Annotated in this window: 56 protein-coding genes and 1 riboswitch (1 of these 57 only partly in view); of the genes, 14 read left to right on the top strand and 42 right to left on the bottom strand. The window is 41.2% G+C overall.

The features are described 5' to 3' along the window. The 8 genes from KHB02_RS02070 to KHB02_RS02035 form a co-directional block, all read right to left on the bottom strand. Positions 1 to 236, bottom strand: the 5' end (the start) of a protein-coding gene (locus KHB02_RS02070) for an amidase (protein ID WP_213145415.1). Its footprint begins 1,225 nt before the window's first position; only the first 236 of its 1,461 coding nucleotides appear in the window; it begins with the start codon at positions 234 to 236; the stop codon falls past the left edge of the window. Positions 237 to 257: 21 nt separating this feature from the next. After that, entirely contained in the window at positions 258 to 1,499 is a 1,242-nt protein-coding gene (locus tag KHB02_RS02065) for a CaiB/BaiF CoA transferase family protein (RefSeq protein WP_213145414.1), read from the bottom strand. Positions 1,500 to 1,520: 21 nt separating this feature from the next. Beyond that, positions 1,521 to 3,152, bottom strand: coding sequence for an ABC transporter substrate-binding protein (locus KHB02_RS02060; protein ID WP_213145413.1), 1,632 nt, complete (start codon positions 3,150 to 3,152; stop codon positions 1,521 to 1,523). Between the two features lie 47 nt (positions 3,153 to 3,199). Then, a complete protein-coding gene (locus KHB02_RS02055) occupies positions 3,200 to 3,529 on the bottom strand; it encodes a thioredoxin family protein (protein ID WP_213145412.1) in 330 nt (109 codons plus the stop codon). A gap of 12 nt (positions 3,530 to 3,541) precedes the next feature. Continuing rightward, entirely contained in the window at positions 3,542 to 4,519 is a 978-nt protein-coding gene (locus KHB02_RS02050) for an amidohydrolase family protein (RefSeq protein WP_213145411.1), read from the bottom strand. A gap of 21 nt (positions 4,520 to 4,540) precedes the next feature. After that, positions 4,541 to 5,908, bottom strand: a complete 1,368-nt coding sequence (locus tag KHB02_RS02045; protein ID WP_241113670.1) for a phenylacetate--CoA ligase family protein — start codon at positions 5,906 to 5,908, stop codon at positions 4,541 to 4,543. 241 nt (positions 5,909 to 6,149) lie between these two features. Beyond that, complete coding sequence (locus KHB02_RS02040; RefSeq protein WP_213145410.1) at positions 6,150 to 6,305, bottom strand: hypothetical protein; 156 nt, start codon at positions 6,303 to 6,305, stop codon at positions 6,150 to 6,152. Between the two features lie 137 nt (positions 6,306 to 6,442). After that, positions 6,443 to 7,210: a spermidine synthase gene (locus KHB02_RS02035; RefSeq protein WP_213145409.1), complete on the bottom strand. Its 768-nt coding sequence runs from the start codon at positions 7,208 to 7,210 to the stop codon at positions 6,443 to 6,445. A gap of 188 nt (positions 7,211 to 7,398) precedes the next feature. Between KHB02_RS02035 and KHB02_RS02030 the strand changes: the two genes are divergently transcribed. Further along, entirely contained in the window at positions 7,399 to 7,839 is a 441-nt protein-coding gene (locus KHB02_RS02030; protein ID WP_213145408.1) for a hypothetical protein, read from the top strand. A gap of 140 nt (positions 7,840 to 7,979) precedes the next feature. Here the strand turns inward: KHB02_RS02030 and KHB02_RS02025 are convergent, their stop codons facing one another. From KHB02_RS02025 to KHB02_RS02000, 6 genes are all read right to left on the bottom strand, one after another. Next, positions 7,980 to 9,089 (bottom strand): FtsZ/tubulin family protein, encoded by a 1,110-nt coding sequence (locus KHB02_RS02025; protein WP_213145407.1) that lies wholly within the window; start codon positions 9,087 to 9,089, stop codon positions 7,980 to 7,982. Positions 9,090 to 9,178: 89 nt separating this feature from the next. Continuing rightward, positions 9,179 to 10,108 carry an AEC family transporter gene (locus KHB02_RS02020; RefSeq protein WP_213145406.1) on the bottom strand — a complete coding sequence of 310 codons (930 nt, stop codon included), beginning with the start codon at positions 10,106 to 10,108 and terminating at the stop codon, positions 9,179 to 9,181. Between the two features lie 38 nt (positions 10,109 to 10,146). After that, positions 10,147 to 10,290 carry a hypothetical protein gene (locus tag KHB02_RS02015; protein WP_213145405.1) on the bottom strand — a complete coding sequence of 48 codons (144 nt, stop codon included), beginning with the start codon at positions 10,288 to 10,290 and terminating at the stop codon, positions 10,147 to 10,149. Between the two features lie 26 nt (positions 10,291 to 10,316). Continuing rightward, complete coding sequence (locus KHB02_RS02010; protein ID WP_241113669.1) at positions 10,317 to 11,609, bottom strand: CitMHS family transporter; 1,293 nt, start codon at positions 11,607 to 11,609, stop codon at positions 10,317 to 10,319. Between the two features lie 239 nt (positions 11,610 to 11,848). Beyond that, a complete protein-coding gene (locus KHB02_RS02005; protein WP_420848058.1) occupies positions 11,849 to 12,535 on the bottom strand; it encodes a response regulator in 687 nt (228 codons plus the stop codon). Next, the gene (locus tag KHB02_RS02000) at positions 12,528 to 14,039 is read right to left on the bottom strand and encodes an ATP-binding protein (protein WP_241113668.1); all 1,512 of its coding nucleotides are present in this window, start codon (positions 14,037 to 14,039) and stop codon (positions 12,528 to 12,530) included. Before KHB02_RS02000 ends, KHB02_RS02005 begins: the two co-directional genes overlap by 8 nt. Positions 14,040 to 14,379: 340 nt before the next feature. Here KHB02_RS02000 and KHB02_RS01995 point away from each other — a divergent pair, with 340 nt between their 5' ends. Continuing rightward, complete coding sequence (locus KHB02_RS01995) at positions 14,380 to 15,030, top strand: cell wall hydrolase (protein WP_213145402.1); 651 nt, start codon at positions 14,380 to 14,382, stop codon at positions 15,028 to 15,030. Positions 15,031 to 15,083: 53 nt separating this feature from the next. Here KHB02_RS01995 and KHB02_RS01990 read toward each other — a convergent pair whose 3' ends face one another. Beyond that, entirely contained in the window at positions 15,084 to 17,099 is a 2,016-nt protein-coding gene (locus KHB02_RS01990; protein ID WP_213145401.1) for an oxidoreductase, read from the bottom strand. Positions 17,100 to 17,367: 268 nt separating this feature from the next. On the opposite strand from KHB02_RS01990, the gene KHB02_RS01985 reads away from it, so the two are divergent. The 3 genes from KHB02_RS01985 to KHB02_RS01975 all read left to right on the top strand — a co-directional run bounded on the left by KHB02_RS01985 (position 17,368) and on the right by KHB02_RS01975 (position 20,638). Further along, positions 17,368 to 18,795, top strand: a complete 1,428-nt coding sequence (locus KHB02_RS01985) for a sigma-54 interaction domain-containing protein (protein ID WP_213145400.1) — start codon at positions 17,368 to 17,370, stop codon at positions 18,793 to 18,795. A gap of 98 nt (positions 18,796 to 18,893) precedes the next feature. Then, on the top strand, positions 18,894 to 19,037 hold the full coding sequence (locus tag KHB02_RS01980) for a hypothetical protein (protein WP_213145399.1): 144 nt from the start codon (positions 18,894 to 18,896) through the stop codon (positions 19,035 to 19,037). Next, the gene (locus KHB02_RS01975) at positions 19,034 to 20,638 is read left to right on the top strand and encodes a sodium:solute symporter family protein (RefSeq protein WP_213145398.1); all 1,605 of its coding nucleotides are present in this window, start codon (positions 19,034 to 19,036) and stop codon (positions 20,636 to 20,638) included. Before KHB02_RS01980 ends, KHB02_RS01975 begins: the two co-directional genes overlap by 4 nt. Positions 20,639 to 20,703: 65 nt before the next feature. Here KHB02_RS01975 and KHB02_RS01970 read toward each other — a convergent pair whose 3' ends face one another. The 4 genes from KHB02_RS01970 to KHB02_RS01955 all read right to left on the bottom strand — a co-directional run bounded on the left by KHB02_RS01970 (position 20,704) and on the right by KHB02_RS01955 (position 25,034). Continuing rightward, positions 20,704 to 21,732, bottom strand: a complete 1,029-nt coding sequence (locus tag KHB02_RS01970; protein ID WP_213145397.1) for a threonine aldolase family protein — start codon at positions 21,730 to 21,732, stop codon at positions 20,704 to 20,706. Positions 21,733 to 21,854: 122 nt separating this feature from the next. Continuing rightward, a complete protein-coding gene (locus KHB02_RS01965) occupies positions 21,855 to 23,078 on the bottom strand; it encodes an MFS transporter (protein WP_213145396.1) in 1,224 nt (407 codons plus the stop codon). Positions 23,079 to 23,294: 216 nt separating this feature from the next. After that, positions 23,295 to 24,092 carry a DUF2935 domain-containing protein gene (locus tag KHB02_RS01960; protein WP_213145395.1) on the bottom strand — a complete coding sequence of 266 codons (798 nt, stop codon included), beginning with the start codon at positions 24,090 to 24,092 and terminating at the stop codon, positions 23,295 to 23,297. Positions 24,093 to 24,221: 129 nt separating this feature from the next. Beyond that, positions 24,222 to 25,034, bottom strand: a complete 813-nt coding sequence (locus KHB02_RS01955) for an MBL fold metallo-hydrolase (protein WP_213145394.1) — start codon at positions 25,032 to 25,034, stop codon at positions 24,222 to 24,224. Between the two features lie 107 nt (positions 25,035 to 25,141). Here KHB02_RS01955 and KHB02_RS01950 point away from each other — a divergent pair, with 107 nt between their 5' ends. Together KHB02_RS01950 and KHB02_RS01945 are read left to right on the top strand one after the other, a co-directional pair. Then, on the top strand, positions 25,142 to 26,224 hold the full coding sequence (locus KHB02_RS01950; protein WP_213145393.1) for an ArsR/SmtB family transcription factor: 1,083 nt from the start codon (positions 25,142 to 25,144) through the stop codon (positions 26,222 to 26,224). 101 nt (positions 26,225 to 26,325) lie between these two features. Further along, the gene (locus tag KHB02_RS01945) at positions 26,326 to 27,162 is read left to right on the top strand and encodes an RMD1 family protein (RefSeq protein ID WP_213145392.1); all 837 of its coding nucleotides are present in this window, start codon (positions 26,326 to 26,328) and stop codon (positions 27,160 to 27,162) included. On the opposite strand, the gene KHB02_RS01940 is transcribed toward KHB02_RS01945, so the two are convergent. Further along, the gene (locus KHB02_RS01940; protein WP_213145391.1) at positions 27,159 to 27,386 is read right to left on the bottom strand and encodes a hypothetical protein; all 228 of its coding nucleotides are present in this window, start codon (positions 27,384 to 27,386) and stop codon (positions 27,159 to 27,161) included. The genes KHB02_RS01945 and KHB02_RS01940 overlap by 4 nt on opposite strands. A gap of 179 nt (positions 27,387 to 27,565) precedes the next feature. Between KHB02_RS01940 and KHB02_RS01935 the strand changes: the two genes are divergently transcribed. Continuing rightward, positions 27,566 to 27,712 (top strand): hypothetical protein, encoded by a 147-nt coding sequence (locus KHB02_RS01935; protein WP_213118969.1) that lies wholly within the window; start codon positions 27,566 to 27,568, stop codon positions 27,710 to 27,712. Between the two features lie 46 nt (positions 27,713 to 27,758). Here KHB02_RS01935 and KHB02_RS01930 read toward each other — a convergent pair whose 3' ends face one another. Then, positions 27,759 to 28,820, bottom strand: a complete 1,062-nt coding sequence (locus KHB02_RS01930; RefSeq protein WP_213145390.1) for an LLM class flavin-dependent oxidoreductase — start codon at positions 28,818 to 28,820, stop codon at positions 27,759 to 27,761. Between the two features lie 148 nt (positions 28,821 to 28,968). Between KHB02_RS01930 and KHB02_RS01925 the strand changes: the two genes are divergently transcribed. Next, positions 28,969 to 29,715, top strand: a complete 747-nt coding sequence (locus tag KHB02_RS01925; RefSeq protein ID WP_213145389.1) for a YoaK family protein — start codon at positions 28,969 to 28,971, stop codon at positions 29,713 to 29,715. 465 nt (positions 29,716 to 30,180) lie between these two features. On the opposite strand, the gene KHB02_RS01920 is transcribed toward KHB02_RS01925, so the two are convergent. Together KHB02_RS01920 and KHB02_RS01915 are read right to left on the bottom strand one after the other, a co-directional pair. Further along, on the bottom strand, positions 30,181 to 30,912 hold the full coding sequence (locus KHB02_RS01920) for a gamma-glutamyl-gamma-aminobutyrate hydrolase family protein (protein WP_213145388.1): 732 nt from the start codon (positions 30,910 to 30,912) through the stop codon (positions 30,181 to 30,183). A gap of 172 nt (positions 30,913 to 31,084) precedes the next feature. After that, on the bottom strand, positions 31,085 to 31,387 hold the full coding sequence (locus tag KHB02_RS01915) for an EthD family reductase (protein ID WP_213145387.1): 303 nt from the start codon (positions 31,385 to 31,387) through the stop codon (positions 31,085 to 31,087). 180 nt (positions 31,388 to 31,567) lie between these two features. On the opposite strand from KHB02_RS01915, the gene KHB02_RS01910 reads away from it, so the two are divergent. Beyond that, complete coding sequence (locus KHB02_RS01910) at positions 31,568 to 32,791, top strand: NAD(P)/FAD-dependent oxidoreductase (RefSeq protein ID WP_213145386.1); 1,224 nt, start codon at positions 31,568 to 31,570, stop codon at positions 32,789 to 32,791. Between the two features lie 102 nt (positions 32,792 to 32,893). On the opposite strand, the gene argH is transcribed toward KHB02_RS01910, so the two are convergent. Both argH and KHB02_RS01900 read right to left on the bottom strand, forming a co-directional pair. Next, positions 32,894 to 34,384: an argininosuccinate lyase gene (gene argH, locus KHB02_RS01905; protein ID WP_213145385.1), complete on the bottom strand. Its 1,491-nt coding sequence runs from the start codon at positions 34,382 to 34,384 to the stop codon at positions 32,894 to 32,896. A gap of 139 nt (positions 34,385 to 34,523) precedes the next feature. After that, positions 34,524 to 35,069 (bottom strand): TetR/AcrR family transcriptional regulator, encoded by a 546-nt coding sequence (locus KHB02_RS01900; protein WP_213145384.1) that lies wholly within the window; start codon positions 35,067 to 35,069, stop codon positions 34,524 to 34,526. Positions 35,070 to 35,192: 123 nt separating this feature from the next. Here KHB02_RS01900 and KHB02_RS01895 point away from each other — a divergent pair, with 123 nt between their 5' ends. After that, positions 35,193 to 36,710 carry a DHA2 family efflux MFS transporter permease subunit gene (locus KHB02_RS01895; RefSeq protein ID WP_476739046.1) on the top strand — a complete coding sequence of 506 codons (1,518 nt, stop codon included), beginning with the start codon at positions 35,193 to 35,195 and terminating at the stop codon, positions 36,708 to 36,710. 122 nt (positions 36,711 to 36,832) lie between these two features. Here KHB02_RS01895 and KHB02_RS01890 read toward each other — a convergent pair whose 3' ends face one another. Both KHB02_RS01890 and KHB02_RS01885 read right to left on the bottom strand, forming a co-directional pair. Beyond that, complete coding sequence (locus KHB02_RS01890; protein WP_213145382.1) at positions 36,833 to 37,978, bottom strand: DUF3800 domain-containing protein; 1,146 nt, start codon at positions 37,976 to 37,978, stop codon at positions 36,833 to 36,835. Positions 37,979 to 38,083: 105 nt separating this feature from the next. Beyond that, a complete protein-coding gene (locus tag KHB02_RS01885; RefSeq protein WP_241113667.1) occupies positions 38,084 to 38,245 on the bottom strand; it encodes a hypothetical protein in 162 nt (53 codons plus the stop codon). A 126-nt stretch (positions 38,246 to 38,371) separates the two neighbouring features. Between KHB02_RS01885 and KHB02_RS01880 the strand changes: the two genes are divergently transcribed. After that, on the top strand, positions 38,372 to 39,436 hold the full coding sequence (locus KHB02_RS01880) for a sulfite oxidase (protein ID WP_213145380.1): 1,065 nt from the start codon (positions 38,372 to 38,374) through the stop codon (positions 39,434 to 39,436). Between the two features lie 54 nt (positions 39,437 to 39,490). On the opposite strand, the gene KHB02_RS01875 is transcribed toward KHB02_RS01880, so the two are convergent. Next, positions 39,491 to 40,777: a M20 family metallo-hydrolase gene (locus KHB02_RS01875; RefSeq protein WP_213145379.1), complete on the bottom strand. Its 1,287-nt coding sequence runs from the start codon at positions 40,775 to 40,777 to the stop codon at positions 39,491 to 39,493. Between the two features lie 523 nt (positions 40,778 to 41,300). Between KHB02_RS01875 and KHB02_RS01870 the strand changes: the two genes are divergently transcribed. Continuing rightward, positions 41,301 to 42,623 (top strand): M14 family zinc carboxypeptidase, encoded by a 1,323-nt coding sequence (locus KHB02_RS01870; protein WP_213145378.1) that lies wholly within the window; start codon positions 41,301 to 41,303, stop codon positions 42,621 to 42,623. 107 nt (positions 42,624 to 42,730) lie between these two features. Here KHB02_RS01870 and KHB02_RS01865 read toward each other — a convergent pair whose 3' ends face one another. The 12 genes from KHB02_RS01865 to KHB02_RS01810 form a co-directional block, all read right to left on the bottom strand. Next, entirely contained in the window at positions 42,731 to 43,657 is a 927-nt protein-coding gene (locus tag KHB02_RS01865) for a DMT family transporter (RefSeq protein WP_241113666.1), read from the bottom strand. Between the two features lie 188 nt (positions 43,658 to 43,845). Next, positions 43,846 to 45,534 (bottom strand): bifunctional metallophosphatase/5'-nucleotidase, encoded by a 1,689-nt coding sequence (locus tag KHB02_RS01860; RefSeq protein WP_213145376.1) that lies wholly within the window; start codon positions 45,532 to 45,534, stop codon positions 43,846 to 43,848. 163 nt (positions 45,535 to 45,697) lie between these two features. Continuing rightward, positions 45,698 to 46,150: a flavodoxin domain-containing protein gene (locus KHB02_RS01855; RefSeq protein ID WP_213145375.1), complete on the bottom strand. Its 453-nt coding sequence runs from the start codon at positions 46,148 to 46,150 to the stop codon at positions 45,698 to 45,700. Beyond that, entirely contained in the window at positions 46,147 to 47,184 is a 1,038-nt protein-coding gene (locus KHB02_RS01850; RefSeq protein ID WP_213145374.1) for a ribonucleotide-diphosphate reductase subunit beta, read from the bottom strand. The genes KHB02_RS01855 and KHB02_RS01850 overlap by 4 nt, the downstream gene beginning before the upstream one ends. A 15-nt stretch (positions 47,185 to 47,199) precedes the next feature. Beyond that, on the bottom strand, positions 47,200 to 49,488 hold the full coding sequence (locus tag KHB02_RS01845) for a ribonucleoside-diphosphate reductase subunit alpha (RefSeq protein WP_213145373.1): 2,289 nt from the start codon (positions 49,486 to 49,488) through the stop codon (positions 47,200 to 47,202). Between the two features lie 140 nt (positions 49,489 to 49,628). Then, a riboswitch (cobalamin riboswitch) is annotated at positions 49,629 to 49,828 on the bottom strand. A gap of 86 nt (positions 49,829 to 49,914) precedes the next feature. Continuing rightward, positions 49,915 to 50,367 (bottom strand): OsmC family protein, encoded by a 453-nt coding sequence (locus tag KHB02_RS01840; protein ID WP_213145372.1) that lies wholly within the window; start codon positions 50,365 to 50,367, stop codon positions 49,915 to 49,917. Between the two features lie 133 nt (positions 50,368 to 50,500). Continuing rightward, the gene (locus KHB02_RS01835; RefSeq protein ID WP_213145371.1) at positions 50,501 to 50,944 is read right to left on the bottom strand and encodes a hypothetical protein; all 444 of its coding nucleotides are present in this window, start codon (positions 50,942 to 50,944) and stop codon (positions 50,501 to 50,503) included. Between the two features lie 293 nt (positions 50,945 to 51,237). Next, positions 51,238 to 52,239: an LLM class flavin-dependent oxidoreductase gene (locus KHB02_RS01830; protein WP_213145370.1), complete on the bottom strand. Its 1,002-nt coding sequence runs from the start codon at positions 52,237 to 52,239 to the stop codon at positions 51,238 to 51,240. Between the two features lie 126 nt (positions 52,240 to 52,365). After that, positions 52,366 to 52,509 carry a hypothetical protein gene (locus KHB02_RS01825; RefSeq protein ID WP_213145369.1) on the bottom strand — a complete coding sequence of 48 codons (144 nt, stop codon included), beginning with the start codon at positions 52,507 to 52,509 and terminating at the stop codon, positions 52,366 to 52,368. 38 nt (positions 52,510 to 52,547) lie between these two features. Then, positions 52,548 to 52,685 (bottom strand): hypothetical protein, encoded by a 138-nt coding sequence (locus KHB02_RS01820; RefSeq protein WP_213145368.1) that lies wholly within the window; start codon positions 52,683 to 52,685, stop codon positions 52,548 to 52,550. Between the two features lie 118 nt (positions 52,686 to 52,803). After that, the gene (gene purU, locus KHB02_RS01815; protein ID WP_213145367.1) at positions 52,804 to 53,703 is read right to left on the bottom strand and encodes a formyltetrahydrofolate deformylase; all 900 of its coding nucleotides are present in this window, start codon (positions 53,701 to 53,703) and stop codon (positions 52,804 to 52,806) included. A gap of 131 nt (positions 53,704 to 53,834) precedes the next feature. After that, a complete protein-coding gene (locus KHB02_RS01810) occupies positions 53,835 to 54,812 on the bottom strand; it encodes a Rieske 2Fe-2S domain-containing protein (RefSeq protein WP_213146026.1) in 978 nt (325 codons plus the stop codon). 182 nt (positions 54,813 to 54,994) lie between these two features. On the opposite strand from KHB02_RS01810, the gene KHB02_RS01805 reads away from it, so the two are divergent. Beyond that, positions 54,995 to 56,326: a solute carrier family 23 protein gene (locus KHB02_RS01805; protein ID WP_213145366.1), complete on the top strand. Its 1,332-nt coding sequence runs from the start codon at positions 54,995 to 54,997 to the stop codon at positions 56,324 to 56,326. 29 nt (positions 56,327 to 56,355) lie between these two features. Here KHB02_RS01805 and KHB02_RS01800 read toward each other — a convergent pair whose 3' ends face one another. Together KHB02_RS01800 and KHB02_RS01795 are read right to left on the bottom strand one after the other, a co-directional pair. Further along, positions 56,356 to 57,024, bottom strand: coding sequence for a phosphatase PAP2 family protein (locus tag KHB02_RS01800; RefSeq protein WP_213145365.1), 669 nt, complete (start codon positions 57,022 to 57,024; stop codon positions 56,356 to 56,358). A gap of 165 nt (positions 57,025 to 57,189) precedes the next feature. After that, positions 57,190 to 57,671, bottom strand: a 482-nt coding sequence (locus KHB02_RS01795; RefSeq protein ID WP_241113665.1) for an MDR family NADP-dependent oxidoreductase, incomplete at its 5' end; no start/stop codon positions are given.

Here is a 57,671-nt window from a genome sequence, read left to right as displayed (position 1 = left end):
GCACTAGATTCTTTAATAAGAAATGGCACACCGGTGAACGGACCATCTGGAAGACCTGCTTCGATTTCTTGGTTTGATTCCTTTGGGAGAACGCTGACGACAGCATTAATCACGGGGTTTAGTTTCTCAATCCCCTCAAAAGCTGCTTGCACCAATTCCTTGGGGGACACCTCCCCTGCTTTTACCAAGGACGCCAAATCGGTTGCATCAAATTTCGAGTACTCATTAAAATTCATGGAACTTGTCACCTCATTTTTTTAATGCATGGAGTTTATTATTTTAGAATTAAAGATAACCCCTTTTTCCCTTAACTGTTTGATTTCTGTCTCTTTAAGACCGAGTATGGATTGTAAAATTTGTTCGTTATGTTCCCCTAACTGCGGTTCAATTGGTGTATCGCCATTTCTTAGGCCGATTTCTTTCTCAAAGAATTTTATCGGGAGGTTCGGAAGCTTCACTTTCCCGAGGACCGGATGTTCTACATCAACCACCATGTTTCTGCCGATTAAGTGTGGGTCATAAATCAAATCTTTTCCGTTTTTGACCTCTCCAGCAGGAATGTGTAAATCAGCCAAAAATCTTAATACTTGCTCGGCTGTCCGATTTTTTGCCCATTCTTCAAAAATTTCATTTAAATAATCAAGGTTCGCTGCCCGTTTCTCAAGCGAAGGGATGTCATCTCCTTCAAATTCTTTGACTATGTCATCTCTTCCAATTCCTTGATAGACCTTTGTAAACCGATCATTGCCGGAAGCACAGACAATGACCCATTTATCATCACTTGTCTGAAAAGCTTCCCATGGCGCTCCAAGCGGGTCTTTATTCCCTCGGGCCATTAACGGTTCGCCGGTCATGCTAGTTCTGATGACCGTCTCTTCAAGAACAGAGAAAACACTGTCCATCATACTGACTTCAATGCGCTGGCCCTTTCCCGTCTTATTCCTTTCGATGATGGCACTTAAAATCCCAACAGTTAAATATATCCCCGACAAAGAATCTGCCACAGCCGGTCCAGTTTTTAATGGTTTTCCGCCTTCCAAACCGTTTTGGCTCATCAACCCGCCCATTGCTTGGGCGATCCCATCAATGCACGGAAGATGTGAATACGGCCCATCACTGCCAAATCCATTTAATGAAGCATAGATAATTTTGGGATTCACTTCTTTAACGGCTTCATAGCCAATCCCTAGTTTGTCGACGGTTCCTGCTACGAAATTTTCCACGATGACGTCAAATTCTTTGGCTAACTCCAGAAATATCTTTTTTCCTTCTTCACTCTTCATATTGAGTGAGATTGATTTTTTTCCTCGATTTAACATGTAGAAGTAACCGCTTACACTTTCTTTGAAAGGAGGGATGGACCTAGAGCGGTCACCCGCTCCAGGTCTTTCTACCTTAACTACTTCCGCCCCTAAATCCTGCAGGATCAGCGTTGCATATGGGGCGGAAAATACCCAGCTAAGGTCCAGTACTTTAATCCCGTCTAATGGTTTTGTCATCTCTTCATCGGCTCTCTTTCGTTATTTCTCAATCGTGACTTGATACATATTTTCTGCTCCTGTTGGATGAGGGACGTATCCCTTCACGTAACTAGCCGTAACAACAGGCTCCTTTACTTCTACAAGCGGTACGGACGGAGCATCTTCATGGACAAGTTCCTGAACCTTTTTGTAAATCTTAGCCCGTTCGTTTTGGTCCATCACAGATTTTGCCTGCATCAAGAGATCGCTCACTTCATCATTCTGATAGAAGGTATGGTTTTGGGCTGCGCCCTTAACGGCATTATTTTTGCTCAGCATCGAATATAAGAAATTATCCGGATCACCATTGTCGCCAACCCAGCCAATCATTCCAATCATATGTTCACCCTTTCGAAGCTGGTCAATATAAGCCGCCCATTCAAGGGAAACAACCTTTACTTTAATCCCTGCTTTTTCGAGGCTCGTTTTCATCGCTTCGACCATTTTTACAGGTTGCTGCATGTAAATACGGGAATTGGATGTGACGGAAAACTGCAGCTCGAAGCCGTTTGGATAGCCTGCTTCCGCTAACAGCTGCTTTGCTTTATCCACATCATATTCGTAGTCCTTTACATCATTGTTATAAGCCCAGCTTGAGGATGGCAGCATGTTCTTCACTGGTGCAGCTAAACCATAGTAAAAGGCATCCGCAATCCCTTTCTTGTCGATCGCGTAGTTAATCGCTTGACGAACCTTTGGATTATCAAGCGGTTCTTTCGTATTATTAATCGACAGGTAGCCAACATTTAACGGCGGACGAAGGGTAACTTGGAGGTTTTTATCCTCTTTTACTGAACTTAAATCGGATGGATTCAAACTAACCATGATATCGATTTCGCCATTCTTTAAAGCTGTTAATCTGGCAGAGTTATCAGGAATTACCTTATAAATCAATTTATCCAGCTTCGGCAAACCCTTTTTCCAATAGTTCTCGTTTTTCACGAGGGTAACTGAATCATTTCTTGTCCAAGATTCAAATTTAAACGGTCCTGTGCCGACTGGGTTTTCATTGATTTTAGTGCCATATTTTTTAATCGCTTCCGGGCTGATGATGCCAAACGCATGCATCCCAAGATTCGCTAAGAAGTTTGCCTGCGGTTTTGCCAGCGTAAATTGAACTGTGTTTTGATCAATAGCTTTCACTTCTTCAATCACACTTCCATCACCTTTAAAGCCGTTAAACATGCCGCGGTATACCGAGAATGTTCCATCAAACCGCGAAGGATTCGTTTTATCCATCATTCTTTCAAAGTTAAAGACAACTGCTTCGGCATTAAAATCTGTCCCATCTTGGAACTTAACGCCTTCCTGCAATTTAAACGTCCAAACCTTCCCATCATCAGAAGTAGTCCATTCCTTCGCTAATGCCGGCACCACATCCGTTGTTTTTTGATCGTACTCAACCAATGTTTCATAGACGTTTTTCGTTACCCTCCATGTTTCAATTTCATTCGCATTCTGAGGATCCATGGAATAGCTATCGGCACCTCTGCCAAAAATCAAGACTTGTTCTTCCTGTTTTTTGCTACTTTTCGTTTCTTCATTCTTCTTAGAGGTTGTGCTGCTGCAAGCTGATACCAAAAGAGAAAGCACTAATACAATGGTTAATAATCCAAATTTTCTATTTCTCATTTTCTTCCCCCAAAGATTTAGTAGGTTACAGCAAAACAGCATACAGCTTACAATTTCGCTTTGGCACCCTCCAGGAATTCTTCAATTTGTTCCTTCGTTTTTGAATCATTGCCGATGAATTCGGCCAGAGTCCGCCCGCTCTTGTAAGCTACTAAACTCGGAATCCCCATAACACCAGCTTCAGCGCAAATGTCTTTACGGGCATCCGAATCTATTTTATAAAAATCAAACTCTTCACGATTGTTTTCGATAATCTCGTCGATAAACGTGTCGATGAACCGGCAATCCGGGCACCAGTCTGCTGAAAACAGCATGACCGCCGCTTTTTCTCCATTTTTTAGCTCCTCATACTGTTCTAGATTTTTGATGTTTTCCATATCCATTCTCCTTTACATGTTTTTGTTTAAAACGGGTGCTTTCAAGCCTAAATTGAATACCTTATTGGCGTTTTTCCAATAGAATTTCTCTCTGACAGAGTCCTTTAGTGGCCAGGCTTCGATTTCACTAATGACATCTTTGATTGGCATACCGAGTGTCAGCCAATCACTGCCGAAAACAATTTTGTCCTGTATAAGGGAGTTTGCATAATACATGAACATGTCCCACCCCGTATTGGGCTCAGCAATGTATTTCGGTCTGAATGCGGAGGTATCAACATAAAGATTTTCGTATTTTAATAGCATGGCGATTAAATCTGGTACCCATGGCCAGCCGCCGTGCCCAGCGATGATTTTTAAATTTTTGAAATCCATCAGCGGCGCTTCAAGATTGGACGGATGATCAAGAAATACAGAGGTTTGGCGGTAATAATTGATTGAACTATGGATCCAAATCGGGATATTCAGTTCATCACAAAGGGCGTATAATGGATAATATTTCCTATCATCAGCCTTTACCCCATGCTCGTACGGAGGTATCACCACCGCCTTATACCCTTGTTCAGTTAAGGCTTTTCGGACAGTTTTCAGACTTTCGGTTCCCTTGTGAGGGTTATAACCAGCAAATCCTATAAATCTTCCTGGATATTTCTTTAATATTTCCGCCACATAATCATGATCGGCAGGCGGCTCGGATCCGTCTCTTCCGTAATCCATATTGTGGATCGCGTGATAAACAATATTCGATTCACTCAGCATGTTAAGAAATTTGTCCATTGAGAATTCTTCTTCAAGCTTGGCATAGACGTCCCGCATGACGGCGTCAACAGATTGCTGCTGGGCTTTTTGGAAAAATTCTTCTTTTGACATCCCTGCCAGCTGCGCCCACTTCTTTCCAAACAGCAAGCGGTATTCGGTATTATTAGGGTCAATTTCCTTTGGCTCTTCAAAAATAAATTCAGGCAATGTATTCGAACAATCAATAAACAATTCTTTTTTCCTCCTAGTTCTCTAGTAATTTTTTTCAAAAAGAGGTGTCTTGGTTAACGATTTCTCTAGTGTTCCAGGCTCACACCAAATGATTTCTGGTGTCAGTCTTGCCTCGGTATGAAGAGCATTCTTAATCCTTGCTTCCAATTCAGGTAATTTCGTTCTGTCAAATGCCGAGTTATATTCGAGTTTGATTTGCAGCGGCGGTACCACCCTTGGCGGCGGATTATTCAGAACGATTCTTAGTTCTCCTGTAATATCGGGTACGAACGTAGAAATGACTTTTTTAATCGCCGAAGGGTAGACATTTGCCCCTTTTACAATTAGCATGTCATCGGCACGTCCCACAAACTTAATTCTTCTTCCTTTAAATCCGCAGCCCGGACATTCACTCGTGAACACCTGAATGACATCACCAGTTGCGTAACGGATTCTTGGAAGCCCTTTCAAATTTAGTTCTGATGTCACCCGTTCCCCAATCACCCCATCATAAATCTCTAGTGGCTGTTTTGTTTCTGGGTCGATTAAATCATTCGGAAACAGGTTTAGGTCAGGTGCTACACAGTGGATGCCATGATACTCATCCGAATCACAGGAAAATCCTAATTCTCCCAAATAATCATAGATTCTACAGCCATAGGCCTCTTCAATTCTTTTCTTCACCTCAGGTACTCCAACGCCGATTTCACCAACTGTAAAAATCGCTTGCAGCCCAAGGTCTCGTACATTCCATCCTAGCTCTCCCGCCCGAGTAATTAAATGCTCAGCCAATGACGGGGTCATCATAGCTCCAGATGGCTTTGTCATCATCGCATATTGCAAGATCGTCTTGCTGCCTGCGCGCACATCGACATCAATTGGCAATACGCCATGGGAACGGACCCCAAACAAGATGGAAGAGGTAGCGTAAATACCTAAAGAATGACTAAATAATAGCCTGTCACCAGCATGGATCCCTCCATAATCCAGCATGTGCCGAATATAGCGATTCATGAACTCTACATCTTCTTCGGTGAAGCTATAAGTAAAAGTTGGAACTCCAGATGTTCCACTCGTGGTACCGGTAAAGACGATGTCATCCGGTGAACTGCATAAATGCATCCCAAAAGGGTGGCCGAACCGCTCCATGGATTCCTGCTGGCTGATTCTTTCAGCCGTTTTATCCATGAAAATTGGCAGATTCTGATAGTCTGAAAATGTCCGAATATCTTCTGGTGAAGCACCGGCCTTAATGAATTTTCTTCGATAATATTCCGAGTTTCGGTATACATATTTTAATTGCTTCCTAAGTAGATCCTCTTGGTATGCTTTTATTTCTTCTTCCGTCATCTTGTTGAAAATAGGATTTGTGTAGGTTACCTTATTTGCTTTGACTTTTGTGAGCATCATTTCACTCCCCTACTTTAATAATAAAAGGTCATCTTTTTGATGAATATTTTGTATCTTTAAACTATTCCGTATATTTGGATTATAATAGGATAATAGACTGGTGAGAAATATGAGTATTTAATAGGGGGTATAAGCAGAGCTTATGAGAGGGTGCCTTTGAATAAAAATAATACCACTAAAAAAAGGACCTCCTTGGGCTTGGCCAAAAAAAGGTCCTTCCTTAGACTGTTAATTTACTGCATTATGCACAAGAAAAAGCTTGGGCAATACAATCTGAAACGCAAGATAAAGTTGATTCGCGAGCCCCTAGCAAGCTTCCCAATAGGAATGCTACAACCAATACAAGGCCTACAACAATATCACCAAGTGTTGGACAAGCAGGCAATGTAACTGCCATGGATAATCCCCCCTTTTCTCTTTTTTACATAAGGAAGATAGTATCCTCCTTATATTAGACAAGCTATGTGGAAAAGAGTAGATTCGTTCTAGTTAAAAAGTGTAATTTATTATATCCATATATCATTTTAACAACAGCTAATTACCCGAAATCTGAATTGGTTCTGCTTCTCGTGGAGTATAGTCCTCCAGAATATTCCGACTTGCAACGAATAATATGTTCTGCTTCGATATTTTCTTTGGATTTGGCGCAAACACTTTCACACAAGGATAGATTTTGGAAATCGTTGAATATAATGTATGCAAGAATTTATCATGTTTTAGTTTTCCAATATAGTTCATGATTAAAATTCCTGTGTCCGACAGCTTTTCATCTGTCAAAGTAAAAAACTCCTCAGTCGTTAGATGAGTTGGGACATCATCGCTGTTAAAGGCATCTAGAAAAATGATATCCTGAGAATGAGCCTCCTGTTTCTTTAAAAGAACTTGTCCATCGCCAATTTCAACATTATGACCAGAATGACCGAAGTACTTCTTTGATACCTCAACAACCACCGGGTCAATTTCCGCCGTAACCATATATTTTTCAGAATAAAAAGAGCTGACAGTACCAATGCCATGGCCAATAATAAACCCTTTTTTAAAATCAGGTAGATAATGATTGATAAGATCAACTGTAATTCGAATATATGAAACGACCAGATTATTCTGTTGCTCCAAATTCATGATTCCTTGACTAGCATTGGATGAAGACTGAAGCATCCGGAATTTCCCACGCATTCCTTCATATTCACCTCTCTCTGTTACATAAATATTTTGATAACTGCTAGAAGTCTTATAAACTATTGTTGACCCGTAAAAGGGAAGAAATAATTCCAAATCATCATTTCCATTAAAAAAATTCATCTATCCGCCTCCATAAGAATCTTTGCTATAGAATATTCATTTGTTCTAATCGCGGAATGAATAGATAGCATAGAAACTAACAAAATAGAAAACTTCTTCGATAGGGGTTATTCACACACTTCATTTTTGCAGTAAAACATATGATAAAGTAAATTTTTGATTTTAATAAACGGTAAAGGAGTAATATTATGGATGAAAATGTTGTTGAAAATAATAATCCTGCTGGGATGAATGTGGATTTGGAGAAACTCAAGAATTTAACGGGCAATTTAGGAAACCAACTTGATATGAATTCCCTGATGCAGATGGCAACCACTCTTCTAAAAAATGATTCGTTTTTAACTTCTGTTGCTGGACTTAGTAAGCTGAAACTCCCTGCATCCTTAGCACCAAATGCGGAGACGTCTATCGTATCTCAAAGCCAGGAGAATTCCGCTAATGTGGTTACAGAATTACAAAAAGTAAATGAAATGCTATCCTCTCTAAATAATAATTTAGAAAATATATCTAACGTGGTTAAAGAACTTAAACAACAAAACGAAATACTGTCATCTATGGCTCAAAAATTGGACAATATCACAAATGATAATTCAGGTTTTTACAAACTATTTAAACGAAAATCAAAATAAAAATTAGAGCATAAATGCGGTGAAGCGGCGAGCAGCCACACCGCTTTTTTCATTTATATCTCTTTTCAGTTAAAACTCTACCAACAATTTTTCCGTAAAAAAGACACCCCCTTACCAAAGAGGATGTCCTTTTAACTACCCTATTTCTGATACTTTGACAACTTGGAGGTTACACCCGAAGACTTTCGTTCAGGTGGTTTTGCTTTTAGATTGGAAGCCCAGGAAACAGAGGATTCATATCTTTCTGCATGTTCCTTCTTAACGAGATATTGCAGGCGCTCTTTGTTTTTCTCCAGTGATTCCTCCAAGGATTGCAGGCGGCGCCTTGGGAAAGACAGCCCTGCTAAAATCGTCGTAATCGTTGGATCCCCTTCTGTTATATAGGTTCCCTCAAATAGTTCTAAAGGCTCCCCGATTCCCTCAAAAATAGAAGGCACATTTATGAGTTTCGTGACTGTCTCCGGCCCTTCATATATAAGTCCTGCCCGAATGACCCCAACTGTATCGACAGGGCAAAAGATGGAACTTGCCCAAGAACGCTGAATGCTTTCGGCCACTTCCGCCGTCGTCTTCGCATCAGTAACAGGAGCCGAAGAAATCAACGTTACTCCTCTTGTATTGAGGATATTCATCAAATCCGTTTCATCAAAATTGCCGTAAAATGAACTCTTTTGTGTTACTTCCAGGACATGGCTGATGGCCTCCATAACTTGATGGTTGGACTGAAGATAAACTTGCTGCTTGCTTGATTGCGGATTTACTTTACGCATTTGATCGTTATCCACTAGAAATACGGAAGAAATGCCTTCAATTTTGGAAATCTGCTCAATGCATTCAGCCGCATTGATTCGATTCCCTGCCAGCACATTCCGCTCAGGCACAACCGCAATTGCCCCGATGTTCATACCCGGCAGCTGGTCTAATAAAATATCAATTAACAGCGGACTCATTCCCGACCCAGTTCCACCGTCCGTCGAGAAAGCAACTAATAACAGTTTGACGTTTTTAAAGGATTTTTTAACAAAGTCAATCAGTTCCCTATAATGTTCGTGAACCGCCCGTAAACCGACTGAACGGTCCTGCCCTGCTCCATTATACCCTGGGACAAAATATTTCTTTTCAACCTTTGTATTGACTGCCCCATCTCGTTGATTAGTGTTGATAAGGGCGGTTTGAAAGCCCATCGTCGATGCTATTTCAGCGATATTTCCACCTGCTTGACCTACCCCCAAGATGCCGATTGATTTCACCTTATCGCCTCCTTATCTACTATGAAAATATTCATTTTTTACGAATTTAGACTTATCCATTGAAAAATTGGCCTGTCTAATAAGTGCATTTAAGCCGCAAAAAGGATTTTCGAAAGGTACACGACAATCGCAACGGTAACACTGCTGATAATAGTCGTTAACAGGACTGCTTGCGAGGCATATTCCGGGTAATTATCATACTCAAGCGCGAGCAGGGAACTATTTCTCGAAGTCGGAAAGGAACTGGCTATGAATAATGCTTGAGCCGTAATCCCTTTAAGACCAAGAATTGTGATAACGAAAAAACCAACTATCGGCGAAATTAGCAGCCTGCCGATGACAATCCAGATGATGGGCCGGGAAATGTGAGTAATTTTTAAATACGCGACCTGTGCACCTAATGTAACGAGCGCTACCGCTAAAAAGGCGTTCGATGCATTTTCAATTGGCTTCCAAATATAAATGGGAATTTCCACATGAAGCCATTTCAACAATACAGCCAATAATAGAGCGTAAATCACCGGTAGCCGCATAATTTTCCGTAAAACTTCCATCCCGCTGCTCTGGGCAGAAACACAGTTATATAATCCGTAAGTAAATGTGAGTATGTTTTGAAAAATCATGATGATGATTTGGATGGACATGGCGATCGGATTCCCGGCAAAAGCCATTTCGCTGACCGGCAGACCGTAATTTCCGGAATTGCTTAAGACCATACTGTTTTTAAATGTGGACGACAGCTTGCGGTCAAATTTGTTTGCTTTTGCAATTACCATACTGATAAGAATTAGAATAAAGTTAAACAGCATTAAATAGCCTAACGTCTGACTAACGACCGCCTTCGGCAACTTACTCTGATAAATATTGACGAAACAAACTGCCGGTAATAAGAAATACACTGTCAAAGTTGACAGTGTAGATAAATTTAGCTTAACAGTCCGCTGCAAGATGGCACCTGCCACGATTAACACAAAGATCGGGAAAATGATATCGAGCAAAATATGAAACAATATATCCATTGAAAAACCTTCTCTCTCTATAAAACAAAAAATCCTATTTATTCTTTATCGTTATAATAAATCACCTCAGAAAGAAATTTGCAACCAGATACATTGCCAAACGCTTCCCTTGCTTCCCGCTCAGAATAAAATTCATACATTGAGACATTATTTTTTCCTAAAAAGACGGTAATAATCCACATATTGAATCCCCCAGCCTACTTTTCTATTAAAAAGGAATAATGCCTAAAACAATTGCAACTGCCATCATCACCAATGTCGAGCCGCATGCCCATTTCAGGAAGGTGCGCTGCAGGTCGCCGAAATCTTCGCCAACCATTCCAACCAAGAGGTAGGTCGAAGGGACAAGAGGGCTTAATAAGTGAACAGGCTGTCCTAACAATGATGCCCGTCCAAGAAATGCCGGGTCGATTCCATATACACTCGCTGCTTTAGCAAGCAAAGGCAGCACCCCATAATAGAAAGCATCATTTGACATGAAAAAGGTTAATGGTGCGCTAATAATCGCTGTAATTACAGCAAAATGTGAACCCAGAAAATCCGGTATATAGGAAATCATTGCAGTTGCCATGGCATCTACCATTTTTGTACCTGTCAAAATACCTGTAAAAATCCCTGCCGCAAACACCATTGAAACAACTGACAAGGCATTGTCTGCATAGTTGGCAACTCGTTCTTTTTGATCGCTTAAGCGTGGGTAGTTAAGCGTAATCGCAATAGCGAATCCAAGCATGAACAAGACTGTTGTTGGAAGCCACTCTTGGATTAATGCTACTAATAGAGTGATTGTCAGAGCATAGTTGATAAGAATTAACTTAGGACGTTTAAGGTAGGCAGCCTCTGAAGTTGCAGCTACCATATTGCTCGTGACAGGATCGATTTGCAGGACACCGACCCGTTTCCGTTCTTTTCTTCCAAGCACGAAGGCCATGAATAAAACAAACACGATTCCTCCCGCCATACTTGGGATCACCGGTGTAAAAATATCTGACATTTCCATATGCAAAGCTGTCATTGCTCTTGCTGTTGGACCGCCCCATGGAAGAAGGTTCATGACGCCTGAAGCTGATACGGCAATTCCAGCAAGTGTTAGTGGCCTCATGCCAATCCGTTTATACAGTGGCAACATCGCTGAAATCGTTATCATATAAGTGGTGGTCCCATCCCCGTCTAGAGAAATTAATAGGGCAAGGACAGCCGTTCCAATCGCTACTTTGACTGGGTCTCCTTTTACCACTTTCAAGATTGTCGAAATAATGGGATCAAACACTCCGGCATCAATCATAATACCGAAAAACAGAATCGCAAACAGAATCATAATTCCAGTTGGCGCAACACTTTTAATCCCCTCTAGCGCCATCGGTCCCATTTTGCTTCCAAAACCGCCGATCAATGCAAAAACAACAGGCACTACCATAAGCGCGATCATAGCGGGAAGGCGTTTAGTCATAATCAATGTCATGAAAGTAATAATCATTAAAAATCCTAAAATTGCTAACATATTAGTCACCCCTTTTATTTGTAAATTAAATATAATCAAAATACTCAGGAGTGAAAACGTTACCAAAATAAAGTTTTTAACGTAATTTAAGTAGATTTTGTACATATTGTTCACAAGAGGAGAATTTTTCCATAAATAAAATCTCGCCGATTGGCGAGTCCTCGAGGACGAAGACAGAGGCGTAGTTGAATTTATACTTTCTTATTAGCTAAAAAAGAAGGCGGCATTCCCACCTTCTTTCATAAAACTGGATAATATTTTCGTTCCGGCCTGCCGACAATTCCGTAGACCACTTCTGCTTTTACCTCCTGTTTGGAGGAGAGATATTCCAGATATCTTCGTGCTGTAATCCGGGAAGCGCCAATTTCTTTGCCAACTTCCTCTGCCGAAAGGCCATCTTTCCTTGCCTGAAAAACAGCTTTTACTTTTCCTAGTGTTATTTCATCGATACCCTTCGGAAGCCCAGGGCTTTTGCCTTCTCTTTCCGCTTTTCCATGCCTAAATAGAAGATCTACATAGTTTTGATTAATTTCCTGAGTGGAAGAAAGCAAGGTACGTTTTTTGATATATTCCTGGATAACATCATCAAACCTTTCTTTGTTTACCGGCTTGATCAGGTAATTTTCGACCCCGTAATTTAAAGCTTTTTCAAGAAATTCCTTATCGGTTGCCGCCGTAATCATAATAATACTAACCTTCGGATACTTTTCTCGTATCGCAGGCAAAAGATCGGATCCCAGCATATCTGGCATATACACATCAAGAAGGAGAAAATCAGGGTTTTCCTTCTCAAGCACTTGAAGTGTCTGTTCACCGTTTAATGCTTTGCCTACAACTTCTATTTCTTCAAACATATTTAAAAACTTTTCATGCATATCAGCGATTCGAAAATCATCTTCCGCAATAACCGTTTTGATCCTATCCAACCATCTCATCCCCTTGCACGTTTTTTGGAATATAAACGGTAAAAATAGCGCCGCTTTCAGAATTGCTTTGCGCCTCTATCATCCCATTCAATTCTAATACAGCCTGTTCAGCATTTGACAAGCCAAATCCTCGCGGCGCCGTACCTATTTTAGAGGAATAGCCCCGTTCAAAAAGGAGCGATATTTCAGCCTCATTAAACCCCTTTCCATTATCGGAAATTTCAAAAATGATATCACTTCCGATATCTGTTGCAAAGAATTTAACAACAGGGTCTTTACTTCCGTAAACAGCTTCAAAGGCATTATCAATTAAGTTTCCCAGAATGACAATGAGGTTAGAAAGTTTAATATGGGCGGGCATTGCTTCCAAGTAACTGTCTGTATTAATCTCAAAGTTTATTTTCTTTTCTGATGCTTTCCCTAATTTACCTAATAAAATGGCCTGTATTTTTGTATCTTTTATTTGCTTAAAAACAACCGAATTCTGAAACTGAAGTGCCTGGGTTTCACCTTGAATCATCTCGATGGCTTCCTTGTATTCCCCAAGCTGCAGCAAGCCCAATAAAAAGTAAAGTTTATTGGTGAATTCGTGGGTCTGGGCACGCAGGTCCTCCGAATACCTTTTTACTTCAGAGATGGTATTAATCATTTGCTCAATTTCCGTTTTGTCACGGAAAGATGCCACAACGCCTTTAATGCCGTTTTTTCCATCCATGATTGGTGTACAATTCACGATCACGGTTTTATCATTCCAGACCATTTCCTTGTCTGTTTGCGCGTTTCCTGTTTTTAACACCTCATACAGATAGCTGGAAGGAAACAGTCCATCTACTTTCCTGTTTCTTACGGACCCTTGCAGCTGCAGAAGTTCCTTCGCCTGTTGATTCATCATCGTGATGTATCCCTTTTGATTGATTGCTAGAATCCCTTCTTTTACAGAATGGAGGACTGCGTTTTTCTCCTTATAAAGGGTGGCAATTTGGTACGGTTCAAGTCCCATCGTATCTTTGCGGATGTTGCGGCCTAGTAGAATACTGCCGATTAGCGAAATGAATAAAGCAAATAATGAAACAATCAATACCCTTCTGATGTTATCGGTAATTTGCTGATTGACATCTTCGAGAAGAAATCCGACTGACACAATTCCAATAATCTCTCCCTGTTTGTTAAATATCGGAGATTTTCCCCTTATCGATGGTCCAAGTGTCCCTTTCGCCTTGGAGACATAGTACTCCCCTTTTGTAAGGGCCCTGTCATTATCTCCTCCGGTCATCTTCCTGCCAAGTTTTGTTTTTTCGGGATGCGAGTATCTGACCCCATCTTTATTTCCGATTACAACAAATTCAGCACCCGTTTCTTTACGTATTTTTTCCGCAATAGGCTCAATGGTTATGGATGGGTCATCCGTTTTAAATGCATCGATAATGGTCGGAATGTATGAAACAGTTCTCGATATTCCCAGCGCCAGCCTTCCTTTGTTTTCCTCGATTTGCTTGCTTTCCATATAACTATAAAATCCCGTTAATAGCAAAATTAATATGAAACTAAGAATCAGAACAAGACCGAATATTTTTGTTTGAAGGGAAACTTTTATCGACTGCAGAAAGCACACCCCCTTAAAAAATCTCTTTTTTCATTATAGCTTCTAAATATAGATTTTTCTTTAAAAACTAGCAAATTCATATTTTCGGTTAGTTTCCGATTATCAACGGCCTCCTTTATATTTTTTCAACATAACACAATTGTTATTTCTATGAAATCAAACTGTAATACTATTCTTTTTTTTCAATTCATAGAAATAGACACTAAGAGATTACGTTATATCAACCAGGAGGGAAATACCAATGATAAAATTAATAGTGACTTTAACAATAGTAGTATCACTCTTATTTGCTTCACCTGTTTTTGCTTATACGGTTAAAACCGGGGATACGATGACTAAGATTGCAAGAGAACATAGTATGACTTTACAAGATTTAGCGAACCGGAACCCGCAGGTTCAAAACCTCGATTTGATTTATGTTGGACAAACTATACATACTGGTGATTCTGAGGCTGAAATGACGGTCGCAAGGACAGTTGCCGTTAGAGCTGCAGCGGCATCGGCCGCGTTAAAACTTGAAGAGAATCAGGGATATTCAGAACAAGAACTAGATTTGTTGGCGAGATTGGTCAGGGCCGAGGCAGAGATTGAGCCTTACGAAGGAAAAGTGGCCGTTGCCTGCGTTGTTTTAAATCGTGTTGCGAGTTCGGCATTCCCTGACTCGATTAAGGAGGTTATCTATCAAAAGGGACAATTCCAGCCTGTCCGCAATGGGGCCATTAATAAACCCGCAGATGATGATTCTATTAACGCGGTGCGTGAGGCGTTGAATGAGAAAAGAAATCTTGTCGGAGATTCCTTATTCTTCTATAATCCGGTCATCGCAACCAGCCGCTGGCTTGATTCAAGGACGACAACCGCCTCTATTGGAGATCATGTGTTTAAGAGATAAAAGCTTTCGACCATAAAAGCCAGCCCACACTACCTTGGACTGGCTTAAGACTATTATTTAACAATGGATTCACTAAAAGTGATCCCACGATTATTCATCCCTTTTACCCCTAGCTGTAAGGATGTCATCAATCCCTCATAGGTGGCTTCTTCCAATGTTCTAGGTGCGAGGCAGTCTCCGATTTGTAAAACATGCGGACCTAGATTTTTTATTTTTTCGTAGAGTTCAGTATTTGGTATGCGTCCAAGCGATAGGACGATTGTATCCCAATTTTCCAAAGTTTCTTTTTCATAAGAAAATAGATTTCTAATTACTGCTCCGTCGCCCTTTATTTCTCCCAAATCATAATGTGGCCGCAGCTTAACTTTAAGTTGATAGAGCTTTTTCAAATATTCATTTCGTAAGTATTGATGGACTTCTTCTCCGATATAAAGCCGCGCCGAAATCAAAGTAACTTGATGGCCTTTTTCCCCTAATTCAATTGCCGCTTCCATTGCTGGCCAATCGCCGGCAAAATCAAATACTAAGACATTTTTTCCAATTTGTTTGTCCCGCTTATTAAACAGCTCTTCAACCGTGAGCACTCGTGGATCTTGTATTCCCGGGATATTCGGGATATACGGTCTTGACCCGGCAGCGCAGATAATTGCATCCGGAGACATTTTCACAATATCTTCGTACTGGACATTCCAACCTAGTTCAAGCTGTACCTTGCTATTAGATAACTTTCTTACATAATTATCGAGCATCGATTCAGCGAGTTCTTGTCTCATCGGCGCCCGTCTTAATGTATGCAATAATCCTCCTGCATGATCCTCTTTATCCGCCAAAACGACATCGTGGCCTTGTTCATCCAATGTGACGGCTGCCTGCATCCCCGCAGGTCCTGCTCCGATGACAAGGACCCTCTTCTTCTCACGCGGACTGTTCTTTAATTCATCAACCTCTCTTTCCTTCCCTGCTGAAGGATTTTGCACACAGCCGATGGTTAATCCTTTATGATAATGACCAATACACGCCTGTAGGCAGCCAATACAAGCATCCATTAAATGAAGATTGCCGGACCTGGCCTTATTCGGCATTTCGGGGTCCACAATTAAAGAACGTGTCATCCCAACAACATCCGCTTTTCCTGATGCTAAGATTTGCTCGGCCTCAACTGGATCAACAATACGGGAGCCGACAAATACTGGTACTGCCCCTGCCATTCGAATTTTAAAGGATTGCGGTGTCAGATACCCATGCTTGATTGGTGAAGGAGGAACAATATGCGTGGACCCCGCAAATGTACTCGAGTCACCTGCCGTGACATCTATAAAATCCACCCTTACGCGCTCCACCAAATATTCCACGATCTTGACCGCATCTTTAACAGTTGTGCCATCCATGGTCATTTCATCGGCACTCATGCGGATACCAACCGTAAAGTCATCACCAACCACCTGCCAAATCCGTTCCATGACTTCTACAATAAAGCGCATGCGATTTTCGAACGATCCTCCGTATTCATCCGTACGTAAATTTGTATGTTCCGCCCAAAATTGTGCAGGAAGATAGCCATGCGAGCAACAAATCTCTACCCCATCTAGACCGCCTTCTTTTGCTAACCTTGCCGAAATCGCAAACCCTTCAATGACATCCTTGATTTCTTCGATGCTCATCGGTTTAGGCATAGTGCTGAAGCGGAGGCTCGGAACAGCAGAAGGTGCCCAGGCGGCATTTCGATATTCGCTTGAAACAACTTCCCTTCCCCCATGGAATAATTGCGAAAACACTTTTGTTCCATACTGATGAACGCCGCTTGCTAATTCTAAATAAGCAGGTATGACATTTTCATCATATCCTGCAATGGTATTGGTGGTCAGCATACCGGATGGATGAACTGCGGCGGCTTCAAGGATAATCAAACCAGCCCCACCCTTAGCCCTTGCAACATGATAAGCTGTCATGTCAGGGGTAGGAATCCCATCGATTACGTGATTTGTTTGATGTGCCGTACTTAAAATTCTATTTTTTAAATCGGTTGTCCCAATCGTCGTAGGGCTAAATAAATGTTTAAAATTCGTCATGTCCATCACTCCTCAAAATATCTCTATATAACTTACAAGCAAAAATCGTGCCAACTTTTTTTAAAACTATTTTTTCGAAAATTTACTATAATTCAAAAAAGTATTATATAATTTCTGATAAACTGAACTTTTTTTGCACAATCCGTTGCAAATATGCATCAAAATACCATTATTCCTTGCTAGTATTGGTATTAATCCTATGTCCAATTTTTATTTGCATAAATACCGATGCAGAATGTGTTCAAAACAATAAAAAGGAAGTGAAAGTATGGTTGATGTAAACCAATATCAGCAAACCATTACCCATCTGATGAATGTAAACGAATCTCTTCAAGAGCAATTAGATATCTCCCTAAGAAAAATTAAAGAACTAACACAAATTCTGAATTCAAGCTATGATGAAATTTTTGTTACGAATGCGAATGGTGATGTTTTATTTGTAAGTGACTCGTGCAAATATTTTACCGGCCTTCCACCTGAGGCGTTTATCCATAAGAACATCCGTGAACTCGAAGAAAAAGGGATTATTAAGGAATCCGTCACGTTGAGAACAATGAAAACACAAGCGGTTCAATCCAATGAACAAACTTATCCAAACGGCAAGACTGTCCTCGCTACAGCTAAACCCGTTTTTGATGAGGAAGGAAAATTATACCGAATTGTATGTAATTCGAGGGATATTTCTGAACTCGTGGAAATGAAAAGAAGACTTTCAGAATTCTCTGCCCTCCACCAGGAAAATAGAATCGTCCTGACCACAGGCCGGCAAACCTTTATTACGCAGTCTCAAAACATGATTACGACACTGCAAATGGCCCAAAAGGTTGCACCACTTGACTCTTCTATTTTAATTCATGGTGAATCCGGTGTTGGTAAAGGGGTATTGGCAAGGATTATTCACGACTACAGCCCGAGAAAGGTTAATCCATTTGTACAGGTTAACTGCGGTGCCATCCCAGACACATTATTGGAATCCGAATTATTTGGTTATGAAGCTGGAGCGTTTACGGGGGCCAATAAACGGGGTAAGGCAGGACTGGTTGAAATGGCAGATTGCGGTACACTGTTTCTAGATGAAATTGGCGAAATGCCCATGGAGCTGCAAGTAAAAATCCTTCACCTAGTTCAGGATAAATCGTTCAAAAAGGTAGGCGGTACATCCGAAAAACATGTGGACATCCGTATTATTTCAGCGACAAATAAGAACCTCATGGAAATGATTGAAGAGAAGAAATTCCGTGAGGATCTATACTACCGTTTACATGTTGTTCCGTTAAGAATTCCTCCTTTACGAGAACGAAAACAGGATATTTTGGGACTGACCGATTATTTTCTTGAAAAATTCAACACGAAATATTCGCAGCAAGTCCAATTGGATGAAAATGCGAAAATTTGCATCCAGCTTCAGGAATGGCGGGGAAATGTCAGGGAGCTTGAGAATTTCATTGAACATCTCGTCGTTACAGCACATAAGTCCCTATTAAGCCTAGAAGATTTACCCATTGCCATGGATCAGCGGATTCAAAAGGAATTTTCGCAGAAAGGAATGCCTTTGAAACAAGCAGTGGAAGAAACAGAGAGGCAGGTCCTTTCCTATGCCTTATCGAAGTATAAAACCACCAGAAAAATAGCGAAGGCGCTTGGTGTGAATCAAACCACCATTATGAGAAAGCTTCATAAGTATAATTTGAAGTAATAGGATTCTTTTTTATCAGAAATACCCGAATTTTTAGAATTGGCACAGAATTTGCATTAATATTTATTGAAACCAATTAATGCAAAGGAGTGCTGTGGATGGGCGAATTTCTATTTTCTATTGGCTATGGAGGATCACTGATTATTCTTGGTCTTATTACACATGTTTTTATCCGGAAAATGGATTCCAACGTTGTAGCTAAACAATCGGTCAATACGGATGAAAAGGCGGAGATATCATGATCTATACAATTGGCATCATTATTTCCTTTATTTTGTATATCCTCATTGGTGTGGTCCTTTCAAGAAAGGTAAAAAGCTCTGAGGAATATTATGTTTCCGGAAGAAAAGGATCAACCTTAATGGTTACAGGGACACTGGTTGCCTCGTTTTTAAGTACCGTATCCTTTATGGGTGAAGCAGGATTCTCCTATGAAGGCTATCCTATTCTTTTATTAATTCTTGTAACCTTTAATGCAACTGGTTATGTGGTAGGTGTTTTCTTTTTTGGGCGATACTTGAGAAGAAGTAAATCGTTAACGGTGCCCGAATACTTTGGTAATCGCTTTCAGTCCAACAAAGTAAGATTGGCCGCCGCGATTACAACAATCCTGGGAATTTCCGCTTATCTAGTCGCCGTCACCCAAGGCGGGGCTGTGCTACTGTCGGAAATTTCAGGAGTCTCCTACACCGTGGCCTTGCTGATTATGTGGATTGTTTATGCATCCTTCACCGTTCTCTCAGGAGCTAAAGGTGTAATGGTCAATGACACAATCATGTTTTTCTTGTTTTCGATTGCAACTTATTTATCTTTTCCTTTTATCATAGGCAAGGCAGGAGGGTTTCCTGATGCAATCATCAAAGCTGCGACTAACCCGGAGCGCCCTGATTTATTAAGCTGGCACGGCATCACCGGACCTGGAAATTATATGGGAGAACCGTGGGAGGCCTTGGTTTGGGCCATTATCTTAGGATTGGTTTGGTCGGCAGTTATCGCCATCAGCCCATGGCAAAGCAGCCGCTACTTAATGGCGAAAAACGAACATGTTGCAATTCGATCTGGCGTTTGGGCGACAATCTCCATCATTACCATTTATTTGTTTCTTCATATTAGTATCTCAACGATTACCACTGTGAACCCAGATATAAATCCTACGGAAAAAGTATTTATTTGGGCCGCTATGAACATGGTGCCAAAGTGGCTAGGCGTGGTTATCATAAGCGGGATTATGGCTGCTGCCTTATCCTCATGCGCCAGTTTCCTGCAGCTGATTGGGTCAAGCATCACGAGGGATATCATGGAGCAATCCCGAAACAAAACATATTCGGACAAACACTTGCTAAGAGTCAGCCGCATTTCGATGATTGTCGTTAGCTTTATCATTCTTTTGATTGGACTTTGGCAGCCGCCTTCCATCATGTGGATTGGTTATTTTGCCGCCACACTGTTCGCTGCTTCTTGGGGACCAGTAGCTTTTGCCAGTATTTATTCAAAAAAGGTAACGAAAACTGGGGCGTTATGGAGCATTATTATGGGATTTTTAGGAGTTGTGTTGGGAGAAGTATTGAAAAAAATGGGCATCACGCTTCCTGTTTACCTGAATCCAGTTATTATTGGTGTCATCCTTAGCTCACTTGCATTATATTTCGGTTCTAAATTTGGAGAAATCACAATCGAGGAAAGAAGCTTCCTAGAAAACATTTTAAAACGTCCGATTGAAGCTAACGAAAAAGAGGAAATATCAATAACCCGAAGATATCCATTGTACCTGGTTGCAAGCGGTATTCTGATCATAATCGTTACTTTCGTCTTCTATTATTGGCCGCTGACACTTGCTATGTAGATGATTTTGCCTTCTTAAAAAACTAGCACCGCTTGGTGGTGCTAGTTTTTTAACAGTCTTTCTCTTTATGTGAGTGCCTTTTTTAAATCATCAATAAATGCAGCCACCTTGTCTTCCTTTGTCGCCCAAGAGGCTACAAGGCGAATCCCAGATTGATCGGAATCGACCTTTTCCCAAATATGAAATGCATACTTCTTTTCTAATTCAGAAATCACCGTATTTGGCAGGATGGGGAAAATTTGATTGGAAGGAGAATCAGTCAGAAACTGAATATTGGCCCCACTTAATTCAACTTTTAGCAAATCCGCCATCCGATTCGCATGCCCTGCCAAGTCAAAAAATAGGTTGTCCCGAAACAGTTCAAGAAACTGGATGCCAAGCAGCCTTCCTTTTGCCAGAAGCCCGCCCTTTTGCTTTATATGATAGCGGAAATCCTCCTTCAGCGAGTCACGGCATATCACTAACGCCTCCCCAATCAGTGCACCGTTCTTCGTACCACCGATATAAAAAGCGTCCACCAATGCAGGAAGGTCACTTAACTGAAGATCATTCTCCGAGGAGCACAATGCCGACCCTAATCTCGCGCCGTCCATAAATAAAATCAGATTGTTTTCATCACAAAAATCTTTTAATGCCGCCAGTTCATTCTTTTTATAAATAGTTCCAATTTCAGTGGAATTGGAGATATAAACGAGCTTCGGCTTCACCATATGCTCATCCGGATGTCCGTCAAGAACCGCTTGAAGATGGGAAGGATTCAGCTTACCATCCTTCGTGTCAATCGAAATGATTTTATGCCCGGTCGCTTCAATCGCTCCTGTTTCATGTCCAAGAATATGGCCAGTACTAGCTGCCATCGCCGCTTCGTGTGGTCTTAAGAAAGCAGAAATTGCGGTTAAGTTTGTTTGCGTACCACCAGCTAAAAGATGGATATCTACGTCAGTACGCTCCAGTTTTTCTTTGATAAGTTTAATCGCTTCACTGGTATAGCGGTCCTCACCATACCCGTCTTCCTGCTCGAAATTAGATTCCATCAAAGCGTTCAGTATTCTAGGATGTGCACCTTCGCTGTAATCATTCTTAAAGCTGTACATTCGTGTTTGCCTCCATTTTTTCAAAAATAGAATTATTTTTCCATTGTAACATTATTTTTTAAATAATTTCTAAATTTGCGTACTAAAAAAGCCATCACCCCTGGTGATGGCTTTAACAGAAGTTACACTGCCTTTGCAGTAGGGACGTAGCGTTCTTTTGTTTGCTCCGCCTTTCCCTTTTTCAAGCTGAGCATCGCAATAAATGATACACAGTAAAGCACTGCGAGGTAGCCCATGGCAACTGTTACGTTCGCATGCTGAAGGATAAATCCTACTAAAATCGGTGATAATCCGCCAAGCGCCCGGCCAAAGTTGAAAATCGTGTTAGTGGCAGTACTGCGCACTTCTACAGGATAGTAGTGGCTAATCAAAGCACCATAGCCGGCAAACATTCCATTAGCAAAAAATCCGACGATGGCACCGCCGATTAAGACACCGGCACTTCCTGATGCGTAGGAGTATAAAAATACTGCTACTGCTGAAGCTAATAAGAAGATTCCGTATGTGCGTTTCATTCCGAAGCGGTCGATAAATTGTCCAAACGTTAACATCCCGACAATCATTCCAACCGCGGTGCTAATCGTCCAAAGTGCAGAACCTGACACTGACAATCCTTGTGATTTTTGAAGCATTGATGGCAGCCAAATCATTAAACCATTATAGCCGGCAATTTGTACTGTTGCCATGATGGCCAAAGCTACTGTCGTAAAGGCCGTTCTGCGAGTTGCAAACAATTGCTTTAAATTCCCTTGCTTTTTAACCAACTTCTTCTCTTTTTGGGCGGCCACCCATTCCGGCGACTCGTCCAAGTTTTTACGAACCATAAAGGCAAAGATTACTGGAATAATTCCGACGAAGAACAATCCTCTCCATCCCCAATTAGGGAGAATGAGAGCACTTAGAAGCGCGGCAAGGATGACACCGTATTGGGCACCGACGCTTACATAGGAGGAAGCGCGCCCCTGCTTGTTCTTTGGCCATGCTTCTGCAACTAGCGCCATACCAATTCCATATTCACCGCCTGCACCTAGGCCTGCGATAAAGCGAAAGATATATACTTGTTCAATATTTGTTGCCAAACCGGTTAACGCTGTTCCGATGGCAAACAAAATAATCGTATAGGTGAAAACTTTTACTCGGCCAAACTTATCTGCCAAAATTCCAAAAATTGTTCCCCCAACTAGCATTCCCAAATTGGTAATTGAAGAAATAAGTCCGCCTGTTGCCATATCAATATGAAAATGAGCAATAATCATTGACATGGCGAAGGAAATAAACATGATGTCCATACCTTCTAACGTTAAACCTGCAACTGATGCAACTACTGTTTTTTTCTGATAATTCATTGCTGTCATTCTCCTTTCGAGCCTCTCTGGACCCTGATTAAAAGATACTTTTGCAAAAATAAAAACCCTTCCGTCGGTAAAGAGACAAAAGGGTTTCATATACAAAAAGATATATGAGTGTTTCCGTACAACCCTTTTTGGCCTCTCTGGACCATATTAAAGGAGATTTATTTTTTCTTATAGTAACATAATTATAGTAGGCTGTCACGCATTAATTTAATCCTGAAGCCTCGGCTTCGTGGGGTCACAATTCGGCATTTCCATGTTGGCTGCTTCCGACAGTTTGGTAAGATAATAGCATTCCTCACGCCACATATGGTCCGCCATTAACGGGGCAAATGTTCCCAAAGCCTGATTGCTTAACTCCAGTTCTTCGATTTCCTTTAAAAAGTTTTGAAAAAGCTTGATTCCCAAGGTAGCGTCCGCATTAAATTTTGCCAACGCCGGAAATGCCGCCAGGTTGGTCCGTAAGTAACCTGCCATCTCGACTGCCTTTAAATAAAATGCCTCAAAATCCTTCGTAAATTTATCACTTTTCTCTCTTAAGCTTTTCTCCACACCGTCCAAATTAGAGGAAATCGCATCCGAATGGCCTGCCGCATCCAATAACCAAACAAGATGATGATGCACTTCATGGTAGACAGGCGGGACCTGCCCTGCTTTCAAGTGCTTTAGAATCCGTACATATTCCTCTAATTCGTTGACCATATGGTTGAGGAAGGTTGGGGAAAGGTGGATTTTGATTTTTCCAATCAGGTGTTTACTTAGCATGTCTAATTTAAATTCCCGAAGTCTCATTACCTCTGGTTCTGCTTGGGCTGCCAATCGCTTTGGATCAGCCGTTTTTACTTGATTCAAAAGACGATCAAATATCCCAATGAAATTGACGGCTTTTTCAATCTCCTCTTTTTGAACGGGTGCCAGTGCCTCGTAAATAAACCGCGAATGGTCTCCAAGTATTTGCAGCCAGAAAGCATGCTCAAAGCTGGCAGTCTTGGCAAAGGTGTTATTCATGTTGAGCTCCCCCTTAAAAAAATACATCTTATTCCCAAACGTCATTATTATTTTATGAGGGAACACTGCCGATCTATAACCATTCAGAAGCTTGTAGGTACCTCATGATATTTGAAGAAATTGAATCATTCATTTTGAAACACGAGAACCGTCCCCGTGCATCGTTTTCATGCTTTGCACATCGTTTTTTGTTCCAACCGGGCCGTGGCCTGGGACGGCTTTTGTAAAATCAAGATTTTCTACAACTTCTAGAATTTTCATCCATTGCCGAGGGTTTGATTCTTCAAAGTATGTTGGCGGGGTTTGGACAAATAGTAAGTCTCCCATAAATAGGACCTTTTCCTCCGGAATCAAGAGCATGGCATCACAGTAAGAATGTCCGCCGCCTAGCGTGAATAGTTTTGCGCTTCTTTTGGTTCCGATAAAAACCTTTTCGTCTTCAAACGTTTGCTTCGGCAGGGTCAACTCCAGCGATGGCAGGGACGCTTCCACTTCCGTTAAAAAGCTGATTTTGTTCTCTAGTTCCCTATTATGATTTTGCCCCAATTGTTCTTTTAAAGTTTGAATATATTGGGTAAGTTCCGTGATGTCCCGTTTCTGCTGCTCGATTCGTGCCGGATGAATGTCCCGCATTTTCTCATACGTGATTTGACTAGAAATAATCGTACTGTCTTTAAACACCTGATTGCCGCGAATATGGTCCCCATGGAAATGGCTATTCACCACCCATGTAACCTGACGGGCGGTTTCCCTTTCCGCTGCCTTTTTCAAATCTTCAGCGGCATTAGGCGTATTAAATGTATCAAACACAATCGTCTGGCCGCCTAAATCCACAAATGCGGCATTTCCAACCGCACCGCCGCCCTCCTTTGCAATCGCGGCAAACACCCCGTCCCCCACTCTTTCCAAATCAAAATGCTTGCTGTAAAATTCTTCGCTCATCTAGTTCCTCTCCTTTTTACCGATTGTATTATAATGGAATTATATGACGACGGCCTTTGGCCGGACTACTTATTGAGTAAAGAGTAAATCAGTTGGGAGTGAGAACGGTGTCTTTTTCCTTAGATGTTACGAATCTATCATCAGAACAAATTTCATTTGGATATTCGGCCGCACACGAAACTTTAATCGCCCTTCACGTGTTCATTGATTGCAAGCACCACCCGCTCCATATCCCATGGGTAATAAATGCCAGGAAGAAAGTCAACCCCGCTTTAAAACAAGAAATTGATGCCTTCAGCATATTTTATAAGAGGCCCATTGTCACTTTCTGGGGACTACAAGAGAATTCTACAATCAGCGATTTTGGGGAGGATCTGAATAAACTAAGCTGCGTCTCTTCTGATGCATTTTTCCAAACTGTTGCAGAAACCATCTTAGGCCAAAAAGCAACGCCTAAGACTCTTCAACAAGACTTTGTCCAATTTGCCGGCAGCGTTTACTCTGACTCAAAGGAAATTATCTTAGCTTTGGCGGAAAAACCGGAACAGGTAAAACAGAGATTTTTGACGTTGCTGGAGGATTTTTGGAAAACATGCGTGAAAGATGACTGGAGTAGAATAGAGGAACTTTTTCTAAAGGATATTGCTTCCCGCGGCAGAAAGCTTATGAAGGAAGGGCCTCTACATCTATTGGGAAGCCTTTCGCCGGAAATTGATATTCATCCTAATCAAAAGAAAGCCGTTATCAGAAGAATTTCAAAACGGGAGATTTATTTTGAGAAAGACGATATCTTACTGTTAACACCTTCCTACTTCGCCTGGCCGCATTTATTTGTTAATGCCCATAAACCAGTAGGGATTAACTACTCTATCATGGAAAATCAGCAGGAAGCTGCTCGGCCCATGCCGCCAGAGGAATTATTAAGGTTGTTCCACGCACTAGGAGACTTAAGCAGGCTTCAGATTGTTAAATATTTATCCCAAAAGCCCCGGTCGACCAGAGAACTGGCCGGACTGATGGGAATGACTGAGGGTGCCGTCTCTAAACATATAAAACTACTAAAAGATGCAGGCCTAATCGCTTCCAAGCGAAAAAGCTATTATGTTTTTTATCATTTACTGGAAAAATCATTTAGTGAAATTAAATCAGGCTTGACACAATATATCAAAGGAACGGATTTTTTGGATTAACAACCCAATGGGGTTCTTTTTCAAAAATAATGCAGGGAATTCGTCTCGGCATACCGAATACACTTTAATAAGCTTAGAAAATATACTCAAAGGTGGTAACAATGGAGGCCATTACCTTTAAAGCATTCGCCATCACAAATGAAATTGATTTAAACAAAATTGCCATTCATTGCGGAATACCGAAAAAATTCACCTGGGAGGAGCCTTTAGTTCTAAAGAGAGATGTTTTACGCTCGATCCTCATGCAAGAGGTCTCCGACATGCAAATGGTATTGATTTTTTCCTTTGGCAGTATCGTCTTTATCAATCATACAAACGAAGAAGATTTCCACATAGTATTTCGCTTTATTCGTTCCTTCGAGCCGGACGTCGATCTCAACATCGCAGGCAAATACACAGACGATTACAGCCTGCACATCGGAGAAAACGAGAACCTCGAACTTGCTGACGAATACGTGGTAGTCCCGGAAATTGAGGATTTCTATCCTGAGCTAATTTCCACGGTTCTCGCTAAATCAGTGGCCCTCGAAAAAACAGAAGAACAACTCGGAAAGATTCATGATAAGCTTGAAAACATGATTGACCGGCTTGAAAAAGGAAACTTGAGAATCGGCAACAAGGAACTCGCCCGGACAACAGCGAAAATTGTGCGGCACGAGTATAACACCCTAGCCTATATCATGATTCTTGATAAGCCCGACATCACCTGGACTAGCAGCACAGCTAGTGATTTTTATGATAGGATGATCGAATTTTTCGAACTAAATGACCGCTATAAAATCTTAAAAAGCAAAACGGACATCCTATACAATATCATGGATGGTTTTTCGACTATCAGCCACTCCATCCGCGGCCTGTTCGTGGAATGGATTATCGTCATTCTCATCCTGTTTGAAATTGTCCTGACTATTTTGCAAATTATCGGGTGGATTCCTTAAATTCTATTTTTGACATCTTCTCTGATTGATTCAATCAGCTCTTCCGGTATTTCTGCCGGAAGAGACGTGCCATCCTCATACACCCATCTGTTCATCACTTCTAGGTCCGATTTTTTGAATGTAATACTATATTGTTTCTCCTGATGAATAAAATCCACCGTTATATATTCTTCGCTTGCAAAGTCATCATCGATAATCATGTTGTTAATCTCATATGATTTCACGGTCTAAACTCCTTTAACATTCATGTATTAAATTTTAGCTTGTCCTACCTTCAGCCAAAATCTAACACGATTTTTCGATTTTTTTCGCAAATTTATAACATATTTTTAAAATAAGCTTCATATAAAAATAAAGAAAGGTTTGTACAATGATAATAAGGATTTCGGAAGGCGGGAATAGAATGGACAACAACACTCCTGTAATTTATAACGGCAAGAGGTATGTCATCCTTTTTAAGTACACTTCTGGGTACTGCGAAATTAAAGAAGTAGGAAGCTTGCATCACATCGAATTGGTTCATTTATCAGAATTAACAGATGTATCATAACACCACAAAAGGCATGCCACTTAAGCATGCCTTCTTTTATTTAGACCTATTCTTTTCCTCCGCCAGACGCTTCCCATTTAGCTACTTCCTCACGGACAATTGGTGCCACTTCTTTTCCTAAAAGCTCAATCGCTTTCATCACGTCTTCATGAGGCATGGTGCCAACAGGGACATGCAGCATAAACCGGGTAATCCCAACATTTTTTCGCAAATGAATGATTTTTGCGGCGACTGTTTCTGGGTCTCCAACGTAAAGAGCCCCTTCAAAGCTGCGTGCAGCATCGAAGCTTGTGCGGTCGTATTGGCCCCAGCCGCGCTCCCGGCCAAGTTTATTCATGGCATATTGGGTCGGCGGGAAAAACTTTTCAACAGCAGTTTCTGTAGTCTCCGCTATAAACCCATGCGAATGCGAGGCAACCGGAAGCTTCTCCGGGTCATGACCTGCGCGGGCGGCAGCTCGTTTATAAAGCTTGACTAGCGGTGCAAAATGTACAGGACTTCCTCCGATGATAGCGAGGACTAATGGAAGTCCAAGCAGGCCTGCCCGGACCACTGATTCGCTGGTACCGCCGCTGCCAATCCATATAGGGAGCGGGTCCTGAACTGGTCTAGGATAAACGCCACGATTGTCGATTGCCGGACGGTGGCCTCCACGCCAGGTCACTTTTTCCGATTCACGGATCTTTAATAAAAGCTCTAGTTTTTCATCAAAAAGCTCATTATAATCATTTAAATCATATCCGAACAACGGAAACGATTCGATAAAGGAACCGCGTCCAGCCATAATTTCGGCCCGTCCGTTCGAGATACAGTCAAGTGTTGAAAAATCCTGAAATACCCTGACAGGGTCATCAGAGGATAAAACTGTTACAGCGCTTGTCAGACGGATCTGTTTGGTTTGAGAGGCCGCTGCCGCTAGAATAACTGCAGGTGCAGACGCTGCATAATCCTCTCGATGATGCTCACCTACACCAAATACATCAAGACCGACCCGATCTGCTAAAACGATTTCCTCAACCACTTCCCTAATTCGCTGGGCATGGCTTATTACCTCGCCAGTTTGGACATCCGGCGTTGTTTCTACAAACGTGCTAATACCTATTTCCACTAAAAAACCCCCTGAATGACTTTTAATTCTTTTTTATCATTTATTGTGTGTTTATACCAAGAAAATAGCCTGAACGCCTTATTTTAATATGTAATACGTTGAAAAAATGGTTAATCTATTAGGAAAAGCGTGCTTGGGGAGAGTCTTAATGGATAAAACTTATAATAAAAAGGTATCGCTTTATGCTGTACGGGAGCAAATACATAGAGGCGTTGAAAGAGTGCCGCATTTAACGCCTGAATCCATCGGATTGGGTATCTTGCTGGCGTTAATCGGCGGATTCTTGGATGCGTATACGTATGTGAGCAGAGATGGTGTTTTTGCAACTTCCCAAACCGGCAATCTTGTATTGTTGGGAGTTGAGGTTTCAAAAGGAAATTGGAATCAAGGCTGGAGGCATATACCGCCTATTTTGGCCTTTGTAATCGGGGTTGTAGTTGCTCAAAGCTTGAAACAACCGTTTATTACGAGGAAGTTCCCTCATCCCGCGCGGTCGGTTCTTTTCTTAGAAAGTCTCGTCCTTTTGTTTGTCGGAGCCCTGCCAGCGGCCGTGCCAAATACGTTTGTGGTTATAACGATTGCCTTCGTTTCCTCTGTTCAAATTTCGTCGTTTCGGACTTTGGTAAAGTGGCCCTATAATTCTGCGATGGTGACTGGTAATTTGCGGACGGCAGCCGAAGCAGCCTATTCTGCGTTTGTGTTACGCAACCGTCAGGGCATCCAGCAATTCTTCGATTTTAGCGTTGTGATCGTTTCATTTTTAGTGGGAGCATTGCTAGGTACCCTGTTCACCCAGCATTTTGGTACGAAAGCGATTTGGTTTGTGTCGGGGATATTGATTTTCGCGTTAATGGTGTTGAATGCGAATCCGAGGACGTTGTTGAATAAGGGGTAAAAGTTTTTCTTTCTAAAAATCTTCTAATGGACACCTTGGTGTCTGCACTCTTTCGTTTTGTCCTTTAGAAAGCCTCTATCGGACATTTTGCTACTCGCCACCACTTGTTTTGTCTTTTAGTGGCCTTTTATTGGACATTTTGGTACTCGCCACCACTCGTTTTGTCTTTTAAAAGGCTTCTATTGGACATTTTAACTGCCACCCACCTCATTTTTGTCTTTAAATTCCAAAACACCTTAATAGGTATTATGAAAACTTTCAAGTTTAGGAGTAACACTCATTAAAAACAACCTAAATTTTATGTTTGAAAAAAGAATGAAGGGCTATAAATCAATGGGATACAAACTGCCGGAAACGAAGTCTAAGGCAGGACCTGAATCCGAGCAAATGAGGTTGTTTTAAAAATTCTATAAAGGGTGTCAAAACCCACTGACACCCTTTCTTTATATTTATGGTAAGAACCACTTAGAAAACCGGCACCTTTACACTGCTTTTAATGAACTCCACAAATAAATTGTTCATCACCGAATTAGTACTAGCCATAGATTCCGGATGCCACTGTACTCCTAAAGTAAATGTGGTTGGATGAATATACTCTACTGCTTCAATAATTCCGTCAGATGCCATCGCAACCACACGTAAATCGGCAGCGACCGTATCCAAAGCTTGATGATGAAGGCTATTAACTCTTACCCGCTCAGAACCTATCATATCAAATAACTTGCTATCTTTTGAGATATTCACCCAATGACTATCCCTGCTCCTATCAATCTTTTGCGTATGCTGGATTGGCTCCTTTACTTGGCTCGAAATATCCTGTATTAATGTCCCGCCTAAGGCTACATTTAAAATTTGGACGCCTCTGCAAATCGCAAGCAGCGGAATATTATTCTCAATTGCATATTTTGCAATGGCTATTTCAGTCAAATCCCGTTCTGGAGTAGTCGGCCCTAAACGGCGATGAGGGTCTTGTCCATAATACTTTGGATCGACGTCCTCTCCACCGCTAAGGATGATTCCATCACATAGTCCTAGAGTTTCTACAGCCAATTCAGGATTTATAAAAGGAAGCACAATCGGGATTCCTCCATTTGCCGCTATGCTTTTATGATAATCATGATGGACATAAACTCCTTCCATATATTCGTTATGGTTAACGTAGGCACCTGTTATGCCGATAATTGGTTTCTTATGCATTTTCATCCCCCTCGTATGTAGCAACACTAAAAACCACCATTTTTTCAAATGATGGCATTATTCAAAATATATCATAAAAAAGTTTTAATGAAACTAGAAAATGATTCATATTAAACTTCTACTAATAGACTTTTATTGCTATCCGCAAAATGTAACTGATTTTCCAATGAAGCTATTCCACAATCGTAATAATTGGGGGGTTCTTTAAGAATCTCATTAAATTAGGACCATCCTCTTCAGCTGCTTTCGCCTCAGGACTGACCAATGCCTGTGTTAATGTGTCCACACTCTCAAACTCAAGCTCAGTAATTAAATACAAATTTAGATCAGTATTTTGAGTCTGCAGGACGTAGCGAACCGATTCCTGCAAAATGTTAGGAATCTTCTTTCCTAATGGAACATGAACATTAAAATAATGTTGATCAAATGCTTCCTTATCAATCGGTTGTTCATACATAATAATCATTTTGGCCATAAAAACTCCCCCTTATATATTCTGCAATGTATTATATTTCGGATTTTTCCATAAAAATACCTTTTATGAATAAATGCCCGAATTAAAATAATCGTAATTTTTTAAATAATAGTTCCATAATCTTATTTTAGCTACGATTGATTGATTTCACAGACTAAATATTCTATACGGAGTGATCTAATGAGAAAAAAGTTTGACGTAATTATTACTGGAGCAAGATGTGCAGGCTCCTCTTTAGCTATTTATCTAGCAAAGGCAGGTTTTCAGGTTTTGTTAATTGACCGGTCTTCTTTCCCTAGTGATACTCTATCCACTCATACCTTTTTCAATAATACCACCGCGCTTCTCCGCGAAATGGGTGTGCTTGAAAAGTTATTGGAAACCAATGCGCCTCCTGTTAAAGATATAAAGTTTAAGTTCGAGGATACCACGATTGAAGGGAAAATACCTGAAGTTCTTGGAGAGGAAAGTTGTTATTGTATAAGGAGAACATATCTTGATCAAATTCTTCTACAGCACGCTAAAACTCATAAGAGCGTGACTGTTTTAGAAGGATTTCGGGTAACGGACATCATCCGCCGAAATGGAGCAATAGTTGGTATCAAAGGGACTGATTCTAATGGCCTTGATCAAGAATTTATTGCCGATATCATTGTTGGTGCCGACGGAAGAAACTCGACCATCCGCAGGCTTACTGACAGCAAGCAAAAATTGCGTGTGCCCGCAAAAGTAGGCATTTATTATGGGTATTTCAGAAACTTTAACAACGATCTTGTACCGAAATTTGAAGTACACAGGGTAAAAGACAACACGGCGATTCTCTTTCCTACAAATGATGACCTATGTACCGTTGTTGGAATATTCCCATTAGACAACAAAGATTTCATTCAGAACTTGAAGAATAACCCGGAAGAAAGTCTTCGCAGCCTATTAACGGAAGGTTTTCCAAACACCACTATCGGTTCCCGGCTAAAGCAGGCCACCCTTGTTGAACCGATCAAAGGGATTCTAGGCTATGAAAACTTCTGGTATACCGGGATGGGACATGGCTGGGCGCTGGTTGGGGATGCCGTTTGTTTTAAAGACCCAAGCATGGCACAAGGGATCCATGATGCGGTATATGGCGCAAAAATACTTTCCGAAATACTAGTAAAATATAAAAATCAATATCAACAATGGCCAAAAATGTCAGAGGAGTATCAAAAGGCACTGGAAGATGAGTTTATGGTCCGTTTTTATATGGGCTGCGAAATATCCAAAAATGAACGGATTTCTGAGCAGCAAGACGCTGTCAATAAGCTGATTAGCACTCACCCTAAAGCTGTTGAGAAGTTTCTGGGAATTTACAACTATGCAAACGAACCGGCTGAATTGGAAAAAGAACTAATGAGAATTATGGGGTGAAAATACTTAATCATCATAAAAGAAATTTATTACTGTGGAAAATTATTAAAAGGGCGAATTTCAGCCCCCTAATTAATCATTGGGGGCCTGCTCTCTTGATATTTATACTAAAAATCCCCTTAACTGTTTCTGTTTTCTGGACAATTTGTCAACGATTTGTTCGTACTCATGTAACCTCATTCCTAGACTTTGCTTTCTTTCGACAATCATCCTCTTCACCTCACCTGGATCGGGTCCACCCTGGATGCTTCTAAGCTTTACAAAGTACTCTGGAGAAATAATGTTTTTCCATTCATCCTCAGTAAGCGAGACATCGACAAATTCATGCAGCATCGAGTTAACCTCTTCAATCTTCCAATCATTTAATTCTTTTTTTCCCTTACATGTTTTATTGGCAATTGCGCTTGCAACCGAATGCGCCTTCCTGAAGGAGATATTATATTTCCTCGTTAATGTATCGGCCAGTTCCGTAATCGTGATGCAGGATTTTTCAGACATTTCCTTTAAATGACCCTTATTAACTTGAAGTGTCAATATCACAGCATACATCAGCTTCATCACGCGGTTAGCTTTCGAAAAGGCCTGGTATAAATGCGGCTGCAGATCATCCTCTGTATCAACGATATCCCCGAATGGCGTATTGTGAATCATTTGGATGGAAGCAAGCGCTTCACCAACTGAGCTGCTAGCTAGCGACCGTGAATGTTCAACCGATACCGGATTCCTCTTCTGCGGCATAATACTGCTGACTTGCACATATGGGTCAGCTACCATAAATGCGCCAAATTCCCTCGTTACGTATAATAAGAAATCCTGAATCCATCTTCCGGTGTTCACCATACAAGTCATGATAGCGGTTGCCGTTTCCAATATATAATCCGCCCCCGCGATGGAATCATAGGAATTCTCAACAATCCGGTCAAACCCCAACAGTTCTGACGTCCGCGATCTGCTGATGGGAAACCCTGTCGTTGCTAACGCTGCCGCTCCAAGCGGTGATTGGTTTACTGTTTCAAAGGCAGCCCATAATCGTTTCAAATCCCGCTGTAAGACATCATATATCGCCAAAAAATAATGCCCTAACGTCGTCGGCTGTGCCGGCTGGGTATGGGTATAGGCCGTCATATAGGTTTCCACATGCTGTTCCGATTGCTCCAATAAAGCTTCGCTCAGTCGATATCCATTCCTAATCAACTGTAATAGCTGCTCCCTCAGCACCAAACGGTACATGGCCACCCCCATGTCGTTTCGGCTTCGGCCGATATGGATTTTCCCTGCAAGGTCATTACCAATTTCATCCGCAATTTTTGCCTCCATCATGAAAAATAAATCTTCATATTGAGGGTCATATGAAATTAGCGTACTATCAGTTTTTGCAACTTTTTCAATTCCCACCAGCATGATTTTAGCTTCGTCCCTTTTGATGATTTGCTGTTCCGAAAGCATAATCACATGGGCACGATTAATATCAAACATAGCCTCAAATAAAAAATCCCTTTGGTCATTAAATATTGGCTTTAACAGCTCTTCAATATAAGTTTTTCCTGGAAATGCATTCCCTTCATTTTTGAGAAATTCATGATGCTTGTTCATATAGTCCACTCCGATTTTTTGGCTTTGATGGTTGATTCTTTTCCCCTCCAAACTGTCCCTGCAATATGTATACGGGATTTATTTTCTGACAGTGACATCTGATTACTTTATTGGCACAAAAAGCCGGAGCAAAAGTTGTTCATCGCTTGTACATTAAAGAAATTTGGTTAGCTATATATTCAGAGCTATAATGAATTCCATCCTTTATCCACCACATAATAATCCCCATTAAGGAAGCTGTAAGGATATCAATGGAAACATAACTTTTCGGTAACTCTTTTTGTTTGTTATTTCTTCTAGTTTCTATGAGATTTTTTATAAGGTTGAATAAATTGGTTTCGACACTTTTATTTTCAAATAAAATAGCAAAAAATTTTCGATTTTCATAAATATAGTCTAAAAATATGACTAATTGTTCTCGGTCGTCTATGATTTCTGTTTGTATAAAAGGTTTTAGCTTTATAGACATTTCGTCAAAGATTTCAAGGGTGATCTGTCTTAATAGGTCGTTAATATCCTGATAATGTAAATAAAAGGTCGCTCTGTTTAATTCAGCGCGATCTGCAATTTTTTGAACAGTTAATTGTGATACTGATGGTTCTTCAATTAAAAGGGACAGAACGGCATCTTTAAACATTTTTTTCGAACGAATGGCGCGTGGATCTTCTTTTTTTAGATTAGACATTTTTAACTCCTTTATCGATTTTTAACGCTTTCCTCAACAGATTGCCAATAGATGTTGATTAGTTGACAGTTTGAAAAAAATTGTAGATGGGCAATTCTTTTTGGGTCTGTTAGTATTAATTTTATTGACACTGTGTTGAAGATGCAAACAAAAGAAAAGGAGTTTGAAATGGAACAAAAAAGAGAAGATGTTAAAAAAGGAATCTTATTATTTGTTTTAATATCGGGTTGTTTTTTATCAGTATTGAATCAAACGTTGTTAAATGTTGCCTTAAGTAATTTAATGGATGTATTTGCTGTTTCAGCCACAACCGTTCAATGGCTGTCAACAGGATTTATGCTTGTAAACGGTGTATTAATTCCGATAACAGCCTTTTTAATGAAACGCTATACGACAAGGCAATTATTTATCAGCTCCATGCTGTTTTTATTAATTGGAACCATTATTTGTGCGATTGCACCAAATTTTAGCCTATTATTAATCGGAAGAATGATTCAAGCAGCAGGTGCAGGAATTATCATTCCTCTGATGATGAGCGTTATTTTATTTATATTTCCAGTTGAAAAAAGAGGCAGCGCCATGGGCTTGATTGGGTTTGCCATGATCTTTGCCCCTGCCATTGCCCCTACCTTGGCAGGTTATATTATTGAATATGGATCATGGCGATGGCTATTTATTGGTTTAGTGCCTTTTGTGCTGATTGTTATTTTATTTGCATTGAAATATTTAGTGAATATATCCGAAACAGCCAAAACAAAACTAGATATAGTAAGTGTTTTTCTTTCAACAATTGGTTTTGGCTTTATCTTATATGGTTTCAGTAACACAGGTAATAAAGGGTGGGAGTCGCCTGTTGTTATTTTTTCGTTAATCATTGGATTAGTGTTTACAATTTTATTTTGTGTTCGACAAATACGCTCAAATGAACCCTTATTGGATTTATCTGTATTCAAGAACAAGATATTTACATTAACTTCATTAATTAATGTTTTAGTAACGATGATGATGTATGCCGATTTGATCTTATTACCGATTTACCTTCAAAGCGGACGGGGTTTTACGGCATTTGAAGCCGGTCTATTATTATTGCCAGGCTCTATCCTCAATGCCATATTGTCTCCAATCACTGGCAAGTTATATGACAAATTAGGAGCAAAACCTTTATTTATCACGGGGCTTTTATTTATCATCCCTTCGATGTGGGCTGTAACGGACTTAACTGGTTCGACATCTTATATGTATTTAATGATTCGTACCATCTTTTTACGAATTGGTCTAAGTTTTATTACGATGCCGCTCAATACTGCTGGTTTGAACGCATTGCCGAAGCAATTAGGTACACATGGCTCTGCAGTGAATAATACGGTCCGTCAAATTGCAGGAGCAATCGGGACTGCTGTAGTGATTACCATTTATACCGCACAAGCAACCAATCACGCGGCAGAAATAATGGGGGAAAATGCAGCTGCTACCCCACAGCAAATAGCAATACTATCTTCGATTCAAGGTTCAAGTGATGCCTATTACTTTATGATGATATTAGCTGTTGCTGCACTCGTTTTAACATTATTTATGCCAGGGAAAAGTGCTGCTGGTAAAAAAGAAACTGCATCATCATCTAAAATGGCCGAGGAAAGTTAGACTGAACATAATTGGTATTTGCTAATAAAAAATGACTATCAAAACATATCCTTTGATAGTCATTTTTTCGTAGGTATTTTATTTGCGATAGGTGACGGTAACCATCCATTAAAAAGGTTTTTTTATTGAGCCTTTAATTTTTCCATTTCAATTATTTTTTTCAGGTATCCATATTCCTTCGGGTCGAGAATGTCTATTTCCTGGTTTGTCGCAAGGAGAATCTGGTCACGGCACTTTGAAATTCGTTGAAGCATTGGGTAAATAGTCAAACTTGATAGATTCACAAAGTCGTATAAATCGTTTAAGGATACCGGCAATTTATAGCCTTTATTGCTGCTGGCGATTAACAACCCGCTATCGCGCAGCTTCGAAACAATGTTTGAACGGAAATAATGCTGATTCATTTTCACATCTCGAATGGCATTCAAATTATCAAGAATTTCTTGAGTATAGACGTATTCATCGGGATTTTCCTTCAAATTGAATAAAAGGAACTTTAAAAAATCGATTCGGAGCCTTTCGTCCTCTTCCTCACTTTTGCGATGTTTTTCGATATATTGATAGGAGGAATTGACGGCTTGTTTGATGATTACCTCGTTGTATCGGGAGTCGGCGGGGTCTGTTTTGTAATCATAAAGAAAATGTCGGTAATCCAAAGGCAGTAGATTAAGAGCGGCAATTTTATGTTTAATCATTTTTAACAATGAATGGGAATGGACGGAATAAGAAGTACGGTCGTAGCTATTGCCCAAAGTCTCCGCAATTAAGCCGGCCAATTGAAGCAGGATATCAGACTGGCTGTTATTGAACCCAAACGAAGAATAATTGAATAAATCCGGAATACTCCTTGCTATGATGTACCTTTTAAATTCCTGCAAGAATTTCTTCCCTTCAGATTCATCCGTTACAAGATCAAGCTGATCAAAGGTTCTGTTCAAGTCCTCATAAACCATCCGATTAACATATTTAATAAAAGGTGTTTGATGCATGATGCCGCTGTCTTCTCTTACCTTCCGCTTATCAATGACGTACGCATATATGCTAAAGGGCAAATCCTTAATATCCTGCAAAAGCTTGGATCTTTGGGCATCATCCATAGGCGCTGCTTCTGACGGAAAATAATTCTGAAGCTGCTGTTCTAAGTTTTCTTTTTCAGATTCTTTAACGAGTATGGAAACGATGATAAAGTGGGTCGAATGGTCGTGGTTGTTAAAATCAAATCCATAATTTCCAAATTCATCGATAAAAGCTAATTGTAAATCGGTCAATTTTTCCCACCTCACCATAAAAAGAAATTTACCTATTTATTTCAACAAAATTCTGGGAATTCCTTTAATTTCAATGGTATAAAAAATAAAGCGGAATCACCCGCTTTATTTTGCAAACAGTATTCTAATTTCGTTTTCCGCTTCCACCATGCGTCCGTAACGGTACCCTTCAATCAACAAGTGCCGTTCGTGGTCATCCAAAGAACGTCGCCACTTAGATTCAAGATACAAGATGACTTCGTTGTACAGGATGTACGGATACTCCATTGGTTCATTCATTGATTTTCACCTCATCCTAAAAATAAAACCTTCTCATTTTATTTTTGACAAGGGCTTTGACTTATATAAGTCTATATTTCTAATATATTTATAAGGTAGGAAAGGAGTGATTGTTTGTATCCAAGAGATCCTTTTTTTAAAAATAAACCTTACCTAACAACCCGCAGTTTACAACCCGATAATCAAGAAACACCGATCCATTTTCTTGAAAACGGTGAAACCCCAACCGGATTAACCTATCGAAGAAATCACTTTCCATTTCCTACTCTTTCCACCAAATCGTACTATCTAACCATCACAGGCTCAGTGAAAACTCCCATTACCATTCAATACAACCAAATCACTACAATGCCTTCCCGAACAGTGACCGCTGTGGTTGAGTGTTCTGGGAACAAACGAGCCCACTTCAGACCAAAAGTGTTTGGAGAGCAATGGAAGGATGGGGCGATTAGCCAAGGGACATGGAAAGGGGTACCCCTCTTTCATCTGCTTCAGATTGCCGGAGTTCAGGATAGTGTCCATGAAGTGGTCTTTGAGGGTAATGATTCTGGGATCAAGAAAGGTCAACATGTTCCTTTCGTAAGAAGCCTTCCGCTAAAAAAAGCCATGGAACATGATGTCATCGTTGCCTGGGAACATAATCACAAACAGATTAGCCCGAAACATGGATTTCCGTTTCGATTAATCGTTCCCGGCTGGTACGGAATGGCGTCAGTAAAGTGGCTAAAAACCATTCGTGTAGTGGACCATCCTTTTTCCGGGCCCTTCCAGACAGATGATTATGTCTATTATCCTCATAAAAACAATAATGAAGAGGCCGTCCCTGTGACAGTGAGCCATGTGAATTCGATTATTCAACAGCCGCTTGACCGGCAAATCTTGCAGCTTGGCCAGCATGAAATAAAGGGTCTCGCTTGGACTGGCGAAGGTGTGGTTATATCCGTTGAGGTTAGTGTGGATGATGGTGAAACATGGAAGACGGCCACTCTCCATGGCCAGCCCCGGCAATTTCAATGGATAAAGTGGTCATATTCTATTGTATTTGAAAAAAATCGCGAATACTCCATCAAGGTCCGAGCATATGATTCAAACGGCCATTTGCAGCCCGATACCGCTTTCTGGAACCAGAAGGGCTATGGGTACAATGCGGTGTCACAAATTAAAATAAAGGTAGAATAATGATACATGGGGACGGTTCTTCTGCTTCAGAAGCGGAAGAACCGTCCCCGCGTTTCACAAACTTTCAATAAAGCTTTTAAGCACATGCACTGATATTACGCAATCGTTTAGGGAGGACCATTCTTTTGGATTGTGGCTGATTCCGTCTTTGCTTCTTACAAAAATCATGCCGACTGGAATCTCCTCTCCTACAATCATCGAATCATGTCCGGCACCGCTTGGTAATCTCATTGGCTCAATTTGATTTTCTAGAAATGCTTTTTCCAGCTTCGTTTGAATGTTTTCATCAATCGGTACAGGCTTAACAGAGGTATTCACCTTAATCGATACCTCAATCCCTCGTTTTTCAGCAATGGATTTTGCTTTTTCAATAACAAGTGATACGAGTTCATCACGGGTATTCTCGTAAATGTCACGAATATCAGCAAACAAGGAGACCTCTCCTGGGATGACGTTTACCCCATTTGGATGAACAGAAAGCTTCCCAACCGTTGCAACGGCAGTAGAGCTTACTTTTTCAGGGAATGTCTCTACCGCAACCACGAATTCACCTGCAGCAACTAGCGCATCCTTCCGGTCATCCATCGGTGTATTTCCGGCGTGACCTGCCTTTCCTGAAAAAATAATTTCCAGCCAGCATGGCCCCGCTATTCCGCTGACAATGCCGACAGGGAGCCCTGCCTTTTCAAGCCGCTTTCCCTGTTCAATATGTACCTCAATAAATAATCCAATGTCCTTCTTGTGGCTGGAAGCCTTTTTCAATTCGTCGAGACTAGTCCCATATTTTTCAAGGACTTCTTCAAATGAATCCCCATTAAAATCTGTCAATTGAAGCTGTTTTTCGATATCAAGCGTTCCCATCAAACTCATGCTTCCTGTTAAGCTGCCATTAAACCGTGCTCCCTCTTCATCCGAAAAAATAACCACTTCAAATGGACGTTGCGGGCGATGCCCCGTTTCTTTCCACGCCTCGACTACCTCAAGGGCGGCCAATACGCCAAGCGGGCCGTCAAAATTCCCTCCATTTGGGACACTATCGACATGGGAACCTGAAGCAACTGCTGGCATAGAATCGGCTAATCCCGATAACCTTCCGAACACATTGCCTGCTCCGTCCTCCCAAACCTTTAAACCGGCGTCTTTCATCCATACTTTCACTTGTTCTTTTGCTTGCTTTTCCTCTGCCGAAAAGCCAGGGCGATTGACGCCACCTTCAGCAGTGGCACCAATTTCCGAAAGCATGGCCAATCTTTGCCCTAATCGTTCCCCATTTACACCCGAGTGATTAAGTGCGGAATCATAGTCTTTTAATAGTTTTGATATAAGGTTTTCTTTTGACATACATACCCTCCTATGTCTATTTCTTATTGTTCCCCACGATTTTCCTAGGATTTCCTTTACTTTGTTAAGCGTTGGAAGAGGTGTCATAGCACCCTTTTAAAAGCAGCTAATCCTCTGGAGGAACTTCCAAATGTCCCAATCACAATATCCATTTCATATAGAACTCTCTTAAATTTTACCAAAATTTATGTAGATATGTTAAACAACAAAAAAAGACCTAGACGGACGATTGGAAGGACAAATACCTCCTGAAGGCTATTTCGAGTCTAGCCTGGAATCAGTAACACCCTAAAATATGTATTCTTTAAAACAAGGCAAAACTCCTATCCTTTTCCAATCAAAATATAGTTCGATAGAAACACTCTATTACTTTATTTAGAACAAAAGATTTAATTTTACAAATTTACCAACTTTTACCTAAACTTCCAGATATTTTTAGTTTATTATCTTATTAGAGTCCCGAAACATTTATTATACATAAAGGATAAATCCGGGATTACATAATTATTAGGGGGAAGTGTTGATGAGAAAATTTTCAAGGCTAGTCATTCCAACGGCAATGGCTCTTACAATGGCGGTGTCTTCTACAGCCCTTGCTGAGCCGCAATCAAATCCAAACGGACCTTATGTAGAAAACGAGCAAAACATCTCACTATCGAGCTACATGTCCAATGAAGAATTAGCCAAAACGCTTCAAAAACTCGAAGCCTCTTCAAAAGGAAAAATGAAGCTGGAGATTGCGGGATATTCAAACTGGACTCTTGATGGTTACAAAACCGAAGAAGAAAAGGGCGATCCATTATATGTTGTGAAGTTTGGTGACGCGGACCAAAATAAGAAACGAATCCTTATCACTACACAAATCCACGGCAACGAGCAAATCGGCACCGAAGCAGCCATTGATATCATCCAAAAACTATCAAGCGGAGGCAAGGAAGTAGACGAAATACTAGATAAGGTATCAATCTGGATTATGCCGCGCATCAATCCAGAAGGTGCCGATAACACATTTGAAGGAAAATGGTATCCAACCCGCTATACACATCAAACATGGCTTCCGGAAAATATTCAATTACCGTCCGGTACAAAAGCACCATGGTACTACAATTCCGTGGGCAGTGAACGTGCACAGAATAATAATGGCACAGTGGTATACGGAATTCCTGGCTATGACCAAAATCGCGACTACAACCCAAATCTGGACTTTAGAATTGAAGACCAAGACAAAGCCAAGGTCGCTGAATTTTTAAACAACAGAACAACAAATAACAGCAATTTCGGTGGATTTTTCGTAACGGCTGAGGCTCGTACCGTTTCCTCTGTGTTTAAAGAATTTAAACCAGACGTATATGTAGACGTCCACCATCGTGGCTTTAACACGGTTTCCGATGAAGACAACCGCTCCGTTCCTGTACAAATTGCGGCAGTGGTTGCAGATCCATATACCGATCCTTTCACTGGAACACACTATGAAGTGGACAAAAACGTCCTTAAGCTTGGCAAGCAAGTAAACGCCCTTTCCTACTTGGCCTTGCAACGCGGCTTCTCCCATTATGGAGCGATTCAAAAATATCCGGATGTGAACTTGCCTGGTACGGCATTAGGGGCATTCGCGTTAAATGACACTGCGATTATGCTAATTGAAATCAAAGGTCAGAGCCAGACTCTTGGACAAAAACAGTCTGGTATGTTAAAGGAAACCGTTAAAGTGCCTTTATATGAAGTATTTAAAGGTCTTGCGGATGACTCGATTAAAAACATTGACCCGACGATTTATGACGCCGTTCCGGAAGCATCCAACCGGATTTCTGACCCAACAACTAGAGACGCTGACACAGGTTTTTAAGAAAAGTAAGCAAGAAAAGAGCAGTGATTCATATAATCGCTGCTCTTTTTTTTCTATCATAAGCTATGATTGCACAGATGTTTTTGTAAAAGGAAATTATTTTTCAGTCAGATACTTTTCCCAGCTTTTGCAACCATCATTGATTTATTACCCGTCATATTGGCAATAAACACTCCCAGTAACACTAATAACCCGCCGAAAATTTGTGACAGCAAAATGTGATTTCCCAATATAAAATGAGAAGCAAGAATGGCGACAAACGGCTGAATATTCATGAACATGGAAGCCGTTCCTGCTCCCACCTGTGCCACCCCGCTGTTCCACCAAAAGCCGGCCATTCCTTGGGCAAATATCGCTGCAAAAATTAGCAACGACCACATGAAGACAGAATGACTGATGGCAGTCCCGCTCACCATCCCTTCCACCCCTGCAGCAGGAATCATTAAGACACTCCCTAAAACGGTCGCATAAACCGTGACCACAAAAGAAGGCATGGTTTGGGATAAGCCTCGGATAAATAAAATACTGATCGACAAACAAATCATTGCTATAAAAATATTAAAATCTCCCCAAGAGATTCCTAATGATCCTCCGGCAACCCCAATAATTGAAAAAACACCAATCAAACTGATGATAGCCCCTAAAGATTTTTTAGCTGTTAATTTCACCTTAAAAATAATCCGTTCGAGGATAATTGTCGCAATCGGTGCCAGCGAAATGATTAATGACGCATTGGCCGGCGTAGTATGTTTCAAGCCGGTAAAATAAAACGTTTGGTTCAGCAGCGTCCCAAAAATTCCGACACCAACAAGATATCTCCATTCGGAGATTGTCGGGCGCTTAATTCCCTTATAAAAGAGCGCAACTATAATCAGAAAAAGCGATGTTATACAAATCCGGACAGTTGATAAGAAAACAGGGGAAAACCCTTGAAGCAAATAAGCACTGATTGGATAATTACAGCCCCAAAAGACAGAGACTAAAAACAAGCTGATAAAAGCTTTATTTTGGCCGACATTCATAAGGATGTACACGAACCTTTCCAATTACTATAATCATGTTATCCATTATAGCATGGTGTTTCGTGACACGAAACGTATTTTTATTGCTAGAATTCTATATTATTTACATAAAAAGGGGAATCTTACCATAAGTAAAATTCCCAACTGTATTAACATAGTTTTTCTGGATTTCTTTTTTAGCCTACAAATACGTCCAGCAATTAATTTGCCAGATTCACGATGCGCCCCTCCAAACTTGGACTGACGGTTTTATCTTCTTGGGCGCTTACATATTCAGTAAAGGTTTCCCAGTCCACATATCCCGGCTCGCTGACACGGCCTTCACTGTACGCTTTCGCGAAAACAGTAAAACCGTCTCCACCTTTTGCGGTGAAGGTGTTCGTGGCAACGACATAAGTTTTATTAGGGTCAACAAGAACATAATTAACGCCATCCTCTTTAACCTCGACTGATTTCACCCTCTGACCTGCCTGCTGACTGCTGTCATAGGTGAATTTCAAACCGGATACTTGCAGGAAGCCGCCAAATGCTTTCGGTACGTCCTTCACGCTAATTTCCAGAGCCTCTTTAATTTCCGCACCCGTTAATTTCATGATGCCAAGCGAGTTTCCAAACGGCATAATTTCGAATACATTCGCCAAGGTAATATTCCCCGCAGGCACCGTGGCCCGAATCCCGCCGCCATTTTGGAAAGCTATGACGGTATCAGGATTGATTGTTTTTGCTTTGGCCAGCATTCCATCCGTAATTAAGTTACCCAGATTGGTCTCAACTGTTCGAGCAGGCGGATTGCCGCCGATTAGATCAACGGTTGTTTTACCAATCACGGTCTTTTGCATTTCTACTACAGCTGGCTTGTATTTAGTTTCGAGTATCTGTGCCGCCTCCGGATCTTCTGGCACTTGACTAAGATCAACAAGCTTGCCTCCGGAGCTTATGATTTTTCCCTTTTTATCAAATTGAACATCCAGTGTCCCTAGGAATTTGCTGTATTCATTGGCCTGGACAATGACCGTTGGCTCCTTGCCGGCATCTACCACGACCGGTTGTTCCAGTTTAGTATGCGTATGCCCGCCGACGATGACGTCAATCCCATCAACTTCCTTAGCTAACGTCAGGTCGTTATCTCCGCCGCCATCATCATACCCGATATGTGTCAATGCAATAATTTTATTGACGCCTTTTTCTTTAAACGATTTGACTGCCTGTTTAGCTTCTTCTAGATAATTTTGAAATGCCACATCAGGGCCTGGGCTGGAGATGTCCGCGGTTTCGGCAGTCGTCAATCCAAAAATCCCGATTCTCTCCCCGTTTACCTTTTTAATAATACCTTTGTAAATTTCGCCATTTCGCTTGGGATTGTTTTTTATTTCATCGTTAAAATACGGGCTTATATTTCCATCCTTTTTAAAGTCAACGTTGGCGCTGACAAACGGGAATCCTGCCTCTTTCACAAAATTCGCCAAGGTGGCAGTTCCTTTGTCAAACTCATGGTTGCCGAATGTCATCGCGTCATAGCCCGCAAGATTCATAAACTCTAGATCCGCCAATCCCTCATACTTGTTAAAATAAAGTGTGCCGCTAAAAACATCCCCAGCATCCAATAAAAGTGAACTTGGATGTGCTTCCCGCACTTGTTTAATAGCGGTTATCCTTCTTGCAATATTGTCTAAATGTGCATGGGTATCATTGGTGTGCATGATAGTCAACGTATAGTTGCTTTTGTCTTTATTATGTAGTGTAGATTCATAGAAGGCATTTGCTTGTGCTTTTACTGACGGTGCAGGGGGTTCTTTAGGGGCTGCAAGTGCAGCAGTAGCGGTTGTCATCATGGCGGCGGCAGTTAATACAGAGAAAAACTTGCGGTAAAGCGTTTTTTGAACTTTCATCCAATTCCCTCTTTATACATATAAATTTTTTACCTTGGCGTATGAAATATTACACCACTTTTATTCTAGCAAATTTCCCAAGGAATTTCCTTCCTTTTCAGATAGGACTAAAATTAAATCTAAGAATGCGAGAACTTTTTAAATCCTCGCATTTCTTTTATTACTAACCTAAAGCAATTTTTTGGTTTATTCGTTGCAATATACTATCCACAAACTTCCTGCATCGCTCTAAGTCCTTCGCCTGCGGAATCACTTCAATTTTAAGAGTGGCCGCCAAGTTCGTCTGAACATAAAGCATATCCCTGAATTCATCAACTGCCCCGCAAAACCTTGGGTACCCGCTGTCGCCAGTCCCTGCCGCCCCCGTGATCATACCTCTGACCTCCAATGTTTCAAAAGCGCGGTACAGTTCCATCATTTCATATGGGATTTCCCCATTTCCCCACGTATAGGTTCCAATCACGATCGTATCAAACCTCGCTAAATCCCAAACCGGAAATTGGTCGACACGGAATAAGGCTGTATCGCTATTTATCTGTAAAAATAAACGCCACAGCAAATAGGCTAATTCCTCCGTATTCCCTGTTTTTGAAGCATATATGATGGCTATTTTCATAACTCATCGAACCCATTTGATTGGGTGACTTTGGAATAGGTCCGCGGCTTCTGCTCAAAGAAGTCAGATTTTGTTCCGTTCAGCATTTCATCACTATACACATGGATCCACGGCATCGGATTGGTCCTATCCTTGTATAAATTTTCAAGGCCAAGCTGACGCAGGCGCTTATTGGCAAGGTATTCCGTGTATTCTTCGTATTCGCCCAAATCAATCCCGTTAATATCCTTCAAAATGAATGAAGCCCACTCTTTTTCCAGCGCAACAGCTTGTCCAATCGTTCGATAGACATAGTCCATATTCTCTTGGGTAAACAGCTCCGAGTTTTCAGTTAATAGAATCCGAATAAACTGGGCCATGAAGTAGGCATGCTGCATTTCATCCCGCTGAATATAGCTGATCATCGTGCTCGTTTTCAGCATTTTCTGCTGTCTTGCCAAATGATAGAAAAAGGCAAAGCCCGCATAAAAATAGATTCCCTCGAGGTTAATTGAGTTTACACTTAATTCAAATAAATGTTGTGCTGTGGGCTTTTCACGAAATCGTTCATACGCATCTAAAATCAGCTGGTTCCTTTTTTGTACAATCGGGTCACTTTTCGCCTGATTAAACCGCTCATTCTGCTCTCTTAACGGAACTAGCGAGCTCAAAATATACGAATAGGATTCATTGTGGATTGCCTCTTGCTGGGCAATCACTGCAAAAATTGCTTTAAAGCTGGAATCGGTCACATAATCCATTACTTGTGTCATCGTTGGTGTTTGCAGACTGTCTAGTGATGCTAGCTGCGTATTGATCCGCAAAAACACATCTTTTTCAGTTTCACTAAGCAGATCCCACTGTTTAATGTCATCCTGCATATTGATCTCTTGCGCTTTCCAAAAATTAGATAACAAAGTTTGATATAAATCATACATCTGTGGATAAGCAATATCATTCCAATTCAGCAAACCCGACGACTGGCCATTGATGATGCCGGTTGACTTATTGGGAAACTCTGGATTCAAAAGTTTAATTTTTTTCAAAAGTTTCATCTCTATTTCCTCCTGTCAGCTATGACAAGCTTCGCATTCCTCGATTTCCGTTTGCGATGTGCTTCTAACGTAGTACGTCGTCTTCAACCCCTGCCTCCATGCTTCCATATGAAGGTTTAACAGTTCTTTCGCCTTGATATCATGTCGGACATAAAGGTTAAAGCTGATTGCTTGGTCAATATGGCGAGCGCGGGCAGCATTTTGTTGAATGCTCCAATGCTGATCGAGCTCGTGCCTCGCCCGGCGGTAATAGATATACGTTCGATGGTTCAAATCCGGTACTGTTACTTTAAACTTAAAGTTTTTCTTTTCCTCCGCGAATTCGACAGAGTAAATTGGGTCAATACCGTCGGTTGAGCCTCCAATTTTAGCTGTTGATGAATTCGGAGCGATGGCCATCAACCAGCCATTCCGGAGCCCGTGCTGAGCTACCTCCTTTTTTATCTCCAGCCACCGTTCAGAGCGGTAATTTTTACGCTCAAAATACTCTCCGGTCTGCCACTCCGAACCATGGAACTGACTGTAAGCTCCTTTTTCACGGGCCAATTCCATTGAGGAACGAATGGTATAGTAGGCAATCTCCTCATAAAGCTCGTCCGCAAATTCAACAGCCCGCTCCGATTCCCAGTGTATCCCCTTCAACGCTAAAAGATGATGCCATCCAAACGTACCGAGACCGATAGCCCGGAATTTTTGATTCGTCAGCTGCGCCTGTCCTACCGAAATGGTATTTAAATCAATGACATTATCCAGCATTCTGACCTGGATACGGACCAAACGCTCCATTACCTTAGCCGGGACTGCTTTTGCAAGATTAATAGACGATAGATTACATACCACGAAATCACCAGGTTTTCGAACAATTACTATATTTCCTTCTTGATCCTGGTATTCGTTAACAATTTTCGTCGCCGACATATTTTGCGTGATTTCCGTACAAAGGTTGCTGCAGAAAATCGAGGTGCGGCCCTTTCCTAATAGATGTTTATTGGGATTTTGCCGGTTGACCTCGTCCCGGTAAAACATATACGGCGTCCCCGTTTCCAATTGCACCATCATGATTCGCGCCATAATATCCATAGCCCTATACGTTTTTCGCGGCAATAACGGATGGTTAACAGCCTCTTCATATTTATCCTTAAAATATTTCCGATCAATTTCATCGTAAAAATCCTCTAGCCCTAGGGGATTTCCAGCGGCATCTTTCCAGCCCATCACCTGCTTCACTTGATGAGGACAAAAGGTATGCCACTCGCCGATGCTTCTGCCATTCCCATCGGTCTCCTGCAGTTTTTCCATAAAAAGATCCGGCACGCAGACACCTGTAAAAATATCATGTGCTTTCCGGCGTTCGTCCCCATTGTTCGTTTTCAAATCCAGGAACCCGTTCATTAGATCCTTGTGAAACAAATCCAAGTAAACAGCAATTGCCCCCTGGCGCTGGCCTAATTGATCAACACTGACAGCGGTATCGTTGACCAATTTAACCCATGGCACGACACCGGAGGAATTACCCTTGAACTTTTTAATGTCTGAGCCTAATGCCCTCACCTTTCCAAAGTAAATCCCAATCCCGCCGCCATCTTTGCTTAACCGAGCAATGTCCCAGTTATTTAAATAGATGCCATCAAGGGAATCGTCCACCGTATCAATGAAGCAGGAGGACAGCTGGCCAAAGCTTTTTCCGGCATTCGCCAAGGTTGGGGTAGCGACAGTCATATATAAATTACTCAATGCCCAGTAAGCTTCTTTTACCAGTTTTATCCTCACGCCCTTTTTCTCGTATTTCATGATTGTCATGGCAATGATCATGAAACGTTCCTGCGGTAGTTCGAAAATGTTTCGATTATGGTCCCGGGCTAGATAACGGTCTGCCAATAGGAATAACCCTATGTAATTAAATAACTCATCCCGCTCAGGATTAATCTCTTTCGCTAATTCCTCTATTTCCTCTTTCGTATATAGATTTAATAGGTCACTAGAATAAATCCCTATACTACTTAAATGTATAATTAAGCTGTGTAGATCCCCATATTTTAGTGAAGAATCATAGCCTCTATTCTCTGCTGCATGAATATAGAGTTCATACAAATATAAGCGGGCCGCAACAAAAGTCCAATCCGGCTGGTCCATTGCAATTTTGTTGACTGCATATAATAATCCCTGCTGATTTGCCTCCAATGCTGACCCATCCAGCTCCATGATTTGTTTTTGCAGCTCCATCGTATCCACTCCGTATTTATCGGATGCCTGCCTAATCGTCTCAAATACTTCCTTTATTTCTGTCTTAACCTGTGTGGTCATGTCACTTTCCTCCTAAAAAAATAAAAAATCCGCTCCGGCGAGAACCGAGCGGATGAAACGAGCACACAACAAAAGGGAATAACCGGGCCATGTCTTCCTTTTGTTGCCGTCGTTTCCTCTTCTCAATCCCCGAAGAAGTTGAAACATCTTAAGAAAGACAGGTCTCCTGACTTATGCATCACTCTACTCTAAGCCCTTCCCGTATAAGCACCTATTTTCATAAGCATTCTTATACAGTGGTTTGCTCATTTCGTCAGCATTTACAGTTGCGGGGGCAGTTCCGGCATCACACCGGATTCCCTATTAAGCCGTGTTCGGCATCTTCCCTTAAGGCTAACACAATATATAGTTTTCATTTTTACAAATCAAACAACATATAGAAAAACTAATATCAATATTAGTACATGCCCATTTTTTGGTCAAGTATTATTTTCCATCAACAACAACATTTGGTTCAACTGAAAAATTGATGCTCGGCCGCAATGTTTGCGAAATAAAGCAAGCTTTTTCAGCTCGAACTGCAATCTCTTGCAATTTTTCTGGAGAGATTCCAGAGTCACTACTAATATAAAAAACTGGGCGATGGATAATTTGTTTAAACTTCAATTTACCGTCCTCCCTGTCGACAACCCCCTCAGAAACAACCTCGAGTTTTTCTACCTCAATTTTTCGATTCCCCAGCATCGCCCCTAGTGTAATCATATAACAATTATTGGAAGAAGAAATAAGCAGCTCCTCTGGATTTGAACCGATTCCTGGACCCTCCATATCCGCCGGTGCCGAAACAGCGATATCAAGACCACCGTTTGTCTGAATATGCCCCTTCCCATTCCGATCTCCCTGCCAGCTGCCATTTACTTTAAAGTGAAAACTTTCCATTTTGCAAGTACCCCTTTATCATTTTTTATGAAACCATCCTTATTAACCTTTCAACAAAAATTCCGAAAACCCTGCAAAAAATGACAAAAAGGAATCTTACACTTTTCAATGTAAAATTCCTCCAATCTTCCCTTTAATGTGCATGGTGATTATGATGGCGGTGGAACATTTGATGATTAGAATCCACTGCCATGATCAAAACTCCTAAGCCCATCTCCACAATCCCAACAATCATAAAAATCGGCAATAAGCCGCTTCCTGTACCAATCCAATAGACTTGGGCCACAATAAACAGGACGAGTGCCAAGCCAAGCAGCAAGGTCGCTGCTCCTGCGAACCGATGAAGCTTAAATGCTGGAATTGCCGCCAATAAACTGCCTACTCCAATCACTGTCAACAAAACGATACCGGGAATGAGATAGTCCCTGAATGGAGTATTTTTCAAGAGCTCAACTGATAGCTTGAAACCATCTCCATCGGGCGCCACAATCAGCCCTAGTCCAACCGTAATTGCCGCAATCCCGACCAATGTCAACACTGTTCCGGCCATGTTGGATAAAACCTTCGTTTTGTCCATTTTCTCCATCTTCTTTCGTTTTGATTTGGAAAAATCGTATGGCGAATCAAAATGGAGTATTTTTCCTATCTTTATTTTACACTTATATTTGAAAAATCGTAATATTAGCAAGAAATACGTCGCAAAAAATTCTTATTTGAAACATAACCTTTTCCGCATTCTCATTTTTTTAATGACATTTTGTGTACCACCTCCTAATTTCACATTTTTCCATTATTCTATTACAAATTTGATTATAAAAAAAAACGCAAATATGCTGCGGCTACCCGCAAGATATTTGCGCTTTTTATTTCCTATTTCCCGTCCACAATTTCCTTTAATATCTCATACGACCGTTTTTGTTTTTCAACATCATAGATATAGGTAACAGCCATAAGTTCATCCACATTATATTTTTCCTGAAATGCTGACAACTGCTCCCGGACGGTCTCTTTACTTCCCAACATCGTCATTCTGGACATGGACATCACCATTTCCTTCTCCATTGGAGTCCAAATTTGTTCCATATTTTCAACCGGCGGCTGCAATGGCATGCGGGAACCGCGAACAACATTTAGGGAAAATTGCCGCATCGTAGTTGATAAGAAACTTGCTTCCTCGTCTGTTTCGGCAGCAACCACGTTTAAACAAACCATCATGTATGGCTGATCCAAATACTCAGACGGCTGGAACCGGCTGCGATAAATCGAAATCGCATCCTCCATGTATCTTGGCGCAAAGTGGGAGGCAAAAACATATGGAAGTCCCAGACTTGCCGCCAAGTAAGCAGAATCTGTCGAGGAACCAAGAATATAAATTGGGATATTCGTTCCTGCCCCAGGATATGCACGGACATAACCTTGCTGGTCTTCAGGTCCAAAATACGTTTGCAACGCTTTAACATCATCAGGAAACGTAAAGACAGAATCATTTTTCGAACGTCTTAGTGCATTTGCTGTCATCATGTCTGTTCCAGGCGCGCGGCCGAGACCAAGTTCAACCCGCCCCGGATAAATGGTTGCCATCGTTCCGAATTGTTCAGCAACTACCAAAGGGGAGTGGTTCGGGAGCATAATCCCGCCCGAGCCCACGCTAATTTCATTTGTATGTTCTAAGGTATGTTTTATTAAAATGGCCGTCGCAGAACTGACCAGCGTCGGGGTATTATGGTGTTCCGCAATCCAATAGCGTTTATATCCCATTTTTTCAACTGCCTGTGCTAAATCCACCATTGCTTCAATCGCTTGTTTCGAATCCTGTCCTTCTCGAATTGGGGCAAGGTTTAATACGGAAACTGGTATATGAATATTTGTCATTATTTATAAGTCCTTTCTTTAAACAGATACACTACTATAGTAACAATGACAGTTTAGGAACAAAAATTAAATGCTTATGTAAAAAGAAAAAGGTGTCATAACATACAGACACCCTTTATCTTCATATTAATCGTTATTATTCTTCTGCTGAATCGAAACATGTTTCGGTGGTTTAGGATAGTCTGGTTTTCCTGAATCATCAGGACCGGTTAGAGTATTTCTTTGATCTAATACCTTTCCTGAGTACTCAATTGGATTTTTATCTGCCATATCTTTTCACCTCTACTTTTTATAGGATTCAGGTAAGTTTAAACTTCTTTTCCCTTTTCGCCATATTTCATTCTTCTTTCCGCTTCGCTCATCCGGTTTTGCGGCGGCTTGGTTTTATTGAGTGCCTTCTTTAATTCCACCGTTGCATCAACGTTTGTGTTATATTTCTTATCCATGAAAATCACTCCTTTTCGTTCTTATTATGAACTGAATTGAATGCTTCATTCTTCCAGACTAACGCAAAAAAAGCCATCCATTATCACGGGATGGCTGTTAAGAATAGATAACTACGAATTAAAAGACAATCGTCTTATTTTGATGGACAATAACCCGGTCTTCTAAATGCCATTTGACTGCACGCGCTAAAACACTCCGCTCGATTGAACGGCCGATTTTCTTTAATGCCTCCACATTCGAACGGTGGTCAACCCGGGCAATATCCTGCTCGATAATTGGCCCCTCGTCCAAATCATTGGTCACATAATGGGAGGTGGCCCCGATTAATTTTACACCTCGGCTATATGCCCGTTCATACGGCCGCGCTCCAATAAAGGCTGGCAGGAACGAATGGTGGATGTTGATAATTTTATTCGGGTTAGCAGCCACAAAGTTTGGTGTCAAAATTTGCATATAGCGGGCCAGCACGATGACATCAATATCATGTTCTTTGAGGAGCTGCAGTTGCTTGGCTTCAACCTCCGCACGAATGTCTTTATTAGCAGGAATATAGTAGAACGGAATATTCAGTCCTTCGACCACATCCCTAGCCTCTTCATGATTACTGATGACAAGAGCGATGTCTGTCAACAAATCACCGCTTTGCCATTCCCATAAGAGTTCAAGCAAACAGTGCAATTCCTTTGACACAAAAATCGCCGTTCTTTTCACTTCAAAAACTGGTCTAAAGCTCCATTCCATTGAAAACTGCGCAGCTATCTCTACAAATTGCTGTTTCATATCCTTAGCTTTATCTTTTAAAGAGGGGCATTCAAATTCAATTCTGATGAAAAAACGCCCGCCCTCTGGATTAGTAGAATACTGATTTGACTCAATAATATTTGCATTGTAGGAAAATAAAAATTGCGAAATGGCGGCCACAATACCAGGTTGATCCGGACAACTGACTAATAGCCTGCCGCGATTTTGATTCTTCTCTTGAAATTGTTCTAGCTGATTTTTAAAAAACGAACTCATGATAGCTACCTCAACCCTCATTTTAATTATTGTGAATTATTATACAATTTAAAGTGAGGCTTTGTCACTTCTAAAATTACTAGAAAACAAAAAAGGCGGCCACCCCTAAGGTTCGGCCTCCCAATTTGTTCTTAAGCAGTCCCCAGCACTACGCCAAGGTTTTTTAAATATTGCCGATAGGCAATGCTCATACGGTCACACACAAGTGAAAGCTCCACCTGCAGATCAAGCGGCAGCTCCTCTGGCTTTTGATTTTCAACAATCGGCTTATCCTGTGCAAAAATCAAATTTTGGAACTGGACGATTTCTTCATCAGATAAACCTGGATCATAGTTAAAAGAAAGAATTCCATAGGCAATGGATTTGTTTTCATCGACCGGACGAATCGTTAATAGAATCGTCATTTCTTGATTCGTTTCCCTATCCTTTTTCGTAAAAAGTACGGTAAATGGCCGTAGAATTTCATATGTGTAATAAACATATTTAGGTATCCCCGATCCATCCGGATCCGGCTGGTAAATGGCAATCTCATCTGAATAGATGCGATCTTCTTCCCAATGCACCTGGTAATCACCGATTTCCCGGTGGCTAGTATCTCCTAAGTATCCTTCATGGACAACTGCCAAATGGCCAACATCTAAAAAGTTTTCAATAATCCGCGGTGGCTTTGCTGCTACCTCCTGAGGTCCCCAGATAACATTGCGGTATTCTACTGCCTCCGCTTGCGGGTAGGAAAAAAGCTCCGGAGTGTTATCGGCAAGATTGATCCAAATGAATCCGTACTTCTCGATACAAGCATATTTAATAGCCTTGGCTTTCTTAGGAATAGCACGACCTTCCGGCAATTGTGGAATAGAAACACATTCTCCGCTCGTATTATATTCCCACGCATGGTAAGGGCACACCAGACAGTCATTTTTCACTTCGCCAAGTGAAAGGGCTGCACCCCTGTGGATGCAAAGGTCCTTAAATGCATGAACGCCTTCACTTGTCCGAAATACGGCAATCCGTTCGCCCATTAATATAACTTGAATCGGCTTCTCCCCTACATCGCTTGAGCGGCAAGCGACCAGCCAATCTTCCTGCAATACCTTATCAGTTACCAAAATTGTATTCCTCCTGTCTTTCAACTCACCTTTATTCTATATACAGCGAGCTCAAAGGTCAATAAAAACACGAATAAAATTTTATTTTTTTAAAATAACGTTCGTCTTTTTTGTGTACATTTTGTGAATACTCCTATATAATCTAGTTGAATATACCTTTGAATACGAACGAGGGGGATTTATCCTTGGAAAAACAGAATAATATTATTGTAGGTGTAGATGAGAAAATAAGTTTTGGCAAAGCCCTTATTTTAGGCATGCAACACGTCTTGGCGATGGATTTATATATAGCGCCAATCATTATCGCAGGATTACTTTCACTAAGTACGGAAAACACATCCTTCTTTATCCAAATGTGTTTCCTGGCAACTGGAATAGCGACCATCGTCCAAACAGGCTTCGGGATTAAGCTTCCTGTCGTCCAAGGTCCTTCTTATGTTCCGATCGGCGCCATTGCCGCGATTGGCGGAAAGCTTGGCTTAGGGGCCATTGCCGGAAGTTTGATTCCCGGTGCCATTCTTATTTCCCTTCTCGGTTATCCACTAAAATGGTTTGCCAAAGCCGTGAAAAAATTTATTCCGCCGCTTGTAGGGGGAACGGTAATCATCATTGTTGGGATTTCGTTAATGCCAGTGGGAATGAACAGCATCTATCATGCCGAAGGAAAAATTGGCACGAACATTTTAATTGCAGCGATTTCTGCAGGGGTACTAGTCATTTGCATGCTATTGGGTCGTAAAATGCACGGATTTGGAACCTTTTTCCGTCTCGTCTCTGTTTTACTAGCAATCGCTATTGGTACAATTGCTGCCGCTATTTTTGGGCAGGTAGATTTTTCACCTGTAAAGGAAGCAGCATGGTTCTCACTCCCATCCTTTTTCCCGTTTGGAAAGCCGGTCTTTGATCTTAGCGCTATTATTACTGTTGCTTTTGTTTATTTCATTATTCTAATTGAAACAACAGGAACTTGGTTTGTAGTATCCACTGTTACCGGACAGGAATTGGATGAAAGACGCCTTAACCGTGCTTCCTTTGGTGAAGGTCTTGGTTGTTTTATCGGAGCCTTGTTTGGCAGCACACCGATGACAGGTTATTCTTCTAACGCAGGCTTATTGGCGATTACTGGTGTAGCAAGCAGAATGGCGATCATGACGGGCGGCGGAATCCTAATCTGCCTTGGTCTAGTTCCAAAGCTTTCAACAGTAATTACTTGTATCCCTGAAGCAGTTATCAATGGAATTTTCGGAATTGTCTGCGTGGCAATTGTGACAAATGGCATGAAGGTGATTCAGCCAATTATCATCAACGATCGAAATATGATGATTATCGGGATCCCTATCCTTTTAACCATTGCAGTAACAATCTTGCCTAAAGAGGCATTAGCGGGTGCACCTGACTGGGTTAACTATATCCTTTCTTCTAGCATGACAGTTGGGGCGTTAGCGACACTTCTTTTGAACCTTTTGATTCCTGAAGAAAAGACAGAAAAGAGCAAAACGACTGAGGTTGTAGCATAAAAAAAACGGGTGGCGCGCCACCCGTTTTTTTACGTCCTTTTCAGCTGTCTGCCTTTTAATTGCGGCTTCCTTTCTACATACCATTGGAAAAACCAGATTGCTGTTGTCATCCAAAACCCGCTCGCAAAATAGCCGCCAATAATATCACTTGGATAATGAACACCCAAATAGATACGGCTGATGCCAATCATCAAAATCATAATGGTACTAAAAATAATCAACAGTATGCGGCCTGTTCTGGTAGCAATATGTCTCCAAAGCAGGAAGGCAAGTATTCCATATACAGAAAATGCATTCATCGCATGCCCGCTCGGAAAACTATAACCACCGATTTCTATCAAGCGATGGAATTCGGGCCGTGCCCGGTGAAAGATTGATTTTAATATGGAATTGATAATCGGGGTTCCCGCAATCACGGCAATGAATAATATCAGTTCTAGCCGATGGTGCAGCACCTTATAGAGAAAGAAGATAATAAGGAGGCTGAGAATCACCACTATTTTTGTCGACCCGATGAAGGTGAAAAATTTCATGATGGCTGTTAACGCAGGTGACTCAAGACCTTGAACCGAACTTATTAAAGTGCTATCAAATTGGACAATCTTATGAGCCTCGATAAGCGTAGCCATCAGAGCAAAGGCTGCAAGGGAGATGACACTTAGGATGAATGCACGTGTTAGCTGAAACTTCAAGTTCATTACTGGTAACCTCACAGATAAAATTTCCTTTATTTTACCCTATTTCTGTTTATATCATAAAGCTTCGGGTAAAATAGGCAACTTGTTTGTTACTTCTAATACCGTTTTATACCCGCTCCGGACTAAACACAAAAAGTGCCCCAAAAGGGACACTTCTTTTCTTCTTTATTCCTCAGCCACTTTCACCAGCTGTTTACCAATGTTGTCACCGCGGAAAAGTCCTAGGAAGGCATCTACAGTGTTATCAAAGCCTTCGACAATCGTTTCACGGTATTTGATTTTTCCTTCCCTTACCCACTGGGTTAGCTGTGTTAAGCCTTCCTTGTTGTGCTGGGCATAGTCAGAAACAATGAAGCCCTTCATCAAGGAACTGGTTGTCAACAACTGACCAGCCACTCTTGGACCGATAGGCAGCTTATCCGCATTATATTGAGAGATTTGTCCGCAAATGGCGGTCCTTGACTGGAAGTTAATTAAGGACATCACCGCATCGCTTACAGTACCCCCAACATTGTCGAAATAAACATCGACACCGTTAGGGCAGGCTTCCTTCAATGCTTTGCGAAGGTTGTCTGCTGTTTTATAGTTAATCGCAGCATCAAAACCTAGTTCCTCGGTTAAATACGCACATTTATCGTCTCCGCCTG

Source organism: Neobacillus citreus (assembly GCF_018343545.2).
GTDB classification, from domain to species: domain Bacteria; phylum Bacillota; class Bacilli; order Bacillales; family Cytobacillaceae; genus Neobacillus; species Neobacillus citreus.
Note: the sequence above shows the minus strand (reverse complement) of the source record. Positions and strands in the feature narration are given on the sequence as shown.

Bases quoted from the DNA above. Each gene is read 5' to 3' on its own strand.
- KHB02_RS02060 (WP_213145413.1), bottom strand. From the start codon at position 3,152: ATGAGAAATAGAAAATTTGGATTATTAACCATTGTATTAGTGCTTTCT.
- KHB02_RS01980 (WP_213145399.1), top strand. From the start codon at position 18,894: ATGGGCGAATTTCTATTTTCTATTGGCTATGGAGGATCACTGATTATT.
- KHB02_RS02065 (WP_213145414.1), bottom strand. From the start codon at position 1,499: ATGACAAAACCATTAGACGGGATTAAAGTACTGGACCTTAGCTGGGTA.
- KHB02_RS01985 (WP_213145400.1), top strand. From the start codon at position 17,368: ATGGTTGATGTAAACCAATATCAGCAAACCATTACCCATCTGATGAAT.
- KHB02_RS01830 (WP_213145370.1), bottom strand. From the start codon at position 52,239: ATGACAAATATTCATATACCAGTTTCCGTATTAAACCTTGCCCCAATT.
- KHB02_RS02010 (WP_241113669.1), bottom strand. From the start codon at position 11,609: ATGTTAGCAATTTTAGGATTTTTAATGATTATTACTTTCATGACATTG.
- KHB02_RS01945 (WP_213145392.1), top strand. From the start codon at position 26,326: ATGGAGGCCATTACCTTTAAAGCATTCGCCATCACAAATGAAATTGAT.
- KHB02_RS01885 (WP_241113667.1), bottom strand. From the start codon at position 38,245: ATGGAGTATCCGTACATCCTGTACAACGAAGTCATCTTGTATCTTGAA.
- KHB02_RS01900 (WP_213145384.1), bottom strand. From the start codon at position 35,069: ATGTCTAATCTAAAAAAAGAAGATCCACGCGCCATTCGTTCGAAAAAA.
- KHB02_RS02020 (WP_213145406.1), bottom strand. From the start codon at position 10,108: ATGGATATATTGTTTCATATTTTGCTCGATATCATTTTCCCGATCTTT.
- KHB02_RS02030 (WP_213145408.1), top strand. From the start codon at position 7,399: ATGGATGAAAATGTTGTTGAAAATAATAATCCTGCTGGGATGAATGTG.
- KHB02_RS02045 (WP_241113670.1), bottom strand. From the start codon at position 5,908: ATGATGCTCACAAAAGTCAAAGCAAATAAGGTAACCTACACAAATCCT.
- KHB02_RS01925 (WP_213145389.1), top strand. From the start codon at position 28,969: ATGGATAAAACTTATAATAAAAAGGTATCGCTTTATGCTGTACGGGAG.
- KHB02_RS01875 (WP_213145379.1), bottom strand. From the start codon at position 40,777: ATGTCAAAAGAAAACCTTATATCAAAACTATTAAAAGACTATGATTCC.
- KHB02_RS01835 (WP_213145371.1), bottom strand. From the start codon at position 50,944: ATGGACAAAACGAAGGTTTTATCCAACATGGCCGGAACAGTGTTGACA.
- KHB02_RS02015 (WP_213145405.1), bottom strand. From the start codon at position 10,290: ATGTGGATTATTACCGTCTTTTTAGGAAAAAATAATGTCTCAATGTAT.
- KHB02_RS01825 (WP_213145369.1), bottom strand. From the start codon at position 52,509: ATGGCAGATAAAAATCCAATTGAGTACTCAGGAAAGGTATTAGATCAA.
- KHB02_RS01965 (WP_213145396.1), bottom strand. From the start codon at position 23,078: ATGAATTATCAGAAAAAAACAGTAGTTGCATCAGTTGCAGGTTTAACG.
- KHB02_RS01955 (WP_213145394.1), bottom strand. From the start codon at position 25,034: ATGAGCGAAGAATTTTACAGCAAGCATTTTGATTTGGAAAGAGTGGGG.
- KHB02_RS01850 (WP_213145374.1), bottom strand. From the start codon at position 47,184: ATGAAACTTTTGAAAAAAATTAAACTTTTGAATCCAGAGTTTCCCAAT.
- KHB02_RS01975 (WP_213145398.1), top strand. From the start codon at position 19,034: ATGATCTATACAATTGGCATCATTATTTCCTTTATTTTGTATATCCTC.
- KHB02_RS01910 (WP_213145386.1), top strand. From the start codon at position 31,568: ATGAGAAAAAAGTTTGACGTAATTATTACTGGAGCAAGATGTGCAGGC.
- KHB02_RS01915 (WP_213145387.1), bottom strand. From the start codon at position 31,387: ATGGCCAAAATGATTATTATGTATGAACAACCGATTGATAAGGAAGCA.
- KHB02_RS01860 (WP_213145376.1), bottom strand. From the start codon at position 45,534: ATGAAAGTTCAAAAAACGCTTTACCGCAAGTTTTTCTCTGTATTAACT.
- KHB02_RS02040 (WP_213145410.1), bottom strand. From the start codon at position 6,305: ATGGCAGTTACATTGCCTGCTTGTCCAACACTTGGTGATATTGTTGTA.
- KHB02_RS01845 (WP_213145373.1), bottom strand. From the start codon at position 49,488: ATGACCACACAGGTTAAGACAGAAATAAAGGAAGTATTTGAGACGATT.
- KHB02_RS01840 (WP_213145372.1), bottom strand. From the start codon at position 50,367: ATGGAAAGTTTTCACTTTAAAGTAAATGGCAGCTGGCAGGGAGATCGG.
- KHB02_RS01990 (WP_213145401.1), bottom strand. From the start codon at position 17,099: ATGACGAATTTTAAACATTTATTTAGCCCTACGACGATTGGGACAACC.
- argH (WP_213145385.1), bottom strand. From the start codon at position 34,384: ATGAACAAGCATCATGAATTTCTCAAAAATGAAGGGAATGCATTTCCA.
- KHB02_RS01820 (WP_213145368.1), bottom strand. From the start codon at position 52,685: ATGGATAAGAAATATAACACAAACGTTGATGCAACGGTGGAATTAAAG.
- KHB02_RS01960 (WP_213145395.1), bottom strand. From the start codon at position 24,092: ATGAATAACACCTTTGCCAAGACTGCCAGCTTTGAGCATGCTTTCTGG.
- KHB02_RS02000 (WP_241113668.1), bottom strand. From the start codon at position 14,039: ATGGAAAGCAAGCAAATCGAGGAAAACAAAGGAAGGCTGGCGCTGGGA.
- KHB02_RS01935 (WP_213118969.1), top strand. From the start codon at position 27,566: ATGGACAACAACACTCCTGTAATTTATAACGGCAAGAGGTATGTCATC.
- KHB02_RS01855 (WP_213145375.1), bottom strand. From the start codon at position 46,150: ATGAAAATAGCCATCATATATGCTTCAAAAACAGGGAATACGGAGGAA.
- KHB02_RS01870 (WP_213145378.1), top strand. From the start codon at position 41,301: ATGAGAAAATTTTCAAGGCTAGTCATTCCAACGGCAATGGCTCTTACA.
- KHB02_RS01920 (WP_213145388.1), bottom strand. From the start codon at position 30,912: ATGCATAAGAAACCAATTATCGGCATAACAGGTGCCTACGTTAACCAT.
- KHB02_RS01800 (WP_213145365.1), bottom strand. From the start codon at position 57,024: ATGAACTTGAAGTTTCAGCTAACACGTGCATTCATCCTAAGTGTCATC.
- KHB02_RS01970 (WP_213145397.1), bottom strand. From the start codon at position 21,732: ATGTACAGCTTTAAGAATGATTACAGCGAAGGTGCACATCCTAGAATA.
- KHB02_RS02055 (WP_213145412.1), bottom strand. From the start codon at position 3,529: ATGGAAAACATCAAAAATCTAGAACAGTATGAGGAGCTAAAAAATGGA.
- KHB02_RS01995 (WP_213145402.1), top strand. From the start codon at position 14,380: ATGATAAAATTAATAGTGACTTTAACAATAGTAGTATCACTCTTATTT.
- KHB02_RS02035 (WP_213145409.1), bottom strand. From the start codon at position 7,210: ATGAATTTTTTTAATGGAAATGATGATTTGGAATTATTTCTTCCCTTT.
- purU (WP_213145367.1), bottom strand. From the start codon at position 53,703: ATGAGTTCGTTTTTTAAAAATCAGCTAGAACAATTTCAAGAGAAGAAT.